The sequence below is a fragment of the Variovorax sp. YR634 genome (genome assembly GCF_900106655.1).
GTDB lineage: Bacteria > Pseudomonadota > Gammaproteobacteria > Burkholderiales > Burkholderiaceae_C > Variovorax.
In genome coordinates, this window is sequence record NZ_FNOL01000021.1 from 1 (window position 1) to 57671 (window position 57671).

Annotated in this window: 43 protein-coding genes (1 of these 43 running past the window's edge); 15 read left to right on the forward strand and 28 right to left on the reverse strand. The window is 67.9% G+C overall.

The window, feature by feature from the left end; translation table 11 throughout:
* The first annotated feature begins 74 nt into the window (after positions 1-74).
* Positions 75-338, forward strand: a complete 264-nt coding sequence (locus BLV60_RS26745; protein WP_256329592.1) for a tetratricopeptide repeat protein — start codon at positions 75-77, stop codon at positions 336-338.
* A gap of 8 nt (positions 339-346) precedes the next feature.
* On the opposite strand, the gene BLV60_RS26750 is transcribed toward BLV60_RS26745, so the two are convergent.
* The 3 genes from BLV60_RS26750 to BLV60_RS26760 are packed head-to-tail and all read right to left on the reverse strand — an operon-like array spanning position 347 to position 6077.
* A complete protein-coding gene (locus BLV60_RS26750) occupies positions 347-2284 on the reverse strand; it encodes an esterase/lipase family protein (protein ID WP_093058328.1) in 1938 nt (645 codons plus the stop codon).
* Positions 2284-3315, reverse strand: a complete 1032-nt coding sequence (locus BLV60_RS26755; RefSeq protein ID WP_093058329.1) for an Lnb N-terminal periplasmic domain-containing protein — start codon at positions 3313-3315, stop codon at positions 2284-2286. Before BLV60_RS26755 ends, BLV60_RS26750 begins: the two co-directional genes overlap by 1 nt.
* A 59-nt stretch (positions 3316-3374) precedes the next feature.
* Entirely contained in the window at positions 3375-6077 is a 2703-nt protein-coding gene (locus BLV60_RS26760; protein ID WP_093058330.1) for a bifunctional acetate--CoA ligase family protein/GNAT family N-acetyltransferase, read from the reverse strand.
* A 101-nt stretch (positions 6078-6178) separates the two neighbouring features.
* Here BLV60_RS26760 and BLV60_RS26765 point away from each other — a divergent pair, with 101 nt between their 5' ends.
* Positions 6179-6673 (forward strand): arsenate-mycothiol transferase ArsC, encoded by a 495-nt coding sequence (locus BLV60_RS26765; RefSeq protein ID WP_093058331.1) that lies wholly within the window; start codon positions 6179-6181, stop codon positions 6671-6673.
* A 34-nt stretch (positions 6674-6707) separates the two neighbouring features.
* On the opposite strand, the gene BLV60_RS26770 is transcribed toward BLV60_RS26765, so the two are convergent.
* From BLV60_RS26770 to BLV60_RS26795, 6 genes are all read right to left on the reverse strand, one after another.
* Positions 6708-6914 carry a dodecin gene (locus BLV60_RS26770; RefSeq protein ID WP_093058332.1) on the reverse strand — a complete coding sequence of 69 codons (207 nt, stop codon included), beginning with the start codon at positions 6912-6914 and terminating at the stop codon, positions 6708-6710.
* Between the two features lie 66 nt (positions 6915-6980).
* Positions 6981-8144: a c-type cytochrome gene (locus BLV60_RS26775; RefSeq protein ID WP_093058333.1), complete on the reverse strand. Its 1164-nt coding sequence runs from the start codon at positions 8142-8144 to the stop codon at positions 6981-6983.
* 1 nt (position 8145) lies between these two features.
* Positions 8146-8949 (reverse strand): ABC transporter ATP-binding protein, encoded by an 804-nt coding sequence (locus BLV60_RS26780; RefSeq protein ID WP_093058334.1) that lies wholly within the window; start codon positions 8947-8949, stop codon positions 8146-8148.
* Complete coding sequence (locus tag BLV60_RS26785) at positions 8943-10016, reverse strand: ABC transporter permease (RefSeq protein ID WP_093058335.1); 1074 nt, start codon at positions 10014-10016, stop codon at positions 8943-8945. The genes BLV60_RS26780 and BLV60_RS26785 overlap by 7 nt, the downstream gene beginning before the upstream one ends.
* Positions 10013-11029: an ABC transporter substrate-binding protein gene (locus BLV60_RS26790; protein WP_093058336.1), complete on the reverse strand. Its 1017-nt coding sequence runs from the start codon at positions 11027-11029 to the stop codon at positions 10013-10015. Before BLV60_RS26790 ends, BLV60_RS26785 begins: the two co-directional genes overlap by 4 nt.
* A 95-nt stretch (positions 11030-11124) precedes the next feature.
* On the reverse strand, positions 11125-12036 hold the full coding sequence (locus BLV60_RS26795) for a LysR family transcriptional regulator (protein ID WP_093058337.1): 912 nt from the start codon (positions 12034-12036) through the stop codon (positions 11125-11127).
* Between the two features lie 66 nt (positions 12037-12102).
* On the opposite strand from BLV60_RS26795, the gene BLV60_RS26800 reads away from it, so the two are divergent.
* From BLV60_RS26800 to BLV60_RS26810, 3 genes are all read left to right on the forward strand, one after another.
* Entirely contained in the window at positions 12103-12753 is a 651-nt protein-coding gene (locus tag BLV60_RS26800) for an HAD family hydrolase (protein ID WP_093058338.1), read from the forward strand.
* Positions 12754-12764: 11 nt separating this feature from the next.
* The gene (locus tag BLV60_RS26805; RefSeq protein ID WP_093058430.1) at positions 12765-13901 is read left to right on the forward strand and encodes a DSD1 family PLP-dependent enzyme; all 1137 of its coding nucleotides are present in this window, start codon (positions 12765-12767) and stop codon (positions 13899-13901) included.
* A gap of 169 nt (positions 13902-14070) precedes the next feature.
* On the forward strand, positions 14071-14727 hold the full coding sequence (locus BLV60_RS26810) for a dihydrofolate reductase family protein (RefSeq protein WP_093058339.1): 657 nt from the start codon (positions 14071-14073) through the stop codon (positions 14725-14727).
* A gap of 46 nt (positions 14728-14773) precedes the next feature.
* On the opposite strand, the gene BLV60_RS26815 is transcribed toward BLV60_RS26810, so the two are convergent.
* Complete coding sequence (locus tag BLV60_RS26815; protein WP_093058340.1) at positions 14774-16108, reverse strand: aminotransferase-like domain-containing protein; 1335 nt, start codon at positions 16106-16108, stop codon at positions 14774-14776.
* 85 nt (positions 16109-16193) lie between these two features.
* Here BLV60_RS26815 and BLV60_RS26820 point away from each other — a divergent pair, with 85 nt between their 5' ends.
* Positions 16194-16796: a DJ-1/PfpI family protein gene (locus BLV60_RS26820; RefSeq protein ID WP_093058341.1), complete on the forward strand. Its 603-nt coding sequence runs from the start codon at positions 16194-16196 to the stop codon at positions 16794-16796.
* Between the two features lie 26 nt (positions 16797-16822).
* Here the strand turns inward: BLV60_RS26820 and BLV60_RS26825 are convergent, their stop codons facing one another.
* From BLV60_RS26825 to BLV60_RS26910, 18 genes are all read right to left on the reverse strand, one after another.
* Positions 16823-18319 carry a mannose-1-phosphate guanylyltransferase/mannose-6-phosphate isomerase gene (locus tag BLV60_RS26825; RefSeq protein ID WP_093058342.1) on the reverse strand — a complete coding sequence of 499 codons (1497 nt, stop codon included), beginning with the start codon at positions 18317-18319 and terminating at the stop codon, positions 16823-16825.
* Positions 18320-18347: 28 nt separating this feature from the next.
* Positions 18348-19127: a LuxR C-terminal-related transcriptional regulator gene (locus BLV60_RS26830; protein ID WP_093058343.1), complete on the reverse strand. Its 780-nt coding sequence runs from the start codon at positions 19125-19127 to the stop codon at positions 18348-18350.
* Positions 19120-20244 (reverse strand): UDP-glucose 4-epimerase GalE, encoded by a 1125-nt coding sequence (galE, locus tag BLV60_RS26835; protein WP_093058344.1) that lies wholly within the window; start codon positions 20242-20244, stop codon positions 19120-19122. The genes BLV60_RS26830 and galE overlap by 8 nt, the downstream gene beginning before the upstream one ends.
* A gap of 28 nt (positions 20245-20272) precedes the next feature.
* Positions 20273-21520 (reverse strand): glycosyltransferase WbuB, encoded by a 1248-nt coding sequence (locus BLV60_RS26840; RefSeq protein WP_093058345.1) that lies wholly within the window; start codon positions 21518-21520, stop codon positions 20273-20275.
* Positions 21517-22776 (reverse strand): lipopolysaccharide biosynthesis protein, encoded by a 1260-nt coding sequence (locus BLV60_RS26845; protein WP_093058431.1) that lies wholly within the window; start codon positions 22774-22776, stop codon positions 21517-21519. Before BLV60_RS26845 ends, BLV60_RS26840 begins: the two co-directional genes overlap by 4 nt.
* A gap of 20 nt (positions 22777-22796) precedes the next feature.
* On the reverse strand, positions 22797-23729 hold the full coding sequence (locus tag BLV60_RS26850) for a hypothetical protein (protein WP_093058346.1): 933 nt from the start codon (positions 23727-23729) through the stop codon (positions 22797-22799).
* Positions 23730-23774: 45 nt separating this feature from the next.
* Complete coding sequence (locus BLV60_RS26855; protein WP_093058347.1) at positions 23775-24734, reverse strand: hypothetical protein; 960 nt, start codon at positions 24732-24734, stop codon at positions 23775-23777.
* Complete coding sequence (locus tag BLV60_RS26860; protein WP_093058348.1) at positions 24731-25828, reverse strand: glycosyltransferase; 1098 nt, start codon at positions 25826-25828, stop codon at positions 24731-24733. The genes BLV60_RS26855 and BLV60_RS26860 overlap by 4 nt, the downstream gene beginning before the upstream one ends.
* 11 nt (positions 25829-25839) lie before the next feature.
* Positions 25840-27165 carry a hypothetical protein gene (locus tag BLV60_RS26865; RefSeq protein ID WP_093058349.1) on the reverse strand — a complete coding sequence of 442 codons (1326 nt, stop codon included), beginning with the start codon at positions 27163-27165 and terminating at the stop codon, positions 25840-25842.
* Between the two features lie 34 nt (positions 27166-27199).
* Complete coding sequence (locus tag BLV60_RS26870) at positions 27200-28198, reverse strand: GDP-L-fucose synthase family protein (protein ID WP_093058350.1); 999 nt, start codon at positions 28196-28198, stop codon at positions 27200-27202.
* A 79-nt stretch (positions 28199-28277) separates the two neighbouring features.
* On the reverse strand, positions 28278-28982 hold the full coding sequence (locus tag BLV60_RS26875) for a sugar transferase (RefSeq protein ID WP_093058351.1): 705 nt from the start codon (positions 28980-28982) through the stop codon (positions 28278-28280).
* A complete protein-coding gene (locus tag BLV60_RS26880) occupies positions 28979-31312 on the reverse strand; it encodes a polysaccharide biosynthesis tyrosine autokinase (RefSeq protein WP_093058352.1) in 2334 nt (777 codons plus the stop codon). The genes BLV60_RS26875 and BLV60_RS26880 overlap by 4 nt, the downstream gene beginning before the upstream one ends.
* Before the next feature lie 36 nt (positions 31313-31348).
* A complete protein-coding gene (locus tag BLV60_RS26885) occupies positions 31349-32560 on the reverse strand; it encodes a polysaccharide biosynthesis/export family protein (protein ID WP_093058353.1) in 1212 nt (403 codons plus the stop codon).
* A gap of 67 nt (positions 32561-32627) precedes the next feature.
* Positions 32628-33560 carry an alpha/beta hydrolase family protein gene (locus BLV60_RS26890; RefSeq protein WP_256329593.1) on the reverse strand — a complete coding sequence of 311 codons (933 nt, stop codon included), beginning with the start codon at positions 33558-33560 and terminating at the stop codon, positions 32628-32630.
* 1 nt (position 33561) lies between these two features.
* Positions 33562-34383: a serine aminopeptidase domain-containing protein gene (locus tag BLV60_RS26895; protein WP_093058355.1), complete on the reverse strand. Its 822-nt coding sequence runs from the start codon at positions 34381-34383 to the stop codon at positions 33562-33564.
* Complete coding sequence (locus tag BLV60_RS26900; protein ID WP_256329594.1) at positions 34380-35153, reverse strand: 4'-phosphopantetheinyl transferase family protein; 774 nt, start codon at positions 35151-35153, stop codon at positions 34380-34382. The genes BLV60_RS26895 and BLV60_RS26900 overlap by 4 nt, the downstream gene beginning before the upstream one ends.
* Positions 35154-35158: 5 nt before the next feature.
* A complete protein-coding gene (locus tag BLV60_RS26905; RefSeq protein ID WP_093058356.1) occupies positions 35159-40156 on the reverse strand; it encodes a non-ribosomal peptide synthetase in 4998 nt (1665 codons plus the stop codon).
* Complete coding sequence (locus BLV60_RS26910) at positions 40153-47469, reverse strand: hybrid non-ribosomal peptide synthetase/type I polyketide synthase (RefSeq protein WP_093058357.1); 7317 nt, start codon at positions 47467-47469, stop codon at positions 40153-40155. Before BLV60_RS26910 ends, BLV60_RS26905 begins: the two co-directional genes overlap by 4 nt.
* A gap of 630 nt (positions 47470-48099) precedes the next feature.
* On the opposite strand from BLV60_RS26910, the gene BLV60_RS26915 reads away from it, so the two are divergent.
* The 9 genes from BLV60_RS26915 to BLV60_RS26955 form a co-directional block, all read left to right on the forward strand.
* On the forward strand, positions 48100-48897 hold the full coding sequence (locus BLV60_RS26915) for a class I SAM-dependent methyltransferase (protein WP_256329595.1): 798 nt from the start codon (positions 48100-48102) through the stop codon (positions 48895-48897).
* A gap of 96 nt (positions 48898-48993) precedes the next feature.
* The gene (locus tag BLV60_RS26920) at positions 48994-49728 is read left to right on the forward strand and encodes a peptidoglycan DD-metalloendopeptidase family protein (RefSeq protein ID WP_256329596.1); all 735 of its coding nucleotides are present in this window, start codon (positions 48994-48996) and stop codon (positions 49726-49728) included.
* A 105-nt stretch (positions 49729-49833) separates the two neighbouring features.
* Positions 49834-50016 carry a hypothetical protein gene (locus BLV60_RS26925; protein WP_093058360.1) on the forward strand — a complete coding sequence of 61 codons (183 nt, stop codon included), beginning with the start codon at positions 49834-49836 and terminating at the stop codon, positions 50014-50016.
* A gap of 99 nt (positions 50017-50115) precedes the next feature.
* Complete coding sequence (locus BLV60_RS26930) at positions 50116-51228, forward strand: metallophosphoesterase family protein (RefSeq protein ID WP_093058361.1); 1113 nt, start codon at positions 50116-50118, stop codon at positions 51226-51228.
* On the forward strand, positions 51225-53852 hold the full coding sequence (locus BLV60_RS26935) for an AAA family ATPase (protein ID WP_093058362.1): 2628 nt from the start codon (positions 51225-51227) through the stop codon (positions 53850-53852). The genes BLV60_RS26930 and BLV60_RS26935 overlap by 4 nt, the downstream gene beginning before the upstream one ends.
* A gap of 73 nt (positions 53853-53925) precedes the next feature.
* Positions 53926-54264 (forward strand): hypothetical protein, encoded by a 339-nt coding sequence (locus BLV60_RS26940; protein ID WP_143042644.1) that lies wholly within the window; start codon positions 53926-53928, stop codon positions 54262-54264.
* 77 nt (positions 54265-54341) lie between these two features.
* A complete protein-coding gene (locus BLV60_RS26945) occupies positions 54342-55007 on the forward strand; it encodes an aspartyl/asparaginyl beta-hydroxylase domain-containing protein (protein ID WP_256329597.1) in 666 nt (221 codons plus the stop codon).
* Positions 55008-55043: 36 nt separating this feature from the next.
* Positions 55044-56039, forward strand: coding sequence for a hypothetical protein (locus BLV60_RS26950; protein WP_143042645.1), 996 nt, complete (start codon positions 55044-55046; stop codon positions 56037-56039).
* A protein-coding gene (locus BLV60_RS26955) for a Mur ligase (RefSeq protein ID WP_093058366.1) crosses the window boundary here: on the forward strand, positions 56036-57671 show its 5' portion. The gene runs 107 nt beyond the window's last position; 1636 of the gene's 1743 nt are visible here — the first part of the coding sequence; its start codon is at positions 56036-56038; the stop codon falls past the right edge of the window. The genes BLV60_RS26950 and BLV60_RS26955 overlap by 4 nt, the downstream gene beginning before the upstream one ends.

Sequence of the window (57671 nt, forward strand, 5' to 3'; positions counted from 1 at the left end):
AAAGCCGCAGCGAAAGTCCGAATGTACGGGTGCAATCGAACCTTCAAGTCATCATCAACTGACTGCCTGGCATATTGGGGGGCGTCCATGTACGGGCGTTCACCCACATGGAGCTCGGGAATTTCAGCGAAGCGCTGAACGACTTCGAGCAGTCGCTGCAGGTGAACCCCGACGGGCCGGCTGCTTTCTTCTCAAAGGGCGAGTGCCTCATGCGGCTCGGCGAGCTGGCCGCCGCGGAGGCAATCTTCGCGGAGGGAGCGGAGCGCTTTCCCGAGAAGAAGGCGCTCTTCCAGGACTTCCTGAAGCGCGTGCGGGCGCAGCGCTCCGCGAAGAGGTAGCCGCGCGGTCAGCGCGGCGGCTGCGAACGCAGCTGCTCCCTGAGGATCCGCCGTATCTCCAGGATCGCCAACGGATTCTCCTGCACGCTGTGCGCTGACGGAATCACCAGCTCCGATGCCGCGCCGTCCAGGTGCGAGCTTGCATACGGCACGATGCCGTCGCTCGACAGCGCCTGCGCCACGCCCGGCGTGTCGTTGCCGATGATCGAATGAAAACGCACGCGCGGATTCATCGGCAGCCCCGATGACAGCCGCACGAACGGATCGCGGTCGCTCAGGTTGTCGATGCTGTTGGGAATGCGCAGCGGCTCCTGGCCCTGCGTGCTGGGCGCGATGCGGATCAGCTCGCGCGAGATGTCGCTCAGCTGCCCCAGCATCGCCACCGGCAGCGTGATGAGGTTGGCCACCCAGCGCGATACGCGGTTGTTGGCGAAGTCGGTGCCGCGATGCGGCGAGGCGATGAAGATCACGTCGCTCACCTGCGGCAGCGGCTCGAAGCGCAGGTAGGGCGCGAGCTTTTCTTCCATGCGCTGCTGCTGCGCGCCCTGCATCGGGTAGCTGGCCAGCAGCGCCTCCCAGAGCTTGTCTTCCGACGACGACACCATCAGCCGCGACAGCACGCCGCCCATGCTGTGGCCGATCAGCGTGATGTTGTTCGAGGCCTCGGCCTTGCCCGTGGGGTCGAAGTGCGCAAGTGTCTGCGTGACGGCTTCGCGGATCGCGAAGTTGTTGATCGGCAGCGGTGCATTGGTGGGGTAATACACCTGCCAGATCTGGTAGCGGCGGCGCAGCGTTTCGTCGCCGAGCACTTCGTTGGCCACGTTGATCCACGCCTCGGGGCTGCTCGCGAGGCCGTGCAGCATGATGACCGTGCGGCGGTTCGGGTCGTAGGGCTGCATCAGGTAGATGCGCGGCTGCGTGAGCCCGTCGCGGCCGCCGAACAGGCTGCGCAGGGCCTGCAGCGCGAAGTCGGAGCGCGCGAGCCACAGGCCGTAGCCCGAGGTGAAGTTGGCGGCCAGCGGCACCTCCTGCCCGGCCAGTTGGACGTTGGCGGTGCGGTACGGGTCGTAGGCCGCGATGCGCAACGTGTGGGTGCGCAGGATCTCGTCGAGATTGGCGCCGTCGAACAGCAGCAGCGCGGTGACGGCGGGGAACGGCATCTCGCGGTAGGGCGGCCGGGGCGGGCGCTTGTCGTCGGCCTGGCCGGGCGTTGCCTCGTCGTCCGTGCGCTTGGCGTTTGCCGCCACCAGCTCCGCGCCGAAGCCGTCGCGCCGGTAGGTGTTGCGCAGGCCAGAGAAGGTCAGCGAGGCGGCGGGAATCAGTTCGTCCGGCAGCGGCGCGCTGGTGGGCAGGCGCAGTCCCGACACATCTGTTTCGATGCGCCAGTCGCCTACCTGCGGCACTTCCGGGGTCGGGTCCGATGGCGACCCGGTGCGCCGGTAGGTCTTGAAGAGGCCGGTGATGGCCTGCTGCACTGCGTAGTTGTAGTAGTCGCGAACCTGCGTCTGCCGGTCTTCGAAGGCGCGGTCGCGCGGCTTGCGGGCGGTGTAGAACAGGTAGGCGTAGGCATGGCGCGCGGTTTCGAGCCAGGCCTCGATGGCCGTGGTGGCCGATGAATCTGACTGCGCTGCGGTGCCGCCTTTGTCTGCCGCCAGCGCCACCTGCAGCCACACTTCCGACAGCGCGGACAGGCGCTGTTCGTCGCTCAGGCCCGACGAGTCGGCCAGCGCATTGCGGCAGGCCTGGCCGTCCTTGCGACACAGATCGGCGTCGGAGCCGATCACGCGCAGCACTTCCTGTGCGGAGGTGCTGAGCTCGCCGGTGGTGAGCACGTCGCCGCGGCGCTGCGCGAGGTATTCGGCCGGCGAGATCGAGCCGACCTTCACGCCTGCGCAACCGGCCAGCAGCACGGCGGTACACAAAAGGCAAAGAAAGCGCATGCGCATCACGGCTTCGCCTTGGGGGCCTTGGAGTCCTCGAGGCCCGGCAGGCCTTGCCTGATCGCCTGCGAGAAGTTCACGCCCGGCGCCGCCTTGTCGGTGGCGATGGCACGGTCGGTGATGCGGCCCGCCGCGCGCAGCGCTTCCATGCTGTAGCCGGGCGTAAGGCCGCCCACGTCGTAGAGGTAGTCGGGCAGGTAGCCCGAGGCCAGCAACCGCCAGTCCATCGGCAGGCCGGGCACGATGCGCTTGGCCAATGCATACACGATGGTGGTGCAGTTGGCGGTGAGCGTGTTGTAGAAGCTGGCCTCGCGCACCAGCGCCGCGCTTTCGCCGAGGTAGGCCACGAACAGCGAGCGCATTTCCTGCTGCGGCAGGCGCACGCGGTACATGTAGACGTCTTCGCCACGCACGTTGGTACGCACGCGCATGATGTCGTGCTCGTCGGCCGCAACGAGGCTGGTCTCGAACTGCTTGAAGAAGCCGCCGACCGACGAGAAGCTTTCACCGCGCTCCTTGCGGATCTCGATGGAGAAGGTAACGAACTGCCCGTCATCGAAACCGAAGGACACCAGCGTGTGCGCGATGGCGGGGCCGCTCCAGTACGAGAGCGCCACGTCGACCGAGCGCAGGCGGTCGAGGTCGTAGCTGCGCGTTTCCCAGCGCTGGGTGTAGTCGGTGTCGCTGCGCCATTCGAAGTTGCGCACGTTGTCCATCGTCACGATGCTGCCGTCGACATGGGCGTGCAACTGGCGGGACACGTCATCGGCCCACAGGCGGTTCTGCGAGGGCAGGATAGTGCCCCACCAGCCCATCAGCAATGCGAAGCCAACCACGTAGGAGAGCAGGGCGCGCGCTGCCTTGCCGCGCCACAGCAGCGCGATGGCGGCAAGGCCGAAGCCGGCCCACAGCACGCCTGCGCCGATCTTCACGAAGGAAGGCCCCGGCAACTGATACCAAAGTGCCATGCAGGCCCACATCGCCGACAGCAATACGACTAGCGATGCCGCGAAGCGGCCGAGGAAGCGCAGGAACATTCAGGTCATCGGAGAGTGAGGCGCGATTATCTCCGCCCGACCCGGGCGCCCCGGGGCCTCTACAGCATGTACGTCACGAGCTTGAAGTCCGGGTCTTCGGGGAAGGGCTTCACGGTGAAGCCAAGCCTGCGCACCAGCTTCAGCATGTCGGGGTTGTTGGCCAGCACCAGCCCGTCGATCTCGGCCAGGCCCTTGTCGCGCGCCACGTCGATGATGCTTTCCATCAGCCGCGAGCCGATGCCCTTGCCGCTGAACTCGTCGGCCACCACCAGCGAGAACTCGCAGCTGGTCTGGTCGGGGTTGGTGATGTAGCGCGACACGCCCACGATGTGCTCGCTTTCGAGCACGGTGCCCTCGGGCGACACGCTGCGCTCCATCACCACCGCCACCAGCGCCATCTCGCGGTCGTAGTCGATCAGCGTGAAGCGCGACAGCATCGAGGGCGGCAGCTCGTGGAAGCGCGAGACAAAGCGGAACCAGCGGCTCTCGGGCGACAGGCCCTGCACCAGCGCCTGCAGCATCTGCGCGTCGTTGGGATGAACCGGCCGCACGATGTACGTGCCGCCACCGGGCAGCGGCCATTCACGCCGGTAGCGCGCGGGGTACGGCATGATGGCCAGGTGCTGGTAGCCGTTGACCGCATTGCTGACGTGGGCCGCCACCGCCTGCGTGGTGCTGCCGACCACGATGCGCGCGTCGACCGAAATGGCGCCCGACTCGTCCACGATGATGGGGTTGATGTCCATCTCGCGCAGCTCGGGCAGCTCGCACACCATTTCGGACACGCGCAGCAGCACGTCTTCGAGTGCTTCCATGTTCACTGCATGAGCGCCGCGCCATTCGCCCAGCGTCTCGGCCACGCGCGAGCGCTCGATGAGCCGGTGCGCAAGAAACTGGTTGAGCGGCGGCAGCTCCATGGCGCGGTCGTTCAGCAGCTCGATCATGGTGCCCCCCGCGCCGAAAACGATGACGGGGCCGAAAGGCTGGTCGGTGACCATGCCCACGTAGATCTCGCGCCCGCGCCGCGCGCGCACCATCTTCTGCACGGTCACGCCGTTGATGCGGGCCTCGGGCGCGAGGCGGGCAACGCGCTCCATCATCTCGACGTAGGTGTCGCGCGCGCTGGTGCCGTTCAGCACATTGAGCGCCACGCCTTCCACGTCGGACTTGTGCGCGATGTCGGGCGAGTCGATCTTCAGCGCCACCGGAAAGCCCAGCTGCGTCGCGATCATCATGGCCTCGCTGGCGCTGCGTGCGAGCAGCGTGCGCGTGATCGGAATGTGGAAGGACGACAGCAGCGACTTCGACTCCATCTCGGTCAGCACATGGCGCCGTTCGGCCAGCACGCTTTCGATGATCAGGCGCGCGCCCTCGATGTCGGGCTTGGCCAGTGCCGACAGCGGCGGCGGCGTCTGCTGCAGCAACTGCTGGTTCTGATAGAAGGCCGCGATGTTGCCAAAGGCGCCCACCGCGGCTTCAGGCGTGCGAAAGCTCGGAATGGTCGCGTCGGCTAGCACAGAGCGCGCCTTGCCCACGGACGAGTCGCCCATCCAGCAGGCCAGCAGCGGCTTGTTCATCGGCCGGGGGATGTCGGCCAGCGCTTTCGCGGTGGCAGCTGCGTCGGCGCCGGCCTTGGGAGAGAAGATGGCGAGCACGCCGTCGACCTGGCTGTCGGCCGAGGCGGCATCGATGGCGGCGCGGTAATGCGCGGGCAGGGCCTCTTCGGAAAGATCGATCAGGTCGTTCAACGATGCGAGCGGGGGCAGGGTGGGCTGCAGCAGCTTCTGCGCGGGCGGCGAAAGCTTGCCCAGGTGGAGGCCGATCTCGTTGATCCAGTCGGCCGCCAGCACGCCGGGCCCGCCGCCGTTGGTGACCACGGCCAAGCGCTTGCCCACCGGCCGGTAGCGCGAGGCCAGGCACTTGGCGGCAGAAAACAGCTCGACGAAGGAGCGGACCCGCACCGCGCCCGCGCGGCGCAGCGCGGCATCGAACACGTCGTCGCTGCCCACGATGGCGGCGCTGTGCGTCTGCGCGGCCTCGTTGCCCGCCGGCTTGCGCCCGGCCTTGAGCACCACCACCGGCTTGGCATGCGAGGCCGAGCGCAGCGCGCTCATGAAGCGCCGCGCATCGGCAATGCCTTCGAGGTACACGATGATGCTGTGCGTGGCCTGGTCGTTGGCCAGGAAGTCGAGCACCTGCGGAATGTCGACCGAGGTGTGCGGGCCCAGCGACACCACGCTCGAAAAGCCGACGCCGTTCTGGCGCGCCCAGTCGAGCATCGAGGCCGTGAGCGCGCCAGATTGCGCCACCAGCGCGAGCGGCCCCGGCTTGGCCAGCGGCCCGGCCACGCCGGCATTAAGGTGCAGCAGTGGGCGCTGGAAGCCCAGCGAATTCGGCCCCAGCAGGTGCACGCCTTCGCGGCGCGCGATCTTGCGCCACTGCGCTGCCTCGTCGGCGCCGATGCCACTCGAAAGAACCACCGCCGCCTTGCAGCCGATGCGACCCGCGATTTCAAGCGCGGCCGCCACGTCGCGCGGCGCCAGCGCGATCAGCGCGAGGTCGGCATGAGTCTGGGCCAGTTCTTCGAGCGTGCCCTTGGTGCGCACGTCCAGAAAGCGCAGGGTGCCGTCGAAACGGTCGGCACGGAAGGCCTCGCGCAGCGTGCGGCCCGCAGGGGTCTGGCCGCCCGGGTCGTCGACGTGGCCGACGAAGGCCACGATGGAGGCGGGTGCGAAAAGCGGGGTCAGGAAATGCTTGTCCATGCCCCCAAGTCTGCACCGTTCCGCACCGTTCGGGGGCAGTTGCGCAGGGTCTTGACCTAAGTCATGACGTGGTCAGCGCGCTTGGCTATATTCAAGGCTCCATGCAAAAACGTATTGGCGTGATCTTCGTCTCGCGACGAAATTCATTGCGCAGCATCCTGGCCGAAGCGTGCCTCGCGCACCTGGACCCGAAGCGGTTCTCGGTATCTTCCTGCGGTCAACCCGGGCACATTGCCCGTGAGTTCCATCCCGCGGCCGTTGCCGCATTGACGAGCGCCAGCATTCCCCCTCCCGAACGGCCGCCGCGCAGCTGGGATGAGCTGGTGCGCGCGAATGCCTCCCCGGCGGACTTCGTCATCACGCTGGACGCGGCCAGCGCATCCCGCCAGCCGTCATGGCCCGGCCAGCCCGACGCGGCGCTGTGGGCCTACCCCGACATCGCCGACGGCAACGACCTGGAGAAGACCGCGCACGACGCCATCCAGATGCTGTTTTCGCTGCGTCGTCGGCTCGAACTGCTGGTGAGCCTGCCGATGCAGGGGGCGGACCGCTCGGCCGTTCGCTCTGATGTGCGGGACCTGGGATACATGCGCTAGCAGAGGCTCTGGCTCGAACGCCCCCGCGTTCGGCTCACTCCAGCGTGAAGCCGATCTTCAGCGTCACCTGCCAGTGCGCGACCTTGCCGTCCACCACGTGCCCGCGCGTCTCGGTGACGGTGAACCACTGGATGTTGCGCAGCGTTTCGTGCGCCTTGGCGATGGCGGTTTGCACGGCGTCTTCGATGCCGGTCGAGGAGGAGCCCGTCAGCTCCAGCGATTTGTAGACGTGGTTGGACATGGGGTCTGTCTCCTTCTGGGTTGATGGGCGATGGGCCCGGAAAACATCGTAGTCCTGTTGCGGGCGTCAGTGGACGAATCCGCCCTTGACGAAGCGCACGGGTTCGGCGTCCATGCGCGCGATGAGTGCGCCCAGGCCGTCCGGCGCCAACGGCCGCGTGCCAGCCGATGCAGGCTGCTCGGTGCGGCACAGCAGGTCGTCGTCACTCCACGCGCCTTTGCCGGGTTCGCCGCGCGCGCGCAGCCAGCCGTCGCGGTCCACGATCAGCTGCGTGCCCGCGAGCTGCGATGTCGCGGCGACCAGCGAGAAGGCTGCCCATGCGGCGGATGAAGCGGCGATGCAGTCACCGGCCTGCGATACGGCTGTGGTGGCATCTGGCGCAAGGAACACGGTGACGAGGCGTGGGTCGTCGAGCAGCGGCGGCACGCTCGCACCCGCAGCCACGATCCGCAAGCGCTGCCCGCGCCAACTGTTCAGACTGCGTGGCGGCTTGCCCTTGCATTGCACAGCCACATCGGGCGGTGCGATCGGCTGCGTCCACAGCCCGGCCGCACGCAGGCTTTCACCCGCGCCCTGCGCTTTCATGAAGTCGATCAGCGCCCAGGCGTCCGCGTCACGCAGTACACCGCCGAAGCCGGGCATCGTCGGGGCGCCGCGCCGGTCGCGCATGCCATTCATCACATGCCAGAGCACATCGCCGTCGGCGCGTCGCCACAGCAGCGGCCCGCCGAGATTGGGCGGCCACACGGGTTGTGAAGCTGCCAGCGGTCCTTGTCCACGCCCATCGGTGCCATGGCAGGCCACGCACTGCGCCGCATACAGCACGCGCCCGCGCTCGATGCTGTCTGCGGTGAAGCCCGTGGGCGATGTCTGGAAGCTGGTCGGGTACGCGGGTACAAGCACCACGTTGGCTTCGGGCCAGGGCGCCAGCGCGACCAGCAACGCGGCCGCCGCAACGAGCCACACGCGGCGACGACGCCAGAGCGCGGCGAGCAGCAGCGTCAGCACCGCCGCCGCAAGCACGACCACCGTGAGCCCGAGCCGTCGCGCCTGGCCAAGATCGATCAGCAGGTTCTCGCCCGACAACCGCAGCGCCCACGGCCATGCCGGCTGGCCGTGCGCGTGCGAGACCAGCCCCAGCGCATCGAGCAGGCGCAACAGCTGCAGTTGCGTGCCCTGCAGCAGGCCGATCAGCAGGTTGAGCCAACCGGCCTCGGGCAAAACGCTCATGTCACCACGTGGCGTCGAGTCCCAGGTGCTTGAGCGCCTCGTGCCGCAATTCGGCCAGCCGCGGGTCGCCACGATGGCGCGGGTAAGGCAGATCGACCACCAGTTCCGCCGCAATGCGCGCCGGCCGGTCGCTCAGCACGATCACGCGGTTGGCCAGGAACAGCGCCTCTTCCACGTCGTGCGTGACCAGCAGCGCAGAGAAGCCGGCACGCTGCCACAGGTTGACCAGCTCGCTCTGCATCGCGATGCGCGTGAGCGAATCGAGCTTGCCCAGAGGCTCGTCGAGCACCAGCAGCTGCGGGTCGTTGACCAGCGCACGCGCCAGCGCCACGCGCTGCGCCATGCCGCCGGAGAGGTGATGCGGAAAGGCCTTCGCGAATTCGGTGAGGCCCACGAGCTTGAGCGCTTCGTCGACGCGGGCGCGCTGTTCCTTCAGCACGCCGCGCGCCTGCAGGCCCAGCGCCACGTTGTCCCACACGCTGCGCCATGGGTAGAGCGTCGGGTCCTGGAACACGACGATGCGCGACGGGTCGGGCCGCGTGATGGCTTCGCCGTTCTGCGTGATGGCGCCGGCGGTTGCGGGCTCAAGGCCGGCCACCAGCCGCAGCAGGGTCGACTTGCCGCAACCGCTGGGCCCCAGCAGCGCGACGAACTCGCCGGGGCGCACCTGCAGGTCGACGCCGTCGAGCACCTGCAGCACGCCGCCGGACACCTCGAACCAGTGGCTGACGCCGCGGATGTCGATGTGGGCGCCGCCAGTGGTCTGGGTCGGCGCGGGCGCGCGAGGAAGCACTGCATTCACCATTTGACGGTTCCTTTCTGCCAGGACAGCACGCGGTCGCGCACCTTGAAGAGCAGCGTGATGAGGCCCGAGCACAGCGCGGCCATGACGAACAGCGCCGCGTACATGTTGGCGTATGCAGCCCAGCCCTGGGCCCACTGCAGATACCAGCCGAGCCCGGCCTTCACACCCATCATCTCGGCCGTGATCAGCACCGAGAACGAGGCGCCAAGGCCCATGAACAGGCCGACGAACACCTGCGGCAGGGCGGCTGGAATCGCCACCCGCAACACCAGGAAGCGCTCCGAAGCACCCAGCGTGCGCGCCACGTCGTAGTAGCTCTTGTGCACCGAGGCCACGCCCGACCAGGTGAGCACCGCCACCGGGAAGAAGGTGGCCAGCCCCACGAGGAACACGGCGGCCGAATAGCTCGACGGCGCAAAGAAGAAGGCCAGCGGCAGCAGTGCCGACGCCGGCACCGGCCCCAGGAAGCGCAGCAGCGGATGCACCCAATACCCCGCGATGCGCGACCAGCCGATCGACACGCCCGTGACAAAGCCGATCAGCGCGCCCAGCACGAAACCATTGGCCAGCAGGCGCAGCGAATACGCGGTCGACAGGCCCAGGCGTTGCCAGTCCTCATGAACCACGTCGATCAGGCTCTGCGGCGGAGCGAAGAAAGGCGAAGGCAGCACGCCGAGCTTGGCGGTGCCGATCTCCCACAGCGCAAGCACTACGGCCAGCGCGACCAGCCATTGCCCGGCCGGCCGCAGCGTTCGCGCCAGCTTGCCCGCGCGGTGGCCCAGCAGCGAAATGGCGAAGAGCAGGGCGGCGACTACCAGCGTGGCAATGCCGAACTCGCGCGTGAAGGCCCAGTCGTTGAAGCCGACTTCCTTGTTCGGCCACAGCAGCGTGAGAAGGCCCAGCGCGACCCAGGCGGCTGCAGCGAGCAGGCCGGTGGGCCAGATGCCGGTGGGGGCGGGAGGGCGCAGCGCAACCGTCTGCGGGGTTTTCTGCCGCGGTGCGTGATGAGCGGGCGCATTGCCCTGCAACCCGAGCGGCGAGTCCAGAACCTGTTCAGCGGTGGTCATGCGAGAACGTCCAGCGACACGTGATTGGCGAAGCGCGCTACGTCGGTGCTCTTCTTCAGGATGCCGGCATTGCGGAAGTCGGCGGCGAAAGCTTCCACCTCGTTGCGCAGCGCCTTGCCGGCCGGATGGTGCTTGTAGGTGAGCTCGGCCAGCAGCTTCTGCAGGTCTTCGAGCGGCACTTTGGGCGCGTATTTCGAATAGATCTTGGCGGCTTCGTTCGGGTTCTCCGACACGTAGTCGGAGGCCTGCGCGAGCGCGCGCACCACGGCGGCGGCGCGTGGCTTGTCGTTGCGCGCCAGTTCGCCGCGGGCGCCGACGATGCAGCACAGACGCTCGGCGTATTCGCCCTTGGCGCTGTTGGCGATCTCGGTGAAGACGCCGGGGTTGCGCTTCTCGATGAGAAACACGTTCGGGTCGCCGTCGGCAATCGCGTGGATCTCGCCCTTCTTCACGGCCACGTCGAGCAGGTCAGCCGGGTAGACGCGCCAGTCGACGTCCTTCTCGATGTCGATGCCTTTCTTCGCGAGATGAATGGCATAGAACTGCCTGGCCGGGCTGTTCTGGTCCGATACGCCGATGGTCTTGCCCTTGAGGCTGGCAAGGTCGGTCGTCACCCCCGAGGCCTTGGCCCCCACCAGCCGCAGGCAGCCGCCGTGCACGCTGCCCACCACCTTGACGTCGAAGCCCGCCTCCAGCGGCTTCACCCAGCGGTGGATCAGGCCCACGCCCACGTCGGCCTTGGCGGTCGCCAGTGCCTCCAGCATCTGGTCGGACGAGCCCGCCCAGTTGAGCAGCTCGACGTCGAGCCCGTTCTTCTCGAAGAAACCCCGCTCCAGTGCCACTGGTACTGGGGCCAGGCAGAAGCCGGCCTGGCTCCAGGCGAAGGTGAGTTTGCGTGGCTGCGAGCGTGCCACGGTGGCGAGCAGGGCACCGGAGCCCACGATGGCTGCCGCCGCCCCGGCCTGCAGCACGCTGCGGCGCGAAGGCGGTAAGTGATCGAGAGGAACGGTCATCGCAAGCTTCTCCACCGAAAAATTGGAAGCAGCGAGTGTTGGCGCGCGAGGCCCGCGCGGCCAACGAATGAATGCGGCTATGGATATGCGCGCAACTACTTTTCCCTGGCGCCGAAGCTCTCCGCCAGGAATTCGACGATGGCCTGCACCCGCGCCGTGCGCCCCTTGCGGCTAGGCACCAGCAGCGTGACCGGCGCGCTGTCGAACTGCCAGTCGGCCAGCACGCGCACCAGCGTGCCGCGTGCCACGGCATCGGCCGCATCCCATTCGGAACGCAGTACGAGTCCCATGCCCTGTTCGGCCCACTGGCGCGCCACGCCGCCGTCGTTGGTGACGTAGGCGGGCGAGATGCGCAGGGTCTGGGGTTTGGCCCTGGCGGCTGCGCGGCCGGCCGGGCGCACATGCCATAGCGTCACGTCCTCGTCGTTCTCGCGGATGCTGATGCAGCCGTGCGCCATCACGTCGCGCGGCACGCGGGGCACGCCGTGCAGGCGCAGGTATTCCGGGCTCGCGCACAGCCAGCGCTCGTTGGCGCTCAGCGTGCGCGCCACCCACGACGAGTCGCGCACCGTGCCGATGTGGATCACCGCGTCGGCGTCGTGCCGGTCGGGCCATGGGGTTTCGCGCAGGTCGAGCTGCACGCTCAGCCCCGGGTGCAGCCGGGCGAAGCGCGCGAGCATGGGCGCTATGTACTGCCGGCCGTAGCCGAAGGGCGCGGCGATGCGCAGCGTGCCGGTGAGCCGCTGGTCGTCGCGCTGCATCGACTCGCGCAGCCCCTCGATCTGGCCGAGCAGCGCAGCCGCTTCGCGCGCGAAGCGTTCGCCCTCGGGCGTGAGGCTCAGCCGCCGCGCGGTGCGGGTGGCGAGCGACAGGCCCAGCGTGGCTTCGAGCTTGCGCAGCCGCATCGACAGCGCGGGCGGTGTGACGTCGAGCGCGCGCGCCGCGGCGCTCAGCGAAGGTTCGCGCAGCAGGGCGGCCGCAAGCTGCATGTCTTCGATCTGGATCATTAACTTGTACTTAACGATTGATGACCGTGCATTGAAGCACAAGCATGGCCTTGAGACGTACAGTCGATGCCCATGCAAGCCCACAACGCCTATCCACGCGCCGTGCTTTTCGACCTGCTCACGGCGCTGCTCGATTCCTGGACCGTCTGGAACACCGCCGCAGGTTCCGAAGAGAAGGGCCGCGCCTGGCGCGCCGAGTACCTGCGGCTCACTTACGGCTGCGGTGCCTACGTGCCCTACGAGCAGCTGGTGAAAGACGCTGCGCGCCACACAGGCATGGCCGACTCCGCGCCCGACGCACTCGAAGCCCAATGGGACACCCTGCCCGTGTGGGACGGCGCACGCGAGCTGCTGCTGGCGCTGAAGCCGCACTGCAAGCTCGCCGTAGTCACCAACTGCTCGAAGCGGCTCGGCCATCGTGCGGCGGCGCGGCTGGGCATCGACTGGGACGTGGTCGTCACTTCGGAGGAGGCCGGCTTCTACAAGCCCGATCCACGTCCGTATCGCTTGGCGCTCGACCGGCTGGGTGTGAAGGCTGAAGAAGCGGCTTTCGTTGCCGGTTCGGGCTACGACATGTTCGGCACATCGGCGGTCGGGCTGCGCACCTACTGGCACAACCGCGTCGGGCTGGCGCTGCCGCAGGGTGCTCCGACGCCCGAACTGCAAGCAGCAACACTGGCACCCGCGCTGCCCTGGCTGCAATCCTTCGGCAAATGAAGAACCCACTCATGAACAACACCCTCGCCACCATCGACACACCCGCCGCCCTCATCGAGCGCTCGCGCATGCAGCGCAACATCGCGCGCATGCAGCAGCGCATGAACGAACTTGGCGTGCGCTTTCGCCCGCACGTGAAGACCAGCAAGTGCATCGCCGTTGCCAAGGCACAGCGTAATGGGGGTGCGCAGGGCATCACCGTCTCCACGCTGAAGGAGGCCGAGCAGTTCTTTGCCGAGGGCTTCACCGACATCCTCTATGCCGTCGGCATGGCGCCGCACCGGCTGCAGCATGCGATGGATCTGCGCCGCAGAGGCTGCGCGCTGGGCATCCTCACGGATGGTGTCGAGTCGGCGCGCGCGATCGTGGAGTTCGGCCGCGCGAACGGCGAGGTGTTCGACGTGCTGATCGAGGTCGACACCGACGGCCATCGCTCCGGCATCCGGCCCGAAGAAGACGCGCTGCTCGAAGTGGCGCATGTGTTGCACGACGGCGGCATGTGCCTCGGCGGCGTGATGACGCATGCCGGCTCCAGCTACGAGCTCGATACGCCCGAAGCCCTGCGAGCCATGGCCGAACAGGAGCGCTCGGGCTGCGTGCGCGCTGCCCAGCGGCTGCGCGACGCGGGCCTGCCGTGCCCGGTGGTCAGCGTGGGCTCCACGCCCACGGCGCTGATGGCCGAGGCGCTCGAGGGCGTTACCGAGGTGCGGGCCGGCGTCTACGTGTTCTTCGACCTCGTGATGCGCAACATCGGCGTATGCACAGAGGGCGACATCGCCCTGAGCGTGCTCACCACGGTGATCGGCCACCAGGCCGACAAGGGCTGGGCCATCGTCGACTCAGGCTGGATGGCGATGAGCCGCGACCGTGGCACGCAGAAGCAGAAGCGTGACTTCGGCTATGGGCAGGTCTGCTCCGTGGATGGGACCGTACTCGACGGCTACGTGCTCAGCGGTGCCAACCAGGAGCACGGCATCCTCTCGCGCGAAGGCGCGCTGGACACGGGCATTGCGGCGCGTTTTCCCATCGGGACGCGGCTGCGCATATTGCCGAACCACGCTTGTGCGACTGGCGCGCAGTTTCCTGAATATCAGGCGCTATCTGAAGACGGCTCGCTGGAAACCTGGGGGCGGTTCCACGGCTGGTGAGTGCACAGCGTCGGCGCTTGAGCGAGAGCGGCCTCGTTTCGGTCAGCCAAGTCGAGCCGCCGCAGCAGGGTGCGCGTGGAGGGTTCCTGAATCTTGCCACCAGCCTTGTCGCCTCGGAGGAGGCCGACCGCGCTAGGATGTGGCCTCTCTTTTTTCAGGAGACAGCCCCATGACCCGAGTACTGGTGCGCAGCTTCAGCGTTTCGCTCGACGGCTTCGCCGCTGGCCCAGACCAGAGCCTGGAGCACCCGCTGGGCGTTCGTGGTCCTGAACTCATGGACTGGTTCTTTCCCACGCGCGTCTGGCAGCAGATGCACAAGACGGGCGAGGCCAACGGCGAGACCGGCATCGACAACGAGATCGCCGAACAAGGCTTCGCCGAAATAGGTGCCTGGATCCTCGGACGCAACATGTTCGGGCCGGTGCGCGGTCCCTGGCCGGACGAGAGCTGGAAAGGCTGGTGGGGCGATGAGCCCCCGTACCACGTGCCGGTCTTCGTGCTGACCCACCATGCCCGCGCGCCGCTGACGATGCAGGGTGGCACTACTTTCTACTTCGTCACCGGCGGCATCCGCGAAGCGCTGGCACAGGCACAGGTCGCCGCGGGTGCGCGCAACGTGCGCGTGGGCGGCGGCGTGGCCACCGTACGCGAATACTTGAAGGCCAGGCTGATCGACGAACTGCACCTGGCCGTGCGTCCGGTGCTGTTGGGCAAAGGCGAGGCGCTGTTCGCAGGCCTGGACCTGCCGGCGATGGGCTACAGCTGCGAACGGCAGGTGGCAGGCGAGCGCGCCACGCATATGTTCCTGCGCCGCAGCGCGCCTTGACATGGGAAGAGTGGCTCAAATGTCGACAGGGTCCCGCCACGTCATCTCAGAACGACCGCTCCCCGATCACCCGTCGCACCGTCCGTAGCGCACTGCGCAGCTCGTCCAGCCCGACCGACCCCAGTGCGAGGCGCAGCGCATGCGGCACGTGCTGTGACGTCGCGAAGGGCTCGGCAGTGGACACCGAGACGCCATCGCGCATCAGCGCCGCCGCAACCAAGTCGGCGCGGGTTTCGTCCGGCAGGCACAGCCAGACGAAGTACGACGAAGGGTGCCGCACGCACCGCAATCCGGCAAGCTCCTCGCTGGCGATGGCTTGCCGCGCCGCCGCGTCCTGCCGTTTCTCTGCCTCGAGGCGGTTGACCGTGCCGTCTTCCAGCCACGCGCAGGCGATGGCCGTGGTCACGCCCGGCGTGCACCAGGTCGTGGCCCGGATTGCGCGTTCGAGCTTGGGCACCAACACATCGGGCGCGGCGACGAAGCCCACGCGCAGCCCGGTCGCCACGCTCTTGGAAAGACCCGAGACATACACCGTCGTCTCCGGTGCCAGCGTTGCCAGCGGCGACGGCGCGTCGTCCGCCAGAAAGGCGTAGGCGGCGTCTTCGATGATGAGCAGGCCATGCCGTCTTGCGATGGCGGCCAGCCGGCGGCGCCGGCTTGCGCTCATCACCCAGCCCAGCGGGTTGTGCAGGGTCGGCATCGCGTAGATGGCCTTCAGGCGGCGGCGCGCGCACAGGCGTTCCAGCGCGTCCAGGTCCGGCCCCTGTCCGGATGCCGGTATGGGCGCCAGTTCCAGCCGGTGTGCCTCGGCGAGCACCTTGAAGCCGGGGTAGGTGAGGGCGTCGACGGCGACCACGTCGCCCGGTTGCAGCAGCGCCATCACCGTTACTGCCAGCCCGTGCTGTGCGCCGTCGACGAGCAGCACGCTCGACGGCTCGGCCGCCAGTCCTCGCAACGCGAGATGCCGGGCGACGCAGGCGCGTTCATGCATTCGGCCGCCATGGGGTGCATAGCGCAGCATGGCGTCCAGTTCACCACCGGCGGCGAGCTGCCGCAGTGCGGCGCGCAGCAGCTCGGCCTGTCCGGGCAGCGATGGGTAGTTGAAGTTCAGGTCCACCAGGTCCGGTGCCATGGTCCGCTGATCGACGCCAACACCGCCGTGCATCGCCGCTTCGCGCACGAAGGTGCCGCGGCCGACCTCGCCGCTGACCAGCCCCATCGCCTCCAGCTCCGCATAGACGCGCGAAGCAGTAACCAGCGCCAGGCCGTGGCGCTCGGCCAGCCGCCGGTGCGTAGGCAGGCGGGTGCCCGGCTGAAGGCGTCCCGCGCGGATCTCGGCGGCGAGTTCATCGACCAGTTGCTTGTAGCGGGCTTCGGCCATCGTGCGATGTATGCATGACAATTTTTTGATTGTATTGATCGCCCGGCCTACGATGAGCGCATCTCAGCCCTCACGCACGAATCCTATGCACATCGCGATCCTCACCTTCGACGGCTTCAACGAACTGGACTCGCTCATCGCGCTGGGCGTGCTCAACCGTATCAAGAAGCCGGGGTGGCGCGTGACTTTGTGTTGCCCGACCCCGGAAGTCACGTCCATGAACGGCGTGACCATACGCGCCCAGTCGTTGCTGGAGGATGCGCGCCTTGCTGATGCCGTCGTCGTCGGCAGCGGGGTGAAGACGCGGGAGGTCGTCGCCAGCCCCGAGCTGATGGGGCGCCTGGCGCTCGATCCGGCCCGCCAGTTGATCGCAGCGCAGTGCTCGGGCACTTTGATCCTGGCCAAGCTCGGCCTTGTGGGCGGCATACCGGCCTGCACCGACCTGACCACCAAGCCCTGGGTGCAGGAGGCCGGCGTGGAGGTCTTGAACCAGCCCTTCTTTGCACGCGGCAATGTCGCAACCGCAGGCGGCTGCTTTGCCGCGCCTTATTTGGCCGGCTGGATCATTGCCCGCACCGAAGGGCTGGAGGCTGCCGCCGCAGCGCTTCACTACGTCGCCCCGGTGGGCGAAAAGGAAGCCTACGTGGCCAACGCACTCGGGAACATCACGCAGTACCTGCCGCAATGACCTCTTGTGCGGGCTGAATCGACAGCTCAGCGCCTTATGGGCGCATGCAGCACCGCATTCGCCCCCGACCCGGCCGAAGCCTGCGTCGGCGATGCGTCGGCCAGTGTCCTGACCGGGCCGCAGCGTCCGTAGGTGTCGTCGAAGCGCACGATGTCGTCTTCGCCCAGGTATCCGCCGGTCTGCACCTCGATCACTTCGAGCACGGTCTTGCCCGGGTTCTCCAGCCGGTGGATCGCGCCCGAGGGCAGGTAGATCGATTCGTTCTCGCGCACCAGCGTGACTTCGCCGTTGCAGGTGGCGCGCGCCGTGCCCTTCACCACGATCCAGTGCTCGGCGCGGTGGTGGTGCATCTGCAGCGACAGTTTGCCGCCGGGCTTCACGGTCAGGCGCTTGACCTGGAAGCGCTCGCCCAGGTCAATGCTGTCGTACGCGCCCCAGGGCCGCACCACGCGGCGGTGCTCAGTGGCCTCGGCGCAGCCTTCCAGCGAGAGCTTGCGCACCACGTCGGCCACCTGCTCCGCGCAGCCCGCGCCGGCCACCAGCACGGCGTCGGGCGTGTCCACGATGATCAGGTTTTCAGTGCCCAGCGCCACCACCGGCCGGTGCGGCGCGTGGATGAAGGTGTTGCGCGAGTTCAGCGCGCTGGCCTTGCCGCTCAGCCTGTTGCCCGCGTCGTCCGCCGGGTGCAGGCTGGCAACCGCGTTCCAGCTGCCGACGTCGCTCCACAGGCCTTCGAACTTCACGACTGCGATGTCCTTGTGCTTTTCGAGCACGGCGTAGTCGATGCTGTCGGCTCGGCAATCCTCGAAGGCTGCGCGGTCCAGCCGCAGGAAGCTGCCGTCGGTTGCAACGGCGGCAGTGGCGCGCTCGCAGGCCAGCAGGATGTCGGGTGCATGCCCGCGCAGCGCTGCGATCAGCGTGCGCGCCTGCACGAGGAAGATGCCCGCGTTCCAGCTGTAGCCGCCATGCAGGATCAGCTGCTCAGCCACCGCTGCCGTCGGCTTTTCGACAAAGCGCACCACGGCCTGGCTGCGCCCGTCGGCCGAGGGTTCGCCGGCTTCGATGTAGCCGTAGGCGGTGCTCGGAAAACTCGGCACCACGCCGAAGGTGACGATCTTGCCGGCCAATGCGGCCTCGACGCCGGTGCGCACGGTGCGGGCGAACAGCGCGGCGTCGGGAATGTGGTGGTCGGAGGGCGCGAACAGCAGCAGGTCGTCGGGCTCGGCCAGCAGCGCGGCCGAGGCCATGGCGGCAGCGGTGTTGCGCGCCACCGGCTCGAGGATCTGCCGGCCCGTGGCGTGCGCGTTTTCCACCGCTTCCTTCACCAGGAAGCGATGGTCTTCCGACGTGACGCAGGTGATGTCGGCATTCAGCACCGCCAGCCGTTCGAGCGTGAGGTGCAGCAGGCTTTTGCCGCCGACCAGCGGCGCGAACTGCTTGGGCAGCGCCTTGCGCGACAAAGGCCACAGCCGCGTGCCGCTGCCGCCGCACAGGACCACGGGATGGATGAGGGGGGTGTTCATGATCGTTTGCGTTGTGGTGGGGCGGGGTTCAGATCAGGCCGGAGTACGCCGCATAGCTCACGGCCTGGGCACGCGAATGCACGTGCAATTTCTTGTAGATGTTCTTGATGTGGGCGTTGACGGTCTGCCCCGAGATGCCCAGCTTGACGCCGATCTCCTCGGTGACGTGGCCGCGCGCCACGAAGCGCAGGATCTCGCACTCACGTGCCGTCAGCGTCGCTTCGCGCGGGGGCGGCTCCACCGACGGCGGCGTGCGGCTGTCGGGCCGGTGGCTCAGCCGCGAGAGCAGCCGGCGCGCCAGCCGCGGCGTGATGGCCGCGCCGCCGTTGACCACCTGCAGCACGGCCTGCGCGAAGCTCTGGAGCCACGCGTCCTTCAGCAGGTAACCGGTGGCGCCCAGCTCGAAGGCATGCAGCACGTGCGACTCGTCCTCGAGCGCGGAGATCACGATGATTTCTCCCGTGCGATGTTGCTCGCGGGCTTCCTGGATCAGGTCGAAGCCGGTGCCGTCGCCAAGCCGCAGGTCGACCATCAGCACGTCGAACTCGTGCGTGGCCAGCAGACGGCGGCCGTCGCGCAGGCTGCCTGCCTGGCCTTCGAGCTGGATGCGCAGGTCCGACAGCAGCTCCTGCGCTATCACCCGGCGCATGAATTCGTCGTCATCCACGAGCAGGACGCGCACGGGTGCATCCTCCTGCCCCGTCAGGAAGCCGGGCCACAGCGGCGCAACAGGCGGAACGATGCCCGGTGGAAACCCCGAGCGGCCATCGGCCTGCTCGCCAAGAAAGGGGGATGGGTTGTCAGACATGGGTGTGTCCCAGGTTGGAGTTGATGTGGGTGCTGGTGCCGTTGCTCTGAAAGCGCGGGAGGTCCGCGGTAAAGGCCGGCGCCGGATCGTCGAAGCCGTGCGGGTTCGCGGCCTGCCAGCGCCAGCTGTCCGCGCACATCTGGTCGAGGTCGCGGCGCGCGCGCCAGCCGAAGGCGAGGAAGGCGCTGCGCGCGTCGGCCCAGTAGGCAGGTGCGTCCCCGGGGCGGCGCGGCCCGATGCGCAGGGCAATGCGGCGGCCGCTTGCGCGCTCGAAGGCCGACACCACTTCGAGCACCGAGGCGCCACGGCCGGTGCCGAGGTTGGTCATGAGAATGCCGCTGTGGCGCACTGCATGGCGCAGTGCCGCCACATGGCCTTCGGCCACGTCCATCACGTGCACGTAGTCGCGCACGCCGGTGCCGTCGATCGTTTCGTAGTCGTCGCCGTGCACCACCAGGCATTCACGCTCGCCGGCCGCGACCTGCGAGATGTAGGGCATCAGGTTGTTGGGCGGCCCGTGCGGGCGCTCGCCGAGCAGGCCGCTTTCGTGCGCGCCGACGGGGTTGAAGTAGCGCAGGCAGGCAATGCCCCAGCGCGCATCGGCCTGCGCCAGGTCGGCCAGCACGGTCTCGACCATGGCCTTGGTGCGGCCGTAGGGGTTGACCGCGCCGTAAGGTGCGCTCTCCGCAATGGGCGAGGGCCGCGAGTCGCCGTACACAGTGGCCGATGAGGAGAACACCAGAGTGCGCACATCGGCTCGGCCCATGGCCTGCACCAGCGCCAGGGTTCCAGCCAGATTGACGTCGTAGTAGCTCACCGGGTCGGCCACCGATTCGCCGACCGCCTTCAGTCCCGCGAGATGCACGACCGCTTCGATCCCGTGTGCCGCGAACACGCGGTCGAGCGCCGCCGCGTCGCGCACGTCGCCGCGCACGAGAACGGGTTCGACGCCCGTGATGCACGCCACCCGCTGCAGCGAACGCGCGTCGCTGTTGACGAGCGAGTCGAGCACCACCGGCAGGTAGCCCGCGGCGATCAGCGCCACGCAGGTGTGGCTGCCGATGAAGCCGGCGCCGCCGGTCACGAGGACCCTGGGTGCGAATGTGGACTTAGGCATGGTCGTGGTCCTCGTGTGGGGTGCCGCTTCAGCCGGCGATGCAGCGCTGCAGTTCCTCTTCGAGGCGCTGCAGGATTGCGTTGCGGTCAAGTTCGGCCTCGGCGAAGCGGCGGCCGGCCGAGCCCAGCAGCTCGCGCGTTTCAGGCGACATCGAGAGCTGTTCGATGGCATCGGCCAGCGCCGCCGCATCGCCCGGCTCGACCACCACGCCGCGGCCCCACACGGCCTCGCTGAGCGCGGTGCCGGCGTGCGCGGTCACGACCACGGCGCGGCCGCTCGCGAGCATGCCGCCCAGCTTCGACGGCATGACGAGGTCGGCGGCATCGGCGCGCTGTGGCAGCACGTGGATGTCGGCCATGCCCAGCAGCTCGTTGAGCCTTTCGGCAGGCTGCAGATCGAGAAAATGCGTGTTGCCCAGCCGGGTGCAGGCGTCCATCAGCGAGGCCCGGCTCGGGCCGTTGCCGCAGAACACGAAGTGGATGTTATGGGAGCACACCAGCAGGCGCGCCGCTTCGGCCAGCAGCTCGATGCCCTGCTTGCTGCCGAGGCTGCCCGCGTAGAGCACGACCACCGCGCCGGCGGGAATGTTCAGCTCCGCCCGAAAGCCCTGCACCGGCACGCCTTCGACCACAGGCGGGCGCGCAACGGGCTGGATGGCTTCCACGTCGACCCAGTTCGGAAACAGCACCAGCCGCGATTCGTCCACGCCTTTCTCCAGCGCCTTGGTGCACATCGTGGAAGAGATGGATGACACCCGGTCGAACTTGCGCATCAGCCAGCGCTCGGCGGCCAGGGCAAAGCGCCGCACACGCTCTCCGCGCAACCAGCCGAGGCCGAACGCAGCGTCCACTTCGTAGTCCTGCACGTGCAGCCAGGAGCGGATGCCGAGCAGCTTCGCGAAGCACAGCGCGGCCGGCGCGCAGGAGATGGGCGGCTCCACCACGAACACCACGTCTGGCTTCCAGCGCAATTGCGCCAGCAGCAGCGGAATGCTCGACAGCGTGAAAGACAGCAGGTGCCCGATGCGCCCCAGCGCACGAGGCTTCGAAGGCACCCAGGTGGGCGCGCGGCAGACAGTCACGCCGTTCCAGTCGGTCTTGCGGTAGGCCCATGCCGAGTAGCCCTCGAGCACCGACCACTGCGGAAAGAAGGGCGGCGACGCAATCACCCGCACTTCATGCCCGCGGGCGTGCAGCCACTCGGCCATCTCGCCCGAGTACTTGCCGATGCCGGCCAGCTCGGGAGCGAAGTTCATCGAGTAGACGAGGATCTTCACGATGCCTGCCTCCGCGTCAGCAGGCGCACGATCGGGAAGAAGCCGAATTGCAGGCGCATGCGCGTCTCGTACAGCACGAAGTCGGTCACGCAGGCAATGAAGAACACGTAGTGCGGCCTGTCCGGAAAGACCATCACCACCGCGCCGTATGACGCCAGCCGCAGCGCAACCTCCACCAGCGCCCAGGCGCCGAGCGAGCCCATCGAGGTCTTCAGCGACAGCACCATCTCGTGGTGGATCGTGTAGGTGCGCAGCAGGAAGTACGGCGCAATGCACATGAAGATGGTGCGCGCCTCGTTGCCCAGCTTGAGCAGCGGCGCGGCCACCGAGATGAGGGCGGCCAGCCCGACGAAGAGCCCGCAGCCCAGCAGGAAGGAATGCTTCGCCAGGCGCAGCTTGGCCGCAGTGAAATTGCCTGCGTCCGTTTCCAGCATCGCGGGCGTCTTCGTGACCAGGAAGGCCTGCACGAACTGCGACGGCGCTTCGGCCAGCAGGAACGCGAGCTTGAAGGCCCCCACGTAGCTCAGCGGCATGAAGTACGCCACGATGAGCAGGTCCGACTTGCGCAGCAGGAACATGAGCAGCGAATACACCGTCGCACCGACCTGCGATGCCAGCCCGAGCGCGGCGCGCCCGGCCGGTGGCGCCGCGCCATTGCCCGGCAGGCCGACGGCCACGCACACCACCACGACGGCGAACAGGTTGATGAGCAGCAGGTGCGCCACGCCCAGGTCGAAGCGCACCGCCACGCACAGGCCTATGCCCACGACCAGGATGGTCGCGCGGATGCCGGCCTCCAGGTTGAGCAGCCCCGCGTGGCCCAGGCCGCGGCTGAACGAAAGGCGCAGGCTGTTGAACGAGAAGACCGCCAGCGTGGCCACCAGCAGAAGGAAGGGCGCGTCGCCCACGGGCATGTGCTGCACCGTGAGGATTACCGTCACCAGCACCGTGGCCAGCGGCAGGCCGATGGCCAGCGTGCGCACGACGTCGCCGCGCGTCACGCCCGGCGGCACGCTCGCCGCATTGCGCGAGAACAGCAGCGAACTGCCCAGCGTGCCCATCACCAGCGCCACTTCCATGACCGACTGGTAGATGGAGTACTCGCCGAAGCGCGCCGGCGAAATGCTCGCCGCCATCAGGAAGATCGCCAGGAAGCCCGACAGGTACACATACAGCCGCGAAGCAAGCGCGCCCAGGCCCGACAGCCAGGCCATGCGCGCGCCGGGCGGAGCAAGTGACAGGCTGAAGTGCTTCATGGCGTCGGCTGGCTCCACGCTTACTTGCCGACCGGGGCGCGGGATACGCGGCCGGTGTCGAACAGCCGGCGCACGAATGCACCGGCCCGGAACGAGTTGTTCTTCGCGCGGCGGGCCATCTGCAGCGCGTAGGTCACGGCCGCCACGGTGTGCGTGTGGCCGCGCAGCGCGAAGGGCATGGCCATCTTGGCGCTGCCCTGGAAGTGCAGCGCGACCACGCGCGTCAGTTCGCCGGCGGTGCTCGTCAACCAGGCCTTGCCATCGCGGTACGCAATGCGCTTGGCGCCGCCGAGCACCTTGAACTCCCGCCGCACGAGGTTGTGCATGCCGTTGATGTTGTGGTCGATGACCGTGCCGTCGAGCACCCGGTTGATGGGGGCGTCGTTGCCCGTGGCGTGGGCCCAGAGGTAGAGCAGTGTCATGTCGGACACGCCGCCGCGCACCCCCCGCGCGGCAAAACGCCCCGCGATGTCGCGCAGCTTCCTGCGGCCCGAGGGGGTGGCGTAGCTGTCGAGCACATAGGCCACGAAGCGGCGCAGGCCGTTCGCGGTCCAGTAACTGACATGGGGCGAGATCTGGCAGGGGTTCCAGCCGTCCGCGGACTGCATGCAGGAACCCGAAAAGTCGGACTTGCCCGCAAGCCGCGCGATATGCGGCGCCGCACCCTGAAAAAGCAGCACATCGCTGTCGATCAGCACGAATTCGCGCACTTCGGGGTGGGATTCCAGAAACTGCGCTAGGAGAAAGTAGCGCCGGAAGCAGATCTTCTCGAACTCCGGCGGGTTGCTCGACAGATGCACGTAGGACCGGCAGAAGCGTTCGTAGGCCGGGCCCGCGTCGGTGTCCGACAGCACGAAAAGCGGCTCGCCGGCCAGCGCCGCCGATTCGCGGCACAGCGCGAGGGTCTTGTTCTGGCGGTCTTCCACGACGATGAAGGGCAGGGTTGGGTTCATGGCGCTTGGTTGAGGGTTGACGGGATGTGACAGCGTTCTTTGTGCTCAGGGCTTGCGCGCCGTAACGCTCTTCATCAGCGCGACGTGCGCGGGAAGAAAGCGGCCGGCGGCGTCGATGGGCATGTCCAGCGTGAAGAGGCCGCGCACGGCGGCCGCTTCCGAAATCCAGCTGCGCAGCTGCGCCGCCGTGAAGCGCGCCGGCGCCTCGCGGCCCCACGAGGCGCTCAGCGGTGTCAGCACGTGCAGCGCCAGCTCCGATGGCGGGGCGGTGAGATGCGCGGGCGGCTGCATGTATTCGCCGGCCATCAGGTTCTGGCAGGGCGCTGACTTGGCGCTGAAGCGCTCAGCTCCTTCGCCCGCGTTGAAGGCCAGCCAGCGGTTGGCGGCGCCCGTGCGGGCCGCGCTGCACAGCATTTCCCAGCCGGCGGGCGTGATGCCCTTCGTGTTGTAGGTACCGTCGAACCACCAGCCGCTCACGAGCGAGCCGTAGCGTTCCGACCAGTCACGGATCACGCTCGACCATGCGGCGATGAAGCGCGCGGGCGGCGGCTCCTGCTCGGACACGTCGCCCAGGCAATCCATCAGCGCGGGGTCTGCCTGCGGCGCACGAAACGGCAGGTAGAGGATCAGCGAGATGCCGCGCTTGCGCAGCGCCTGGCCGATCTCCATCGGCAGGTCGCGCGGCGAGCGGTTCGCGGCGCTGCCCGGGCAGAGCACTTCGAGCGCGGCATTGGGCGCGATGTACTGGCCGTTGTTCTGGCCCAGCGTCAGGATCAGGTGCGAGGCGCGCATGTCCGCCAGCGTCGACGCGAAGGCCTCGACGTCGAAGCGCTTGATCTCGTTGATCGATTGCTTGTCGGGCAGGTAATGCACCATCACGCCGAAGCCCGGCATCGGGGCGCCCGCCGATGTGACCGCGGGTTGTGCGCGGCCGGCCAGCGGCATCACTGCCAGCAACAGCAGCGCTGCAAGAAAACGCATCGCGGGGAACGGCCATTTCGTCATGGCATGGCCCGGGCGAGCGACAGCGCGCCGCGCTTGAGCATGAGATAGCGTCCCGCGACCGCGGCTGGCGCGCAGGCAGTGGCATGGACCCACACCGGATGCGTGCGCTCGTGGCGCGCGAGGTACTTGGCCAGCCGGTACGGGTCGCTGGCAGCGCTGCCCACGAAGAAGGCGTAGTCCGTGAAAAGCTCGCGGTGCACCGGAATGTCCGACAGCAGCAGCGGCACGCCCAGCGTTGCCGCTTCGGCCGCCGAGAGGTTGAAGCCCTCGAAGGTAGACAGCGAGATGAACGCGGTGGCGCCCTGGTACAGCCGCAGCAGCTCGTCGCGCGACACCAGCCCCCGGTGCCGCACCGAGCCACGCACCTCGGGCGCCAGCGCGGCCACCATGCGCTCGACATCGGCGGCGCCGTTGCCGGTGATGTCGAGGTAGTCGACCAGGCCCGCGCGCTTCATGCGCTCGAAGAGGGCGAGGATGCCGCCGAAGTTCTTGTGCGGGTAGTAGTGGTAGGCCGCGATGAGGTAGCGCTCGCCCGGCGCCGCATTCGTTGCCGCACCCGGTGTAGTGGGTGCTGCCGCGACCCGGGGCGCGTCCACCGGGTTGAAGATCACGGCCGAATGCTCGCAGTGGCCGAAATGGCGCTCGAAGTCCAGCTGGCTGCTGCGGCTGATGAAGACCACATCCGCCGCGCTGTGCGCCGCGCGCCAGAGGCTCCAGTCCAGGAAAAGCCGCTTGCTGCGCCTGAAGTACTGCGGGTAGGCCTTGTACTGCAGGTCATGGACGATGACGATCGAATCGCGATGCCGCCCGAACAACGTCAGCGGCAGGAAGTAGTTGGGAAACACCGAGAACAGCTGCTCGCCCGTGAGCAGCGCGCGCAGGTAGTGGAAGTTGTAGAGCAGCGTGTCGAGCACGAAGCGGCTGATCTTCAGGCGCTGCGCCAGCGCGTAGATGCGCGGATGCCGCTCGCTGACCGGCTCGACGCGGTCGTCCCGCGACATCCGCATGTGGCGCAGCAGCACCTCGGACACGTTGAGCACGCCGCCGGCAGCTTTGTTCAGGCGCACGGTGTCGTAGTAGAGGTAGGTGGCCATCAGCGACGTCCTCACGCACTCGGAAGGCCGTGCCGCACCGCGCGCGGCAGCGGCCGGCGGGCACGGGAACTCAGGGCGCCGGCAATGACGGCGGCGATCAGGCCCGAGACCGCGAACGGTCCCCAGCCCAGGATCGGGCCGCGCATGAACGGCACGTAGGCGGCGAGCAGCACCAGCGCCGACAGGTAGGCGCCCGACAGCGGCCGGTTCGGATCGATGGCGCGGTCGACAACGCGAAAGCCCGCCGAGATCGCATAGCCGAACAGTGCCGGCCCTGCCAGTCCGAAGTCGAAATACGCCGTGGTGAAGGGCGGCAGCGACAGGTTGCTCTGCGAGAAGTTGCCGAGGATGGCCGACCAGCCGAGCGGGTCGAAGTCCGGGAACATCTTCAGGTCGCGCGGCAGGAAGAACGAGAACGCCGAGAGCAGGTAGCGACCCCAGCCGAGATCGGGAATGGGTGCGCGCTCCAGGATGCCCGCGACCACGAACATGGCGTCGAAGTCCTGGCTGAACGGAAAGGTCGTGAGCTCTTCGCCCCAGAAGCTGCCGCGCGAGATCAGGTTCAGCACCGGGCCCAGGCCCGCGATGGAGCCGAAGATCACGCTGCCGAGCAGCCAGCGCCGGCTGCGCCCCAGGGCGTGGATGAGCAGAGGCAGCAGCCCGATCAGCAAGACCTGCCGCGCCGTGTTCACCGGGTTGGCCGCAGCCAGCGCCAGGCCGAACGCCAGGCCCGCCGCGCACCAGGACCACAGCGTGCGACGGCGCACGGCGTGGATGGCCAGGGCCACGAAGCACATCAGCACCACCAGCTTGGGCAGCGTGGAATAGAAGATGAAGTCGATCGGCACGTTCTCTTCTCCGCCGCTGGTGCCAGTGAGGCCGCGCGCCACGAAGTTGAGCTCGGGCTTGATGAACAGCGTGGCGAAGGCCGCGAGCGAGCAGCTCAGCAGCAGAAGAAGAGGGTGGGCCACGCCGACCAGCCGCCGGTCATGCCCCCCGGGCAGGTGCGCGGGTACGTCGGGCACGCCCAGCCGCGCGGCCTCCACGCCGGCCATGTACAGCAGCAGGAGCATCAGTGCCTGCGTGTGCGCCGCCGTGCTCATCACGCCTGCCTCCCAGAACTCCACGTCGTGCGAGATCTGCATCGCCGGCGCGATCGAGAAGTACGTGAGGATCGTCGCGTAGTGGATCAGAAGGAACACGCTGGAGCCCGAGGACCCCAGCAGCGAGAGCTGGATCAGCGACAGCGCGCACACCGCCGCATAGCCCCACACAGGGTCGACCATGCCGCACAGCATGGCGCAGACGATGCCGGACCAGAAGGAGAGGATGCGCATGTTGGGCCTGCTGTGGTGTGGCTGCCGGGGTGGCTCAGGCGGCGACCTGCGCCGTCTGGATCGGGTCGATTTCCTCGACCGGGCGGATCGCCGTCTGGTAGTCGGCGTAGGTGCGGCGAAGGCCTTCGGCCAGCGACACCGTCGCGTGCCAGCCGAGGCTGCTGGCGCGCGACACGTCGAGCAGCTTTCTCGGAGCGCCGTCGGGCTGGGCGAGGTCGTAGCGGATGGCGCCGGTGTAGCCCACCACGTCGCGGATCAGCTCGGTGAGCTCGGCGATCGACACGTCTTCGCCGGTGCCGAGGTTGATGTGCCCGCGCATCGCGTCGGTCTGCCGGTCGTATTCGGCGCGCGACAGGTTCATCACCTCGATGCAGCCCTCGACCATGTCGTCGACGTACAGGAACTCGCGCCGCGCGCGGCCGCTGCCCCAGATCAGCACGCTGGGCGCATTGCTGATCTTTGCCAGGTGAAAGCGCTGGATCAGCGCCGGCACTACGTGGCTGTTTTCAAGATGGTAGTTGTCGCCGGGGCCGTACAGGTTGGTCGGCATCACGCTGCGGTAGTCGATGCCGTGCGTGGCGCCGTACTGGCGGTTGTAGCTCTCGCACAGCTTGAGGCCTGCGATCTTGGCGATCGCATAGGGCTCGTTGGTGGGTTCGAGCTTGCCGCCCAGCAGGTACTCCTCGCGGATCGGCTGCTCTGCCATGCGCGGGTAGATGCAGCTGGAGCCGAGGAACAGCAGCCGCTTGACGCCCGAAACGAATGCCTGGTGCGTCACGTTGGTGGCGATCGCCAGGTTCTCGTAGATGAACTGCGCGGGGTAGGTCATGTTGGCGTGAATGCCGCCGACCTTGGCCGCCGCCAGGTAGACCTGGTCGATCTGCTCCGTCGCGAAGAAACGGGCCACGGCCGCCTGGTCGAGGAGGTCGAGTTCGCTGTGGGTTCGCGTCACCACGTCGTGGCCCAGTTCGCGCAGGCGCCTTGTCGTCGCCTGACCCACCATGCCGCGATGACCTGCAACAAAGATACGCATATGAGCTTTCGTGAAGAGGTTGATGAAGTTCGAGGGAGACGAAGTCGAAAGGAATCGAAGGAAGCGGTGACGGCCGCGGCTAGCGCGACCCGCGCGCACCGGTCACCACGCCGAAGGTCTTCAGCAGGATCGCGAGGTCGCGCCACAGCGACAGGTGGGCCACGTACTCCGCGTCCATCGCGGCGCGGCGGCGGTAGCTGATCTCGTTGCGCCCGCTGATCTGCCACAGGCCCGTGATGCCCGGGCGCACGGCGCAGTAGTGGTCCCAGTAGTCGCCGTACAGGTCCTTCTGCGTGAACATGCAGGGGCGCGGGCCGACCATGCTCATGTCGCCCTTGAGCACGTTCCAGAACTGCGGGAATTCGTCGATGCTGTACTTGCGCAGGAAGGCGCCAAAGCGGGTGATGCGCGGGTCGTGCACCAGCTTCTGGTAAATGGCCCATTCGCGCCGCGCGGCCTCGTTCTCGCGCAGGTGGCGCGCCAGCACTGCGTCTGCGTCAGCCACCATCGAGCGGAACTTGTAGAACTTGAAGACGCGGCCGTCCTTGCCGTAGCGCGGCTGCATGTAGATGGCCGGGCCGCCCGAGGTATAGAGCACGCCGAGCCAGATGAGCGCGTAGGCCCAGCCGAAGAAAACGAAGAACGAGCCGGCCATCAGGATGTCGGCCGCGCGCTTGGCATGGCGCAGCCAGGGCGAGCCGCCGAGCGGCCCGTACGCGGCAGTGTTGGCCGCCGCGCTGCCTGTTCCTCGCCCTGCGGGGGTGGTCGATCGAAGCGTGCTCATGATGTTGCGTGCTCCGGTTCGATGCGTTTGGGCATGACGGTGTCGGCCGTGTCCAGCGCGTAATGGGGTTCGCTGCGTGTTGTCGTGGCCGGGGCATAGCCGTAGTAGCCGTAGCCGTAGCTGCGGTGCTGGCGCCGCGAGGTGTCCACCGCGTTGAACACCACGCCGTGGAAGGCCGCGCCCACGTGGGCCAGGCGCTTGGCGCTTTCCACCAGCTCGCCCATTTCGCTGCTGTCGGCCCGGGCCACCAGCAGCAGCGTGCCCATGTTCGGCGCCATTGCGGCGGTCTCCGATGCCAGCAGGGTGGGGGGCGCATCGACGATCACCACGTCGTAGCGTGCGGACAGCGTTGCCAGCGTGTGCTCGAAGGCATCACTGGCCATCAGGCCGGCGGGGTCGGGATGCAGCGTGCCCGCGCTCATCACGTCCAGGTTCAGCAGCACGCGGTGGTGGATGCCCTGCTCGAGCGGCACGCCGCCGGCGAGCACGTCGGACAGGCCGTTCTTGCGCTGCAGGCCGAACTCCTCGCTCAGGCTGCCGCGGCGCAGGTCGCCGTCGATCAGCAGCACGCGCTTGCCCGAGGATGCGAGCAGCGTGGCGAAGTTCGACGACACGAATGTCTTGCCCGCGCCGGCCGTGGCGCTGGAGATGAGCACCCGGTTGTTGGGCGCGCCCAGCATCGCGTACTGCAGCGTGGTGCGCAGGCGGCGCAGGCCTTCCAGCGCCGGGTCTTCCACGTGCAGCGCCGCCAGCACCTTGACGCCAGGCTTGCCGGTGCGGATGGCGCGGTCGAGCACGCGCTGCTGGGTGCTCAGCGGAATCGTGCTGTACACGCTCAGGCCTGTGATGGCCTCGATGTCCTCGGGGCTGCCGATGGAGCGCTTCAGGTTCTTGCGCGCCAGCGCCGCAGCGCCGCCGAGGAACAGGCCGCCCGCCAGCGCCAGTGCGATGACGATCAGCGGCTTCGGCCGCACGGGCTTCTCGGCCAGCAGGGCCTGGTCGAGCACGCGCACGTTGGCAACCTTGCCTTCCTTGGCCAGCCGCATCTGCAGCGAGCTGTTCAGAAGCGTCGCGTAGAGGTCTGTGTTGACCTTGATGTCGCGCTGCATGCGCAGCGAGTTCTGCTGCAGCATGGGCATGCGGCGGATGCGGCCGTCGACCGCGCCGAGCTCTTTCTTCAGCGAAGCGATCTGCGAATCCAGCGTCTGCACCATCGGGTGCGCGGAAGTGAAGCGGCCCACCAGGTCCAGCCGCTTCTGCTTTGCATCGAGCAGCTTGGCCTGCAGGTCCACGTTCTGCGCCAGGGCATTGCGGGCCTCGTCGTCCAGGTTGATGGTGCCGTTCTGGTTGCGGTACTGGTTGTAGGCGTCTTCCGATTGCTCCAGCTGCTGCTTGAACTTGGGCAGCTCGGTGCCCAGGAAGGACAGCGCGCGCTCGGCCTGCACCGTCTTCTGGTCGATGTTCTGGCGCACGTACAGCCGCGAGATCTCGTTGAGCACGTTGGCCAGCTGGCCGCGGTTCTCGGCCTGCAGGCTGACGTCCATCACGCCGGACTGCTTGCCTTTCTCGACCACGCGCAGGTCTTTCTGCAGCCCAAGCAGGGTGAGCTGCTTCGAATGGCGCACCAGCTCGAAGGCGCCGCCGGGCTGGGCCTCGAACGAGCCCACCAGCAGGTGCAGTGCGCCGCCGGGCACGGTGGCGTCGAGCGGCACGCCGGCCTTGCCGTTCAGGGGCGTTTCCAGGTCGGGGTTGGTCAGCGTGTAGTTGCCGCCTTCGCCCGCGATCAGCGTGAACTTCTTGCCCTCGAACGCGCTCGGCACGTCCATCTGCGCCACGGCGATCTGCTCGGTGCCCGAGACATAGTTGCCCATGCCGAAGATGCCGGGCGTGGAGAGATGGCTCGAATGCCGCGCGAGGAACTCGCCCACCACCGGGGTGTAGAGCGGCTTGGCGCTGATGAAGAGCTTGGTGTTCTCCATGGCCTGGCCGAGCACCATGCGCGAGCGCAGGATCTCGGTCTCGCCGGCGGTCGACGTCTTCACGCTGATGCCCCCGCCGCCGTTGGCGTCGCCAGGGAAGTTGCCGCCCGAGCGATCGGGATCCTCGACCTGGATGAGGATGTTGGCCTCGTACATGCGCTGGCCGAACAGCGCATAGCCCACGCCCACCAGCAGGGCCAGCGCCGCGATGATGGCAATCAGCCAGCGGCTGTCGATCAGGATGTCGAGGTATTCATGGAACCGGGATTCCCGGGTCCAGGCGGTGGTCTCGAGCACCGTCACGGGTGCGGCCGCGGGTGCGGGAAGCGTAGGTTGCCAACGCGCGTTCATGGGATTCACCTTTTCCTGTTGCGGGGTGCTAGGCGCTTACCGGCGTGCGGTGTCGCGGGCAAGATTGATGACCTGGGCGGCCGGCAGAATCAGGCCGAACACGCGGCTCAGGCTGACCAGTGGCACGCGGTCGACGTACACCACGTCGCGCGGCTGCAGCTCGAAGCGGTCGGCCAGCGCGAGCGCCACCGGGTTCTTCGCGTTGAGGTTGTAGACCTGCTGCACGTCGAGGTTGTCGGGCGAATTGCGCACCACGTAGATCTGGCCGGGGTCGGAGGTGGCTAGGTCAGGTCCGCCCGCGTCGCCCAGCGCCTCGTTCAGGCTCAGCCGGCCGTTGTTGCGCATCTGCAGCGCCGACGGGGCCTTGACTTCGCCCATCACGTAGACACGGCTGTCCTCGCGGGTGCCGACGTTCACCACGTCGCCGTTGCGCAGCGGGATGTTGTTGCCGTCGGCGCCCAGGGCCTGGAGCGCCGGCAGGTTGATCTCCGTCGAGACACCGCCGCGCGTCAGCGTGATGCGCGAACGGTCACCGGCCTGCGTGAAGCTGCCGGCGCGGCTGATGGCCTCCGACAGCGTCATCGGCACGTCGGTGAAGATCTGCAGGCCGGGCGTGCGCACCTCGCCTTGCACGTAGGCGCGCTGGCTGCGGAACGACTGGATGCGCACCGAAACCTGCGGGTCTTTCACGAAGGCCTTGATGCGCTTCGCGACCAGCTCCGACGCGCCGCTCTCCGTCAGGCCCTGCAGCTTGGCACGCCCGATGTAGGGGAAGAAGATCTCGCCCTTGGCATCGACGATGAAGCCGGGCGCGACGGTCACGCCGGTCGGGTCGGACTGCTGCGCGATCACCGCGCCGGCGTTCGGCAGCAGCTCGGGGTGGTCGTACACGATGATGCCGACCACGTCTCCCGGCCCGATGGTGTAGGTCGGCGGCGCGGCGAACAGGCGCTTGATGCTGTCGGGCACGCTCTTGGGCTTCTGCGCGATCTGCGCGCGGATCAGGTCGGGCGTGATCGCAATGACCTTGCCGCTGCCGGCGGAGGCCGTGCTGTCACCGGTGGAGCGGTCGAGGCCCAGTGGCCCCACCGAGCCGAAGCCCGGCGCGCAGCCCGAAAGCGCGACCAGCCCGAGGGACAGCAGCAGGGCCAGGCCAAGCCATCGCAGGCGGGACTCCACCTGTGCCTGGGCACGGACTGCGAGAGGGCGCGTTCCGCATGACTGCGTCGCTGGATCTTTGCGTTGCATGGTGATCTCCTTGACGGCCGGTTGAAGGTGGGTGCTCGGGGTGAATGAAAGGGTGAAAAGGCGCGCCTCAGGGCGCGGCCCAGGTGGTGGGCAAGGCGTGTTCGGCGCCCGCGAGCGGGCGGCTCTGGCTGCGTCGTTCGGTGCTGGCGCCGAAGCAGCGGTCGGTGACCCAATCGCCAACACACTGGAGGAACAGCCGCTGCCCCTTCTCCGTGCAGACGGTGTGATCGACCTCGCCCATGAACTCGTACTGCACTGCCTGCGTGTAGGGCAGGCGGGCGAAGGCGCCGAGCTGGTCGCGGCCGCGGTCGCATACATGCAGCGAGCCCGAATACAGAAGCTGCACCGCCACCTTGCGTTCGACCAGGCTCTGCAGCGCAGTGCCGAACCAGGCCGCATTGACTTCGGGCGCGCGCTTCTCCGCGAAGAAGCCAGGCAGCGCCGTTGTCGAGTGGCTGCGCGAAAAGTGGCGCTGCAGCCAGCGCCTGGCCTTGCCGGGAAACGACGGGTGCGCGGGCGCCGCCAGCGCGCGGCGCAGGTTGCGCTCCCAGCGGGCGCGCCGCTCGGGGAAGGCGAAGCCGTCGAACAGCGACACCGCCACCACGCGCGTGTCGGCCAGGGCCGCCGACATGGCATGTTCCACGCCCGAGCACATGGCGACGATCACGAACTGCCGGGCCCCCAGCATGCGTTCGGCGATGTCCATGGCCGCCTGCAGGCTGTGCACGGCACGCGCCTGCAGGTCGGGCGAGGTGTCGAGCGCGTCGCTGTCGCCCACGCCGCCCAGGTCGAAGCGCAGGCTGCTCACGCCGCGCGCGGCCAGCACGTGCGCCAGCTTCACATTGATGCGGCGCGGGCCCACGCGGTGGTTGGCGCCCATGTTGAACATGAGGCAGGCAATGCCGCCGGGCGCCTGCTGCGCGGGTGCCGTGAGCATGCCCACCAGCGCCTCGCCGGGGCCGAAGCGCATCGGCGTCTGTGTTGCTCTTGCTGTCGTCATGTCATTCATGAAGAGCCCCCTGGAGGCGGTTGAGCGCATCGGCCGGGACCATCGCGCTGTTGGGATACGGGTCGGAGGCCCAGTCGAGCTGGTGCTTGAAGTACGCGAGGCGAACCGGCATGTGGCGCGACTGCTGGTCGGCGGCCCACTGCGCGGTGCGCTCGTCGTCGGGCTCGGCCAGCACCAGCGTGTCGTGCAGGGCGGTGAGCGGCAGCGACTCGGGAACCAGCGCCGCAAGCTGTGCGCGCAGCGCGGGGGAGAGCGCGGTGCCCAGGGCCTCCTCGGGCAGCGCGTCGGGCTCCTGCACGAGGCCACGGCGCCAGGCCAGGTCGGGAATGCAGAAGGTCGTGTCGATGGCGGCCACGTGTTGTTCGCGCAGCAGCCGCGCATAGCGGCGTCCGTCGATCACCGGCTCCCACAGCACCAGCCGCACGGGGTCGCAGCGTCCGCCACGCGCGGCCAGCACGGCCAGCGTGGCGCCGAGCCGTGCGCCGATCCACACGATGGAGGCGCCCGGCGCGCGCCGGCGCAGTTCTTCGTGCGCCGAGCACAGGTCGCGGCGCCAGCCGTCGAGTTCGCCCTCGCTCTCGTCGCCGGGCGAGTCGCCCGATCCGTAGAAATCGAAGCGCAGCGTGGCGATGCCGGCGCGCGAGAGGCGTTCGGCCAGCACCTTGAAGAAGCGATGGGTGCGCAGGCCCTCCTGCCCGAAGGGCGGGCACAGGAGCACCGCGGTGTTCTCCGCCCGGTCTTCGTCGGCCGCATGGAACACGCCGAAGACCTGGCGCGAGGCCGGCCCGAACATGAGCGGCGTGAAGCGGGTCATTGCGTGGCCCCTGCGTAGCGCGCTGCAGTGCTCGTCTTGGGAGCGGTCGACCGGCTCATGTGTGTGCCGCCGTCATCCGACCCGAATGACTGGGCGCGGGCTTCGGTCTGGCGCCATTCGGCGAGCGAGCCTACGCAGTCGAGCCGCTCGGGCGCCGGCCCCACCACCAGCCACAGGATGCGGCCGGCCACCGAGAGCTCGACGCTGCGGCGCTCCGGCGTCAGGCCCACCTCGAAGGTCTGCGACGACACCAGCAGGCCCACGCCGATGGCCTTCAGGCAAGCTTCCTTGCGGCTCCAGCAGGTCAGGAAGGCACGGTCACGTTCGTGCGCGGGCAGGGCGGCCAGCGCTTCCTGTTCGCGGTGGGTGAAGTATTCCGCCGCGAGCGCCGCTGCATCCGGCACCGGGCGCAGCAGTTCGACGTCGGCGCCCAGCGGGCCGCGCCCGCCGATGGCGATCAAGGCCAGGCCCTGGCTGTGGCTCAGCGAGAACTGGGTGCGCGTGTGACCCGACAGCGAGGGCCTGCCGAAGGAGCCGGTGGACAGTTGCAGCGCGGCGTTGTGCAGGCCCGTGTACTCGCTGAGCGCCTGCCGCAGCGCGATGTGCGCAGCCACGAAGCGCTGGCGGTCGACGGGAGAGCGCAGGTTCTCGGCGCGCGCGCATTCTTCTTCGGAGAGCACCTGGGCGGGCAGCAGGTCGGTGAAGCTGTCCAGATCGACGTACCGGCAGACCGGCGCGTCGATGGAAAGTGCGTAGGCGGAGCTGTTCATGCTCTTCACCCCTTGCGCAGCCAGTGGCCGAGGGCGCCGAACAGCCCACCGCGCTGTGCTTGCGCGGCCGTGCCGGCAGCCAGTTCCGCGAGGTCCGACGGCACGCCCTGCGGCGCGGCGTGGGCCGAAGAGGCGATCTGCCCGAGGTTCTCGAACAGGTAGCGGCGCGGCTCCACGCGGTGCCCCAGCATCTGCGCGGCCTGCTGCACCGCGCGCAGCACCAGCAGCGAGTCGCCGCCGAGGTCGAAGAAGTTGTCGCTGGCGCGGATGTCGCTGACGTCGATGCCGATCACGCCGGCCCAGATCTGGGCGAGCTGCGCCTGCTCGGGGTTGAGCAGGCTCTGTGGCGCCTTGTGCCCGTTGCCATTGATGGCATCAGCCGGTGCGCTCTTGTCCGCATCCGCGGCTGCCAGCTTGCGCAGGTAGGCCGCACTGGTCGAGCCTTCGGTGCTGGCGATCTGCGTAAGCGTGGCGGCGGGATCGTCGGCAACGCGGCGCAGCACTTCGAGATAGCGCTCGCGCAGCTGGGCGCCGGTCTCGCGCAGGTACACGTCGGCGTTGTAGATCAGCGCGCCTTCAAGGCCGTGCGGCTTGTCCATCAGCCACACGCCGATGTCGTCGGTGGCGCCGTGCTGCATCACATGCATCTGGCGGGTCTGCAGGCTGCCGACGCTGCGGGCGCGTTCGCGTGCATCCTGGAACGAGAACATCGCCTGGTAAGGGCCGGAGGTCTTGATCTGCCCCGCATAGCCCGGCTCTGCCATCAGGCGTTCGAACGGCACCTGCTGGTTGTTCATCATCGACAGCAGCTCCTGCTTCACGTAGCGCATGAAGGCGGGCAGCGGCAGCGACTGGTCGACCGCGAGCGAGACCGGCAGCACGTTGTTGAAGAAGCCCATGACGTCTTCCGTCTCGGCCTGCTGGCGTCCGCGCACCGGGTTGGCGATGACGATGGTGTCGTTGCCCGTTACCTGCGCCATGGTCAGCGCGTAGATGCCGAAGGTCAGCATGCTGAGCGTCACGTCCATGTCGCGCGCGATCTCGCGCAGATGCTGCGTGCTCTGCAGGTCGACGTGGATCCAGTGCGCGCCGCCCTGGCCGCTCTTGCCCGCGCGGCGTGGCATGTCTGTCTTTGGCGGGCGCACGGCCTTTGCGCCTTCGAGCCGGCCGCGCCAGAACGCGAGCTGCTCCTCGCAGGCAGGCTCCGTCAGCCACTTTTCCAGCCACTCGGCATAGTCGCCGTGGGTGGTGGCGAGCGCGGGCAGGTTGTGCGGACGGCCGCGTTCGGCGGCGTCGTAGAGCGCGCCCAGCTCGCGCTGCATCAGGTCGAAAGACCAGCCGTCCCAGATCAGGTGATGCGGCACGAACAGGAAGACGTGCTCGTTGTCGTCGAGCTGGAACAGCGTCGTGTTCATCATCGGCGCGCGATGGATGTCGATCGGCCGGTCCGACAGCTCTTGCATGCGTTCGGCCAGCTCGGCCTCGCGCTGGTCAGCGGGCAGGCCGCGCAGGTCGACCAGCGGCAGGGCGAATTCCACAGACTCCGCGATCATTTGCATCGGCTTGCCGCTCTGCGCATCGATGCCGATGGAAGTGCGCAGCGAGGGCTGGCGGCGGATCATTTCGCGCAGCGCGCCTTCGAAGCGCGCCGCATCGAGCTGCCCGGTCAGGCGCTGCGCCGAGGGCGCGTTGTAGACCGAGCGGCCCGGGTGCAGCTGCTCCATGAAGCGGATGCGTTCCTGCGCAAGCGTGAGCGGTGCGCTGCGGCGCTCGCTGCGGCAGGCAATCGGCGCCTCCAGGCCGACGCCTGCGCCCTGCAGGCCCTGGATGGCCGCGGCCAGCTTCTCGGCTGTAGGCGCCTCGAACAGGGTGCGCAGCGGCAGCGTGACCTGGAACTCGCGGCTCAGCAGCGTGGTGAGCCGCGCAGCCAGCAGCGAGTGGCCGCCCATGGTGAAGAAGTTGTCGTGCATGTCGAGGCCCGGCAGGCTCAGCACCTTTTCCATGACGGCGAGCACCTTGCGTTCGTGCTCGTTGCGCGGGGCGGCGCCGCGCCGTACCTCGTTGCGCGCAACCGCTTGCGGCGGCGGCAGCGAGACGCGGTCGATCTTTCCGTTCGGCAGGGTCGGCAGTGCGTCGAGCGTCACCACGTGCTGCGGCAGCATGAAAGCTGGCAGGTGCTTGCGCAGATGCACCATCAGCGCATCGAGGTCGAAGCCGGCGCCCTGGGCGAGCGCAAGGTAGGCCACCAGGCGCACGTCGCCGGGGTTGTCTTCGCGGGCCACGACCACGCTGCGCGAGACGCCGGCCACCTCGCAGCAGCGCACCTCGATCTCGCCGGGCTCGATGCGATAGCCGCGCACCTTCACCTGAAAGTCGAGCCGGCCGAGGTGGTCGAGCAGCCCGTCGTTGCGCCAGCGGCCGCGGTCGCCCGAGCGGTACACCTTCTTCGCGGTGCCGAAGATGCGCACCGTGACGAAGCGCTCGGCGGTCAGTTCGGGGCGGTCGAGGTAGCCCAGCGACACGCCTTCGCCCGCGATGCAGATTTCGCCCGGCACACCGATGGGGCAGGGCTGCAGGTTGGCGTCGAGGATCCAGATTTCAGTGTTGTCGACGGGCTTGCCGATCGACACGCCGCGCGACGCGATCTCTTCGGGGCGAACGTGCCAGGCCGTGGAGTACACCGTTGTTTCGGTCGGGCCGTAGCCGTTCCACAGGCCTTCCATGCGCTCGCACAGCGCCAGCGCCATGCTCGGGCGCAGCGCTTCTCCGCCGGTCCATCCGCGAAAGCCGGGCGCGCCACCAGCCCACTGCGCATCGAGCAGCAGCTGCCACATGCCGGGGGTGGCTTGCAGGAGCGTGATCTGTTCTTCGTCGAGCGCTTTTGAGAGGCGATTGCCGTCCATGGCGACTTCGCGCTTCACCATCACGAGTTCGGCGCCCGCCGCCAGCGGCAGCAGCAGGTCGGGCACGGCCATGTCGAACGACAGCGTCGTGACGGCGGCGATGCGGTCAGCCGGGCCGATGCCCGATTCGCGCTGCATCCACTGCAGCAGGTGCGCCACGCCCCGGTGATGGGCGATGACGCCCTTGGGCAAACCGGTCGAGCCGGAGGTGTAGATCACATAGGCGGCGTCTTCGGGCCCCGGGTCGTCGGTGCTCGGCGGCAGCGCATCGCCGGACAGCTTGAGCCAGGCGGTGTCGCGATCGATCTCGAAGACCCGCAGGGCCGCGTCGGCACGCCAGCCGCGCGGCGCCGCCGCGATGTCCGACGTGGTCAGCATCTGGCTGAGGCTGGCGTCAGTCGCGTAGTGGTCCAGCCGCGCCTGCGGAAACGCGGTGTCGAGCGGCACATAGGACGCACCCGCCTTGAGAATGCCGAGCATCGCGACGACCATCTCCAGGCTGCGCTCCAGGCACAGCCCCACGCGCTGGCCGCGGCCCACGCCGCGCATGCGCAGTGCACGCGCCAGGCGGTTGGACTGCGCGTCGAGCTCGCCGTAGCTGCAGCTTCGCGCGCCGTCGCGCACCGCCGGGTGATTGGGTTGCCGCGGCACGCGTGCAAGAAAGCCGGCGTGCGCCAGCGGTTCGCCGACCAGCGGAACGCGCGCGGGCTGCAGCGCCAGCAGCGAACGCGCGGCGGTGCTGGACAGCACTTCGAGCCGGCCGACCGTTTCGTCGGGCTTGTGCGAGGCCGACTGCAGCACGCACTCGAACATGCCGAGCCAGCGCTGCACGCTGACCTCGTCGAACAGGTCGGTGTTGTACTGAACCTCCACTTGCAGACCGCCATCGAGCGGGCGCAGGTTGACGAACAGTTCGAAGTTCTCGTACTGGCGGGCGATCGTGTCCTGCACGACGTCGAGGGTCGTGAATGCCTGTGCGCTGCTCGCCACGTCGGGGTCGACGTTGAAGGCCACGCTCACCAGCGGCAGCCGGCTCGGGTCGCGCTCCAGCGACAGCTGGCCCAGCAGCGCGCCGTAAGTCAGCGCCTGGTGGTCGAAGGCGTCGAGCACGGCGGTGCTGCATTCGTCCATCAGCGCGTCGAAGCGCATGCCCGAATGAGCGGCGATACGCAGCGGCAGCAGGTTCACGCAGTGGCCGACCAGGCCGGGCATGTCGTGCGCGAGCTGGCCCGACGCCGGAATGCCGACGACGATGTCTTCATGACTCGTGAGGCGGTGCAGCGTGGCAACGAAGCCGCTGAGCAGGCCCGTGAAAAGGCTGACGCCGGCCCTGGTGCTCGCCGTGCGCACGGCACTGACCAGGCGCTTGTCGAGCAGGCGCTCGGCGCGGCGCGAATTGAAGGTGCGAACAGCCGGACGCGGGCGGTCCAGCGGCAGGTCGAGCACCGGCAGCGTGCTGCCGGAGAAGCGGCCCAGCCAGTAGTCGATGTGCGGCTGCATGTCGGCACTCGCGGCGGCGGCGGCTTCCTCGGCGGCAAAGTCGGCGAAGAGCGGCGCGGGCTTGAGCTTCAGGCCAATGCCGGTTTCCTCGGCATAGAGGTGGCCCAGCTGCTCGGTGATGACAGCCCACGACCAGCCGTCGCACACCACGTGGTGCGCCGACATCACGAGTTCGTGCTCGGCGTCGTCCAGGCGGTACAACGCGGCCCAGAACAGCGGGCCATGCTCCAGCGAGAAGGGCGTGCACACCGCATCGTCGTGGGCGTCGCGCAGTGCCTGCGCGCGGGCTTCCGGCTCGAGACTGCCCAGGTCCTGCTCCAGCAGCAGGTTCTCGCCGGGAGGGCTGACCAGCATGTAGGTGCCGTCGGGCGAGATGGTGGCGCGCAGCGCCTGGTGGCGCTCGAGCAGCCGGGCCATGGCACGCGCCAGGGCCGGGCAGTCCAGCGCGCCGCGCAGGCGCAGCACGACCGACTCGTTGTAGGCCATCGAGGCTTCTGTGCTCAAGGCTGCGCCGAGCCAGACTTCGCGCTGCGATTCCGTCGTCGGAATGATGCATTCGATGACACCACCGCTGGCGGTGGGCTTGAGGACGGCGTTCATGCTGCGGCCTTTCCATTGATGAGGTGTTGATGGGAGGCGGCGTCCTCGGGCACGTACCAGAAGGGCTGGCCGTCGATGTCGCGGGCCAGGACGCAGCCGTCCTCGACGGGCTTGCGCACGTCGAAGCGGGTGGGGGCGGGAGCGCGGCGCGGCAGGAAGCCGGACTCCTGCATCTCGGCGACCGAGTCCTTGAAGGCGCGCTGGATGAAGGCGATGTCCTCGGCGCTGTGCGCGCTCGTGAGGAAGCACGGGAAGTTGTCCAGGATGTGCACGCCGCGGCTGCGCATCATTGCGAACAGCAGGTCCTGCAGCGGGTGGTCTTCCAGCCAGCTCACGCGCCACAGCGAAGCGAAATGGCGGATCTCGATGGGTGCGCCGACTTCCTTGCACCAGCCCGAGAGCTCGGCTGCCATGGCGGCGGTGTTGCCCGTGAGCCCGGCCTGCAGCGCGGGCCCTGCCTCCTTCAGATGCGTGAGCGAGGCCTTGGCTGCGGCCAGCGCCAGCGGATGGCGCACGAAGGTGCCCGCGAAGTAGGTCACGCCCACGCCGGGGATCGAGTCGTCGCCGTACTGCCAGGGGCCGCCGTCGAGCGCGTCCATGAATTCGCGCTTGCCCGCGATCACGCCGACCGGAAAGCCGCCGCCGATCACCTTGCCGTAGGTGGCGAGGTCGGCGCGCACACCGAACAGCTCCTGCGCGCCGCCCAGCGCCGTACGAAAGCCGGTGATGACCTCGTCGAAGATCAGGCAGCAGCCGCTCTTGGCGGTGATGTCGCGCACCTCGTGCAAGAACTCGCGCGGCTGGAAGTCGGGGCGGCGGCTTTGCACCGGCTCGGCCAGCACGGCGGCCAGGTCGTCTGCGTTCTCGCGGATGAAGTCCAGCGCCTCGGGCGTGCCGTAGTCGAGCACTCGGATGTCGCCGAACATGCCGCTCATCACGCCCGGCGCAGCCGACAGGCCCTTGCCGCCCTTGCCGGCGCGCACCAGCACTTCGTCGAAGGTGCCGTGGTAGGAGCCGGTGAACACCACCACCGTGCTACGGCCGGTGACGGTGCGCGCGATGCGCAGCGCGGCCATCACTGCTTCGGAGCCGGTGTTGCACAGGCCCGCGCGGTCGCTGCCGGTGAGCTCGCAGATCAGCGCCGTGACTTCGGCTGCCAGCGGGTGCTGCGGGCCGATCTCGTAGCCGTCGTCGAGCTGCTTGCGCACGGCGTCCTGCACGAAGTCGGGCTGCCAGCCGAACATGTTCATGCCGAAGCCGTTGAGCGCATCGACGTACTCGTTGCCGTCGAGGTCCCACATCTTCGAACCCTTGGAGCGCTCGATGACGATCTGGTAGGTGATCTCTTTGGTGACCGGCCGGAAGCCGTTGACCACGCGCGGGTCGGCCATGTGGGCGCGGTTGGCTTCGGTGAACTGCTTGCTCTTCTGCGTGCGTTCCACATAGCGCCGGATGAAGGCGGCGAGCCGGGCCTTCTGCCGGCCGCTTGGCTCGGCGTTGCGCTGCGTATGGATGCGGGCGATGGCGCCGAAGGCCTTGTTCACGTCGTAGCGCACGGGTTGCGCGGGGTCTTCAGCGGGGGCCGCGGCGGCAGGTGTGGCAGGCGCGGGGGCGGCCTGGGCCGGCATGGCCTGAAGCGTGACGATTGGTGCGGACGGAACGGCGCCCGACAGCAATGCGAGCTGCTGGCGCATCAATTCCATTTGCTGCGAGATCAGCTGCGACAGCTGGGCGTCGCTCGCATTGCTGCCTTGCATCGGCATGTACACCGGCATCTGCTGGCGCGGCGCGGCCTGCGGTACGGAGACTGCGTTTTCGACTGGCGCGGCCACGACGGCAGGTGCAGGTACCGATGCAGGCGCTGCCTCGGGCGGCAGGCTTTCGCGCAGGAAGGTCGAGAGCGCGTCGAAGCTGCGGTAGCTTTCCATCAGCTGGCGGAAGCTGAGGTTGACCTTGAAGTGCTTCTTGATCTGCGTGGCGGCCTGGGTCAGCGTGAGCGAGTCCAGGCCCAGTTCGCCGAAGGGCGCGTGCCCCTCCGCCTGCGCCATGTCTAGGCCGGAGATGTCCTCGAACAGGCTGCGCAGGCGCGCATCCACGTTCGAAGCGGGAGGATGAAGAGGCGAGGGCGTTGCTGCTGTCACGATCGACTCCAGAGCGGTAGGTGAAACAAGAGGGACGAAGGAAGGGGCCGGGGCGGCGGCGGGCGCGGCCACGGTGGCGATGGGCGGGGCGGCGGCGATGTCGACCCAGAAGCGCTTGCGCTCGAACGGCGTGGTGGGCAGGCGCACGCGTTGCGCGCCGATGCGTGAGACGAGGCGCGACAGCTCGACATCGGCGCCGCAGGTCCAGAGGCGGCCCAGCGCCAGGTGCAGGGTGCGGGCCTCGTCGGCCGGCTCGCCCTGCAGCAGCGAGACGACGCCGCTCGCGCCGTGCTGGCGCACCAGCGTGGCGAGCATGTTTCGCGGGCCTGATTCGACGAACAGCGGGTTGGTCACCTGCTCCATCGCGCAGCGCACGGCCGGCGAGAAGCGCACGGTGCCGCGCAGATGCCGGGCCCAGTAGGCAGGGCCGGTGGCTTCGGCGTCTTCTAGCGGCTGGCCGGTCAGCGTCGAGTAGATCGGGGTCTGCGGTGCGCGCAGCGTCACCTTGCCGACCAGCGCCTCGAAGGGCGCGACGGCCGCGTCCATCATGGCGGAGTGAAAGGCGTGCGAGGTCTGCAGCGGGCGGCTCGGAATGCCGTCTGCTTCCAGCGCCGCCTGCAGGGCCGCAATGGCGTCGAAGGGGCCGGCGGCGACGCAGGCCGTGGGGCCGTTCTCGGCGGCGAGCGAAATCTGCGGGCCGAGCCTGTCGAGCAACTCGGCCGCACCCATGCGTACCGACAGCATCGCGCCGGCCGGCTGGGCCTGCATGAGAGCGCCACGGCGGGCGACGAGCTTGGCGGCGTCTTCGAGCCGCATCACGCCAGCGAGCACGGCCGCGACGAATTCGCCGACGCTGTGGCCGATCAGTGCATGCGGCCGCGCGCCGAGCGCCAGCAGCCGCCGCGCGAGGGCGTATTCGAGCGTGAAGATCGCGGGCTGCGTGGCGGCGGTGGGCGCCAGCGATTGCGGGTCGTCCGAGAACATGCGCTCGCGCAGGTCGAAATCGGTCGCGCCTTCGAAGGCGGCCATGCAGTCGTCGAACGCTGCCGCGAACACCGGGTCGTTCGCACGGAGGTTCTTGCCCATGCCGGCGTACTGCGCGCCTTGCCCGGGGAACATCAGCACGAGCTGCGGTGCGCGCGAGGCGATGCGCCCGCTGACGCGGCGGGGCGAATCGGCATTGCGCAGGGCGGCGATGGCCTCGGCGGTGTTGCCGGCCACGACAGCGCGGCGGAAGGCGTGGGCCTTGCGGCCGACCGCGAGGGTGTGGGCCACGTCGGCCAGCGGCAGTTCGGCGTGGGCTTCGAGATGCGCCGCGAGCTGCTCGGTGGCCAGCGCGAGCGCGGCCTCGGAGCGTGCCGACAGCGACAGCAGCTGGTCGCCCACCACCAGTGGCGAGGCCGGCCGCGGCGGCGCCTCTTCGACGATGACGTGCGCATTGGTGCCGCCAACGCCGAAGGAGCTGACGCCCGCGCGGCGCGGCAGGTCGGCGCGGGGCCAAGGCTGCAGGCTGGCGGTAACGTGGAAGGGCGTGCGCGCGAAGTCGATCGACGGGTTCGGCGCGCTGAAATGCGCGGTCGGCGGAATCTGTTCGTGGTGCAGTGCCAGCGCCGTCTTGATGAGACCGGCCGCGCCCGCCGCCGTGACCATGTGGCCCACGTTGCTCTTCAGCGAGCCGAGCGTGCAGTAGCCGAGCGCATCGGTGTGCTCGGCGTAGGCCACGGCCAGCGCCTCGACTTCGATCGGGTCGCCCATCGGCGTGGCGGTGCCGTGCGCCTCGACGTACGAGATGCTGCCCGCATCGACATCGGCCGCAGCCAGCGCGGCGCGGATCACCGCGGCCTGGCCGTCGACGCTGGGCGCCGTGAAGCTGGCCTTGGAGCCGCCGTCGTTGTTCACGCAGGCGCTGCGCAGCACGGCGTAGATGGTGTCGCCGTCGGCCTGTGCATCGGCCAGCCGCTTGAGCAGCACCACGGCCGCGCCGTCGCTGAAGACGGTGCCCTGGGCCTTTGCATCGAAGCTGCGCGTGCGGCCGTCGGGCGAGAGCATCGAGCCCTCGTTGTAGAGATAGCCGCTGCGCGGCGGGCAGGTGACCGAGGCGCCGCCCGCGAGCGCCATGTAGCACTGGCCGGTGCGCAGCGCATGGAAGGCCTGGGCCACGGCCACCAGCGAGGTCGAGCAGGCGGTGTGCACGCTGACGGCCGGGCCGGTGAGGTTGAGCCGGTTCGCCACCCGCGTGGTGATGTAGTCCTTCTCGTTGGCCAGCATCACCTGGAACTCGCCGACCGGCTCCACCAGGTCGGGCCGGGTGCTCACGTGGCGCTGGAAGTAGGTGGCGTTGTACATGCCGGCGTACACGCCGACCGGACCCGGCGCTTCGTCGGGCACGTAGCCGGCGCGTTCCAGGCATTCCCAGCAGATTTCGAGGAACACGCGCTGCTGCGGGTCCATGAGCTGCGCTTCTTTCGGGCCGATGCCGAAGAAGGCGGCGTCGAAGTCTTCGATGCCATCGATCACGCCGCGTGCGCGCACATAGGCCGCGTCGCTGCGCAGGGCCTGGCTGACCCCGGCGTCGAGCGTGGCGTCGTCGAAGAAGCTGATGGTGTCGCGGCCCGCGACGAGGTTGTCCCAGAACTGCTCCACGTCGGCTGCGCCGGGGAAGCGGCCTGCGGTGCCGACCAGGGCAACGGCGTCATCGATGCCGCTGCCTGGCCGTGCCGAAAAGGTGGCCGCTGTGGTCGGTCGATCCTTGGAACCGGCCACAGCGGCCGTGGCGGGCTGATCGCCCGCCGGCTGCATCCGCTCGCCCATTGCTTTTGGCGTGGGATTGCGGAAGAAAAGATTGGTCGACAGCGGCAGTTCTGTGCCGCGCTGCAGGTCGGCCAGCACCTGCAGTACCAGCAGCGAATCGCCGCCGAGGTCGAAGAAGTTGTCGTTGCGCCCGACCTTCGAAATGCGCAGCGCGCGGGCGAAGGCGTCGCACACCCGCTGTTCGATGGTGTCGCGCGCTTCTTCGAAGGGCTGCGCGAGCTCGGGGCGCTCGCCGGCCGGCTCGGGCAGTGCCTTGCGGTCGAGCTTGCCGTTGGGCGTGACGGGGAGTTGTGCGAGCCACACCTGCGCGGTAGGAATCAGCGCAGCGGGCAGGCGGGCACCGAGGTGGGCGCGCAGGGCATCCCACGAGATCTTTTCCGAGCGTGCGACCAGATAAGCCACCAGGCGCAGCTGCCCGCTTTCGTCGGGCCGCGCGACCACTGCGCAGGACTGCACGGCGGGGTGCGCGAGGATGGCCGCCTCGACCTCGCCGGTCTCGATGCGGTGGCCATGGATCTTCACCTGCCCGTCGCGGCGGCCGATGAATTCGACGGTGCCGTCGGGCAGCCAGCGCGCGAGGTCGCCGGTGCGGTAGAGCCGGTCATCGGGGCCGCCGAAGGGATCGGGCACAAAGCGCTCGGCGCTGAGCGCGGGCTGCCGCAGATAGCCACGGGCCAGCCCGTGGCCGCCGATGCAGAGCTCGCCCACGAAGCCGGTCGGCAGCAGTGCCATCGAGGGGCTCAGCACGCGCAGCACGGTGTCCTTGATGGGGCGACCGAGGGGGACGGAACGCAGGTCTTCGGGCAACGGTGACTCGATGCGATGCGTGGCCGCGAAGGTCGTGCACTCGGTCGGGCCGTAGCCGTTGCTCAGCGTGAGGCCAGGCAGGGCGGCCAGCGCACGCCGCACATGCGGCACCGACAGCGCTTCGCCGCCGGTGAAGAGATGCCGCAGGCCCGAGAGGTGGGCGGGGTCGTCGTCGACCACGGCGTTGAAGAGCGCGGCGGTGAGCCATGCCGTGTGCACGTGGTGGCGCGCGATGGTGTGCGCCAGGCCGGTGCCGGTCGGCACGCGCTCTTCATGGATGACGCAACAGCCGCCGTTGAGCAGCGGGCCCCAGATTTCGAGCGTGGCCGCGTCGAAGCCGAGCGGCGCCGCATGCAGCATGGCGAGGCCGGGAGCGAGCTCGACGTAGTCCACACCCACCACGAGCCGCAGGATCGAGCGATGGCAGATCTCTATGCCCTTTGGCGTGCCCGTCGAGCCCGAGGTGTACATGACATAGGCCACCGATTCGGCATCGAGGACCGGAGGATTCCAGGCAGTGCGATTTGTGTTGTCTTCGTATTCGTCGAGCAACAAAACGCCGTGATGGGGAGGGATGAGGTACTGGTGCACCTGTGTCGTGAGCACGTGATGCGCGCCGGCCTCGCCGAGCATGTAGGCGACGCGCTCGGGCGGGAAATCCGTAGGCACCGGCACATAGGCGCCGCCGGCCTTGAGGATGCCGAGTTGGGCGACGATGGCCGCCATCGAGCGGTCGAGCAGCAGGCCGACGCCGTCGCCGCTGCGAACGCCCAGGCCCTGAAGGCGCTTCGCGAGTTCGTCGGAGCGCCGGTCGAGTTCGCCGTAACTCATCTGCGCGTCGCCTTGCGCGAGGGCGATGGCGTCGGGGGTGGCCATCGCCTGGCGCGCGAACATGCCGGGCACCGTGAGGGCAGGGCTCACCGGGGCGAGGGCGGTGTTCCATTCGACGAGCTGAGCGGCCTGGTCGGCGCGCGGCAGCGTGTGGATGTCGTTCAGGGCCGCATCGGGGTGCTGCAGCAGGTCTTCGGCGGTGTCGACGAGGGCTGCAAGCAGCTGATCGATCGCGGCGGCATCCATCAGGCTTGCGGCTGCATCTATATAGAGGGACGCCGAAGCAGCGTCGAAGCGCAGCCGCAGCGGAGCATCGGCGGCAACTTCTTCGCGCAGCCAGAGGGAGGTGGGCTGTGCCGTTGCTTGCGATGCCGAACGGCGACCGAGGTCCAGCTCGGCCAGCCAGGCGCCAGCGGCCTTGGTGGCGTCGAAGGCGACGGTGGTCGAGCAGCGCATCGGCGCGGCGCCTGCCTCATGCAGCACGGGCCAGAGGCCTCCGAGCCAGCGCGACTGCAGCAGCAGCCACGCGCCCGCGAAGAGGGTGTCCGGCAGCTGGCCGGTGGTGGCGAACCACTGGGTCCAACGCTGGGCGAAGCGGGGTTCGAGTGCCACCGCAGCGCTGCGACGGCCGGCCGATCCCTCCGAATTGGATCGCGGCACGAACAGGTCTTCCAGAGCGAGGTCCGGAGCACCGAGTGCTTGCGAAACAGTTTGAATTTCCATGTAAATATCCCAAAAGAAATACAATGGAAGCAATTGGGCGAATGGAAATTCCATTCACCCAATTAAGGAGGAGGAAGCTGACTTGCGTTCTTTTCGTGTCTTCATCCTAGGAGGTTTCCCTTGGCCAATGTGTGCACTTTAGGCCTCGGTTACAATTAGATAAGGTTATTTCGAAAACGTACTACCCGAATCGTCCAGTTCGAGGTAACTGATGCGTGATTTGGAGGAAAAAGCCCGCCGCGCGGACCCTCCAAGTGCCCGAAAGGGCCCGCTGAAGCGGGGTACTCCTGGGGAGAAACGGGCGGCGCACAGGGGGAAATTCGCTGTCGACCGCTTTGTGGGTACAACCACCTCGGATCGCGCGCTACGCCGGGGAGTCATGCGGAAAACGCACTGGCATCACTGTCGAAAAGTGAAACATCCTTCCGGGCGCGACTGTTATGAATTGGATTAGTCTGTAACCGTATAAAAAATAACTGTACAAAACCTGAAAATCGCAAAGACTGAAAGAGTTATCGGCTTCAAATCTTCCGAGGGTTAAAAATGCTCCGCGACATCCTATTACCCGATGTAGTTCTCACGCGCTGTGATTACTATTTGGAATCGATTCTTCCGAACAATTCAGATGCATTGACGGCCAACGCTACATACTTCGGCAATGCGACGTGGGCCAAGGAATATCTGGACTACTGCCACCGCGATGCGCATTTCCGCAGCCGCTGGCTCGCCGCCGGGGGCGACTGGACGGACAAGGTCGTCATCGACCTGGGCTGCGGGCCGGGTAACCTCTTCGCCACGCTGGGCGGCAGGCCCAGATTGCTGATCGGCGTCGACGTGGCCGGAGGCTCGCTGGAGCTGGCGGCTGGCCTGGGCTACACGGCAGTGCTGGCGGATGCGGCGCACACGCCGTTCCGCTCGCATGTGGCGGACATCGTGGCAATCAATGCATCGCTGCACCACTGCGACGACATGAAAGCGGTGCTGCAGGAAGGCGCCCGCCTCGTTAAGCCCAATGGCTTACTTATTACCGACCACGATCCGCAACTCACAGCCTGGGACTACAAGGGCCTGGCCAGGCTGATGTGGGACGCGCGGCTGTGGGTCTACCGCGCGACAGGGCACGGTTTTCACAAGACGGACAGTCAGCAGTTGTGGGGGCTGAGAACCGAAGTGCATCACCGGCCCGGCGACGGCGTGACGAAGGATCTCTTCGAATCCACGCTGGAGCCGCTGGGCTTCGAGGTCCGCGTGCATCCGCACAACCACCAGATAGGAGCGCAGGCGCTGGCCGGCGAAGTCGGGCCGGCGCAATGGAAATACCGCATGGGCAATGTGCTCTCGGGCCGCGACCCGAAAGCCCCCGCGAGCGCGCTGTCGCTGATGTGCGTTGCAAGGCGCAAGACCGCAGAAAAACTGCAGGCCAACTGAATGCCAGGCGACTGCTGGTAGCCTTCCCGGATTCTTCGAGCGCGGCCCCGGGCACCCGGGAGCGCGAGATTCAGTTATCCAGGAAGGAATCCGGTAGTGGTTGTGACAGGAAGGAACTGGCGCGCGGGCATTGCGCTGACCGCGGCATTGATGGTGGCAGCGTGCTCCACCTCCCCCAAGGCGCCAGTGGCAGGGCCGGGAGAGTACGTCGTCCAGCCGGGCGACACGCTCTATCGCATCGCGTCGAAGACCGGGCGTTCGCCGGGCGACATTGCCCGATGGAGCAATCTGCAGGACCCCGACAAGCTCGAAGCAGGGCAGGTGCTGCGCGTGGTGCCGCCCGGTGGCGGCGCATCGTCCGAGCCGCCTCCTCCCAGGAGCTCAGGTGCCGAGCGTCCGGAACGCCCCGAGCGTTCGAGGCCGCCCCGGGCCGCGGCGCCCGAGCCCGTCGCACCGCCGGCGTCGCGGCGCAGCGACTGGGCCTGGCCCGCGCAAGGCCAGGTCATCGCGGGCTTCAACGGCACCAGCAACAAGGGCGTCGACATCGGCGGCAGCGTCGGTGAGCCGGTGATGTCCATCGGCGCCGGCAAGGTGGCCGTGACGGAAACGCTGCGCGGCTACGGCAGCGTGCTGATGGTCGACCACGGCGGCTCTTATATGTCGGTCTACACCAATGTGCGTACGGTGCTGGTGAAACAGGGCCAGCAGGTGAAGCAGGGCCAGAAGATCGCCGAGATCGGCGGCACGGACGGTGGGCGCGCTAGCCTCCACTTCGAGATCCGCTACCGCGGCAATGCGGTCGACCCGCGCCAGTACCTGCCTGCGAGGTGACCGGACGGGGCGGCCTCTGGCGAAAGGCATCCCCCAAATTGGCGATATCGCGGTGCCCGTGAAATGCGCAGACTCTCGCCCTTGGTCTGAAAAAAAGGGGCGGTAATGGAACTCGTGCATTGGCTGTTCATCATTTTTGGCATCGCGTTGGCGCTGACCACGCAGTGGTGCCTTCTTGCACCGTTCAGCCTCGAGTGGAAGCCGCTGCGCGACCAGATTACTGAACAGGTCACCCAATCGGCCGCGCTGCTCGAAGAGTGCGCTTCAGGGATCGACGCCAAGGCCTAGCCTCCCGGCCGGTTCGGCCCGCCTGCAGCCCCAGGCCCTCTAAGATGCTCGCTCTTTCTGGATGACGTGAAGACGCGAGAGGCAAAGGGAGGGCCACGCATGATTTCTTTGCTCCACACCGCGGACTGGCAGATAGGCCGCGTGTTCTCGCAGTTCGAGCCCGACGACGCCGCGGCGCTGTTCGAGGCGCGTTTCAAGGTGGTCGAGCGGCTGGCCGCCATTGCGGCCGAACGCAAGGTCGATGCCGTACTGGTCGCGGGCGATGTGTTCGACCTGCAGACCGTGTCGGACAAGACCATCCGGCGCATGTTCAACGCCATGCAGGGCTTTACGGGCCCCTGGCTGCTGATTCCGGGCAATCACGACTCGGCGCTGAGCGAATCGGTCTGGAGCCGTGCGCAGCGGCTGGGCGCCATTGCACCGAACGTCACCTGCTGCCTGGAGCCGAAGCCCCACACGGTGGCGGGCAAGTTCACGCTGCTGCCCGCACCGCTCACGCAGCGCCATACCTACGGCGACCTCACCGACTGGTTTGCCACGGCGCCAAGCGAAGAGGGGCTGCCCCGCATCGGACTGGCGCACGGCTGCGTGCAGGGCATCCTGTCCGAAGATATCGACTCGGCCAATCCCATCGCAACCGGGCGCGCGGCGCAAGCCGGGCTCGACTACCTTGCGCTGGGTGACTGGCACGGCACGAGGCAGATCGACGACCGCACCTGGTACGCGGGCACGCCCGAGACCGACCGCTTCAGGGCCAACGATTCCGGGCAGGCGCTGCTGGTCGGCGTCTCAGGTGCCGGGGCGGAGCCGACGGTCGAGGTGGTCCGCACCGGCCAATTCGACTGGCAGCAATGGGAGCCGCGGCTCACGGTGCCCTCCGACATCGACGAACTGGTCGAAAAGCTGGAGCAGGTGAGCAGCAGCGACGTGCTGCAACTTCGCGCGCAGGGCGCCTGCGACCTCAACGGCCACAACAGGCTGAGCACCGCGCTCGACGCCGCCCGCGCTCGCGCCCGTGCGCTGGTGTGGGACGGCGAAGCGCTGCGGCTGGAGCCCACGGAAGACGACATCCAGGCGCTGCACGCCGACGGCTTTGTCGGCGAGGCGCTTCAGGAGTTGCGCGCGCAGCAGGGCGATGCCGATGCTGAACTCGCCCGCGACGCGCTGCTCACGCTCGCCCGCATCCTCGACGCGAAGGGAGCCGCCGCATGAAGTTGCAGCGTCTTCGCATCGAGAACTTCAAGCTGTTCCGCGCACCGCTCGAAATAGACGGCTTCACCGACGGGCTGAATCTCTTCGCGGCGCCCAACGAATCGGGCAAGTCCACCGTCGCCGAGGCCATTCGCGCGGCCTTCTTCGAACGACATCGCTCCAGCGCGGTCGAGCATCTGCGGCCATGGGGAGAAAGCTCGGCAACGCCCACCGTCGAGGTCGACTTCGAACTCGACGGCAAGCCATGCCGGCTCACCAAGGCCTTCCTCGGCAAGAAGCGCTGCGAGCTGGTCATCGACGGCAAGTCCATGGACGGTGCGGTGGCCGAAGACCACCTGGCGGCACTGCTGGGCTTTCGCTTTCCGGGCAAGGGTGCCAGCACGCCGGAGCACATGGGCATTCCGGGCCTGCTGTGGATCAAGCAGGGCACCTCGCACGACATTGCCAGCGCCGTGGGCTTTGCCAGCGACCACCTGCGCAACGCACTGGGCGAATCGCTGGGCGAGCTGGCCTCCAGCAACGGCGATGCGGTGCTGAAGGCGGTGGAGAGCGAGCGCAACGAACTGCTCACGCCCGCCGCCGGAACACCGCGTGGTGCCTTCGCGGATGCCATCAGGCTGCGCACGGAGCTCGAAGCGGACATCGAACGGCTGCGCGCCGACATCGAGTCCTATCAGTCGGGCGTGGACCGTCTCTCCGGCCTGCGCCGCGATCACCAACGAGACGAAGCCGCGCGGCCCTGGACGGCATTGCGGGAGCAGCTTGCTATCGCACGGCAACGGCTGGACGAAGCCAAGGGGTTGAACGACAGGAAGACCGCGCAGGACGCCGCGCTCAGGCAGGTCACCGCGCAGGTGAATTCCTGGCGCACCCAACTCCAGGCGATGGAGCGCGAGGAAGCCACGGTCGTCCTGCGAGAGAAGAATCTGCAGGCGGCACAAGAAGGCTTGGCCAAGGCGCTAGGCGAACTGCAGGCGTGGGAACCCCGCCACGCGGCTGCGGCGAAGGCCGATGCCGGCGCGCGCGACAACCTCCGCCTGGCGCGGCAGGCGGCCTCCCGCATCGCGCAGGAGAAAACCGTCGAAAGCCTGACCGAGCAGCTTGAGGCACTCGCACAGAGCCACGAGAAGGCAAGGGGCGAGCAGGACAAGGTCACTCGCCTGCAGGCCGAGGCACAGGCTCTCGCGGTGCCGGAAGGTGAACTCAAGCGGCTTCAGCGCTGCGCCGACGTGCATCGCACGGCGCAAGCCCGGCTCGATGCGGTGGCGACGGCCCTGGAGTTCGAGCTGCAGCCTGCTGCGAAGGTCCGGGTTGCCGGAGCCGAGCTTTCCGGCTCGAAGCGCCAGACCGTCATCGCGCGGACCGACATCGAGATCGAAGGCATAGGCCGCATCACGGTGCTGCCGGGCGGGGCCGACCTGGAAAGCCTTGCCATCGAACGCGACCGCGCGCGCGACGAACTCGCCGGGCTGTTGCAGGCCCTGCGCGCGGAGAGCGTGGCCGCCGTCGAAGAGCGCATGCGGCTGCAGGCGTTGCGCAAGGGGGAAGCCGGTGCGGCGGTGGCCGTGCTGGCTGCGCTGGCACCGAAGGGGCTGAGCGCGCTTGCCGCGGACATCGCCATGCGCGAGGCCCGGCTGGCTGAAGCAAGGCAGGTCCTGCAGGGCATGCCGCCGGCCGACGCGGCGATGCCATCGAGCGCGCAGGCCGAATCGGAGGAGGGCGCCGCGCGCGCGGCGCTGGAGACAGCGTCCGCGGCTCTCAATGACGCCAAAGTCGCCGCCGGCAATGCGCGCGAGCAGGTCAAGGCCGCCGAAGACGAACTCGCGGCGGTCAAGGCCACGCTGAACGACCCGACGCGCGCCAGCCGCAAGACGGAAGCCGGCGCCGCATTGACGGATGCGCTGGCGCAGCAGTCGGCCCTGCAAGACAAGGTCGCTGAGTTGGCGCAGCAGTTGCAATCCGCGAACCTGCCGGTGCTCGCACAGGACGTGGAACGGCTGGAGCAAAGCGTCAAGCAGGCCGAGGCCACGCACAGCCAGCGGGCCAACGAGATCACCCGGCTGGAAGCCGAACTCGAAGCCAGGGGCGCGCTGGGCCAGGAAGAAGCTGCGTCGGAAAAACAGCGCGAACTCGAGCACGCAACACGCCGTTGCGCCGAACTCGAACGCCGGGCGAAGGCGCTCGACCACCTGCTCAAGCTGCTGCGCGAAAAGCGCTCGGCCCTGGCACGACGCCTGCGCGCGCCGCTGCAGAAGCACCTCGACCACTACCTGCAGATTCTTTTCCCCGGTGCGCAGGTCGAAGTCGGCGACGATCTTTCGCCGGGCCGCATCACGCGGCAAGGCCTGCGAGGCGCCCAGAGCGGCGCGTTCGAGGAGCTCAGCGTGGGCGCGCGGGAACAGATGGGCGTCGTCGCCCGGCTGGCCTATGCGGACCTGTTGAAGGAAGCGCGCAAGCCGACCTTGCTCATCCTCGACGACGCGCTGGTGAACACCGACGAAGAGCGCCTGCGGCAGATGAAGCGGGTGCTGTACGACGCTGCAACGCGGCACCAGATATTGATCTTCAGCTGCCATCCGGAGGCCTGGCGCGATCTCGGGGTCGTGGCGCGCAGCATCCCGTGACGTCTTGGGGCCGCGACGCCCATCGGCAATCACACTATCCAGAATATCTGGCCGGTCGCTAAACTGCGCCGTCATGCGTCGCTGGCTTTGTACGTCCGCAGTTATCGCCTTTCTGTGCTGTCACGGGTTGGCCGTGCTTGCCCAGAACATGGCGGGCTTCGGGCAGCACCAGGCCAACGTCGCGCAGGTGCATCAGGCAAGCGCCTGCGAGCTTCATCAGGGCCACGCCGGCGCTTCGGTCCTGGATAACGGCATCGACTCCGACGAGGTGGACCTTGCCACTGGAAGGCGCGAGATTTCACTGCCGGTCCTTCGACCGGAAGCTCCCTTGGAATTTGCCGTGACGGTCTTGCCGTCCGCGCCTCTCGAACGGCCCATGCGGCCGCCACAACTCCTCTCCGTCTTCGCATAGGTCGTCCAGTTTCGACCTGGAGCCTGCGGGCCCTGCTCATTGCGTGTGCTCGCGCCGTTGGCATTGACGGCCGTCCGATGCACATCGCCATCAAGAGGACGAAGAAGAGGAGAAAAGCCATGGAGCAATCGAGTGACGTGATGTTTGCCAGGCTGGCCGATTTCAGGATCGACGCCGAATTGCTGAGGCAGCATTTCCTGGCACACGTGAAGCCGCTGCCGTCGACGCCATATCGCGACAACCGCGTGGACTACATCGGTTGGGCAGTCACAAGCCGCGACGGCACGCTGGAAGACGGCATCCGGCGGATTCCCGCAAAGAATGCGCGCGGCGTCACGCCGACAGACGCCTGCAGCGGCTACCTGGCCCGGGTGATGAATGCGCTGCGCAGCCATGGCCTGACGCCCTTCAGGGCCCGGATCATGCAGCTCGAAAGCGAGGGCGAGGAGATGCCGCTGCACAACGATGCGGCCAAGGAAACCTGGCGCCTGCACATCCCCATCATCACCAACCCCAATTGCTTCTTCGAATGGCAGCGCGCCGACGGCAGCATCGAGAGCGTTCACCTGCCCGCCGACGGCTCGGCCTGGCTGGTGCGGGTGGATGTGAACCACAGGGCCGTCAATCGAAGCCAGCAGCCGTCCAACCGGGTTCATCTGCTGATGGGACTGGATGCCAATCCATCCTTCGAGATGCTGACCGAGCCCTGGCTGCCTGTGCTCCAGCAGCAGTTGGTGGCTTGAGCTCGCATGAAGAATGCCCGATGGCTGGTGTGCCTGGTGGCAGCTGTGCTGCCCGTCGCTGCGCAGGAAGCCGAGGCCGGCCGTTGCCGGGTGGAGCGCAACGCAACGCTCTCCCAGCTCGACCGTGTCTACGCGCGCGACGAGTTCCGCATCCGCTATACGCTGGAGGGTGCCCACGCGCTGCCGGACATTCGCGACCTCGACCGCAACGGCATACCCGACAAGGTGCAGGACGTGGCAACGCAACTGGTCGTGGGGCGCAGGCTGTTCACCGATGTGATGGGGCTGACGCACCCCATGCGCCAGCCACGCTATGCACGCGCCACCTCGATCGATGTGTTCCTGCTGAAGATGGAGAAGGGCAACGGGATGTCCTACGACGAGGTGATGAACTACCGGCTGGGCTCCGACGAAGCGGCCGGCGGCTGTGCTCTTCGCATCGATCTGCTCAACCGCCACGCGAACCAGAACGTGACACCGATCCACGAGCTTTTTCACCAGTACCAGTACGGCTACACCATGTTCAAGGCGCGCTGGTTCCTGGAAGGCACCGCGCGCTGGTCGGAATACGCGCTGCGCCCCGGAAGCGGGCCGCAGCAGCCATTGCCGGCCACACTGCCGGCACTGCGCGAGCAGGTGTTCTCGCAGACCTACGGGGCAAGCGGCATGTGGAACCGTCTGGCGGGCATGCTCGACCCTGACGGCCGGCTCAGGCTGCCGCCCGGCCTGGCGCAGACCACTTATGTCGATGGCAGCCTGGTCATCCAGGACGATCAATTGCACGGCGCGGCCTTCATCAAGGCGCTGCTGGAGGCGCTAGGCCCGCTCGACCGGCAGGTCGCGGCGCGAAATGGCTGGCCGGTATTCGGCTGGAAAGAGGAGGATCAGCGCTCTTCCGCGCACGACACTGAGATATTCAAGGGCGTGCTCCAGGCGACGCGGAGTGAAGCGGCGCGCTCGAAGGCCCGAAGATCGGCCGAACTGGAAGAATTTCTTGCGCTGGAGGCGCTTGTGAAAAAGGATGTGCCATGAGTCTGGGTGAACTGCTGGCGTCGGCCCGGCCCGCGATTGCAACCTTGTGGGATGAATGCACGAGCGCCAGCGCCGGCATCGACGCAGAGGCCGCGGGCGTGCTCTTCATGTCGGTCTGCAACGGGAAGGAGCGGGCCCATGTCCTGACCATCCGTGGAAAGAACTTCGAGCAGGCATGGGTCAGGGGGGCGCAGTTGCTGAATGCCTGGCTGCGCAAGCAGAAGGGCGCCGCGCCAATCTGGCTGCGGGTGGACGTGGTGCACACCGTGCACGCCATGTCCTGGCAGGAACTGAAGCAGGGCCTCTCGACAACCAAGCGCAACTACTTTCGCCATGGCATCGCGTTCAAGCCCGATTTTTCCGTGGCCATTCTTGAGCCGGAACTCGGTGCGCACGCCGTGCTGTACGACGGCGCACTCGAAGAAGCGACACCCAATGCGGCCAATCTCAAGCTCTACGGCAAGTACCGCTACGGGCAGGAGCTGGAGTGGCCGACCGAGGCGCAGCAGCCTATCTGGGTCTTCGACACGCGGGCGGTGTTCACCGACGGCAAGCAGCTTCATGCCGTCGAGCATCAGGGGCGGGGCAAGGGCCATCGCGTCATGCCGAACTGGGATGCGAGCCAGGTGCACGACATCGTCGCAACCAGCACCGCATACCTCGCACGGCAGGTCAAGCCGACCGGCCAGTACCACTACGGCTGGTTTCCCTGCTTCGACCGTCCCATTCCCACTTACAACGCGCTGCGGCACGCCAGTTCCACCTACGCGCTGCTCGAAGGCTGGGAGCTGACGCAGCGCTCCGAGCACAAGGCCGCCATCGACCGGGCGCTGGCCTACCTCACGCAGACGCTGATCCAGCACGCCACGCTGTCCGGCGGAGAGCAGGGCGCTTTTCTCGTGGACGTCGACAACGACAACGAAATCAAGCTGGGCGGCAACGCCGTGTGCCTGCTGGCGATGGTCAAGTACACCGAACTCACCGGCGACCGGCAATACCTGCCGCTGATGGAGCAGCTGGCCCTGGGCATCGTGCACATGCAGGACCCGAACTCGGGCCGCTTCGTGCATGTGCTGAACCACCCCGACCTCAGCGTGAAAGAAGAGAACCGGATCATCTACTACGACGGCGAGGCCGCCTTCGGCCTCATGCGCCTGTACGGGCTGACCAATGATCCACGCTGGCTGCAGACCGTGGAGAAAGCATTCGGGCATTTCATCGAAGCCAGACACTGGCAGGCCCACGACCATTGGCTGAGCTACTGCGTCAACGAACTCACCCTCTACAGATCGGACGAGCGCTACTACCGCTTCGGCCTGGACAACGTGCGCGACCATCTGGACTTCGTGCTCGAGCGCATCACCACCTTTCCGACGCTGCTGGAACTGATGATGGCAGCGCAGAAGATGATCGCGCGCATGCAGGCCGACCCGCAGCACGAGCACCTGCTGCGCGGCTTCGACATCGACAAGTTCTACCGGGCCCTGGAGCAGCGTGCCCGCTACCTGCTGACGGGCCACTTCTGGCCCGAGATCGCCATGTTCTTCAAGAACCCGGGGCGCATCGTGGGCAGCTTCTTCATCCGCCATCACAGCTTCCGTGTGCGCATAGACGATGTGGAGCACTACCTGT

Coding starts and splice junctions, on each gene's coding strand:
- BLV60_RS26900 (WP_256329594.1), bottom strand. CDS start 35,153: ATGAACAGCTCCGCCTACGCACTTTCCATCGACGCGCCGGTCTGCCGG.
- BLV60_RS26750 (WP_093058328.1), bottom strand. CDS start 2,284: ATGCGCATGCGCTTTCTTTGCCTTTTGTGTACCGCCGTGCTGCTGGCC.
- BLV60_RS26865 (WP_093058349.1), bottom strand. CDS start 27,165: ATGCGCATCCTCTCCTTCTGGTCCGGCATCGTCTGCGCCATGCTGTGC.
- BLV60_RS26765 (WP_093058331.1), top strand. CDS start 6,179: ATGCAAAAACGTATTGGCGTGATCTTCGTCTCGCGACGAAATTCATTG.
- BLV60_RS26775 (WP_093058333.1), bottom strand. CDS start 8,144: ATGAGCGTTTTGCCCGAGGCCGGTTGGCTCAACCTGCTGATCGGCCTG.
- BLV60_RS26935 (WP_093058362.1), top strand. CDS start 51,225: ATGAAGTTGCAGCGTCTTCGCATCGAGAACTTCAAGCTGTTCCGCGCA.
- BLV60_RS26820 (WP_093058341.1), top strand. CDS start 16,194: ATGCACATCGCGATCCTCACCTTCGACGGCTTCAACGAACTGGACTCG.
- BLV60_RS26770 (WP_093058332.1), bottom strand. CDS start 6,914: ATGTCCAACCACGTCTACAAATCGCTGGAGCTGACGGGCTCCTCCTCG.
- BLV60_RS26845 (WP_093058431.1), bottom strand. CDS start 22,776: ATGAAGCACTTCAGCCTGTCACTTGCTCCGCCCGGCGCGCGCATGGCC.
- BLV60_RS26860 (WP_093058348.1), bottom strand. CDS start 25,828: ATGGCCACCTACCTCTACTACGACACCGTGCGCCTGAACAAAGCTGCC.
- BLV60_RS26830 (WP_093058343.1), bottom strand. CDS start 19,127: ATGTCTGACAACCCATCCCCCTTTCTTGGCGAGCAGGCCGATGGCCGC.
- BLV60_RS26850 (WP_093058346.1), bottom strand. CDS start 23,729: ATGAACCCAACCCTGCCCTTCATCGTCGTGGAAGACCGCCAGAACAAG.
- BLV60_RS26930 (WP_093058361.1), top strand. CDS start 50,116: ATGATTTCTTTGCTCCACACCGCGGACTGGCAGATAGGCCGCGTGTTC.
- galE (WP_093058344.1), bottom strand. CDS start 20,244: ATGCCTAAGTCCACATTCGCACCCAGGGTCCTCGTGACCGGCGGCGCC.
- BLV60_RS26905 (WP_093058356.1), bottom strand. CDS start 40,156: ATGAACGCCGTCCTCAAGCCCACCGCCAGCGGTGGTGTCATCGAATGC.
- BLV60_RS26790 (WP_093058336.1), bottom strand. CDS start 11,029: ATGACCGTTCCTCTCGATCACTTACCGCCTTCGCGCCGCAGCGTGCTG.
- BLV60_RS26795 (WP_093058337.1), bottom strand. CDS start 12,036: ATGATCCAGATCGAAGACATGCAGCTTGCGGCCGCCCTGCTGCGCGAA.
- BLV60_RS26940 (WP_143042644.1), top strand. CDS start 53,926: ATGCGTCGCTGGCTTTGTACGTCCGCAGTTATCGCCTTTCTGTGCTGT.
- BLV60_RS26805 (WP_093058430.1), top strand. CDS start 12,765: ATGAACAACACCCTCGCCACCATCGACACACCCGCCGCCCTCATCGAG.
- BLV60_RS26910 (WP_093058357.1), bottom strand. CDS start 47,469: ATGGAAATTCAAACTGTTTCGCAAGCACTCGGTGCTCCGGACCTCGCT.
- BLV60_RS26785 (WP_093058335.1), bottom strand. CDS start 10,016: ATGACCACCGCTGAACAGGTTCTGGACTCGCCGCTCGGGTTGCAGGGC.
- BLV60_RS26880 (WP_093058352.1), bottom strand. CDS start 31,312: ATGAACGCGCGTTGGCAACCTACGCTTCCCGCACCCGCGGCCGCACCC.
- BLV60_RS26945 (WP_256329597.1), top strand. CDS start 54,342: ATGCACATCGCCATCAAGAGGACGAAGAAGAGGAGAAAAGCCATGGAG.
- BLV60_RS26815 (WP_093058340.1), bottom strand. CDS start 16,108: ATGGCCGAAGCCCGCTACAAGCAACTGGTCGATGAACTCGCCGCCGAG.
- BLV60_RS26870 (WP_093058350.1), bottom strand. CDS start 28,198: ATGCGTATCTTTGTTGCAGGTCATCGCGGCATGGTGGGTCAGGCGACG.
- BLV60_RS26855 (WP_093058347.1), bottom strand. CDS start 24,734: ATGACGAAATGGCCGTTCCCCGCGATGCGTTTTCTTGCAGCGCTGCTG.
- BLV60_RS26890 (WP_256329593.1), bottom strand. CDS start 33,560: ATGACGACAGCAAGAGCAACACAGACGCCGATGCGCTTCGGCCCCGGC.
- BLV60_RS26760 (WP_093058330.1), bottom strand. CDS start 6,077: ATGGACAAGCATTTCCTGACCCCGCTTTTCGCACCCGCCTCCATCGTG.
- BLV60_RS26875 (WP_093058351.1), bottom strand. CDS start 28,982: ATGAGCACGCTTCGATCGACCACCCCCGCAGGGCGAGGAACAGGCAGC.
- BLV60_RS26800 (WP_093058338.1), top strand. CDS start 12,103: ATGCCCATGCAAGCCCACAACGCCTATCCACGCGCCGTGCTTTTCGAC.
- BLV60_RS26895 (WP_093058355.1), bottom strand. CDS start 34,383: ATGACCCGCTTCACGCCGCTCATGTTCGGGCCGGCCTCGCGCCAGGTC.
- BLV60_RS26925 (WP_093058360.1), top strand. CDS start 49,834: ATGGAACTCGTGCATTGGCTGTTCATCATTTTTGGCATCGCGTTGGCG.
- BLV60_RS26780 (WP_093058334.1), bottom strand. CDS start 8,949: ATGGTGAATGCAGTGCTTCCTCGCGCGCCCGCGCCGACCCAGACCACT.
- BLV60_RS26810 (WP_093058339.1), top strand. CDS start 14,071: ATGACCCGAGTACTGGTGCGCAGCTTCAGCGTTTCGCTCGACGGCTTC.
- BLV60_RS26825 (WP_093058342.1), bottom strand. CDS start 18,319: ATGAACACCCCCCTCATCCATCCCGTGGTCCTGTGCGGCGGCAGCGGC.
- BLV60_RS26885 (WP_093058353.1), bottom strand. CDS start 32,560: ATGCAACGCAAAGATCCAGCGACGCAGTCATGCGGAACGCGCCCTCTC.
- BLV60_RS26755 (WP_093058329.1), bottom strand. CDS start 3,315: ATGTTCCTGCGCTTCCTCGGCCGCTTCGCGGCATCGCTAGTCGTATTG.